Source organism: Rhizobium skierniewicense Ch11 (genome assembly GCF_023757665.1).
Taxonomy (GTDB): Bacteria; Pseudomonadota; Alphaproteobacteria; order Rhizobiales; family Rhizobiaceae; genus Agrobacterium; species Agrobacterium skierniewicense.
In genome coordinates this window covers 56,137-113,807 of record NZ_RXPG01000006.1, presented here as the reverse complement: position 1 = coordinate 113,807, position 57,671 = coordinate 56,137, and the positions used below count along the sequence as shown (strand labels likewise).

Genomic DNA, 57,671 nt, shown 5'->3' with positions numbered 1-57,671 from the left:
TGAGGATGTCTTCGAGCTGTTCGGCAGGCGTCTTTCCATCCGGTGTACGCACGGTCACATTCTGACGAACCTGGCCTTCGAGACCGGCCACACGGACCATGAAGAATTCGTCGAGGTTGGCGGCGGATATCGAGAGAAAGCGCAGGCGCTCCAGCAAGGGATGGTCAGTGTTCAGCGTCTCCTCGAGAACGCGGCGGTTGAATTGCAGCCACGAAAACTCCCGGTTGATGAAGCGCTCCGGGCTATCCCACAGGCTCTTCTCCTCCGGTATGGATTTACCGTTTTCGTCGAGATTGTCCTGCACCACCGAATCCATCAAATTTCCCGCCCTTTATCTCCAGACCCGCAGGAACCCACAGGGCCTTGCCGCTCCGGTTGCTTGTTTCAAATATCCCAGCGACTTGAAATCGCTCCGCACTTTCCGTCCAATACCCCATTGCCCGTATAACAGTTTGACGACGGAACTGTGACAGTCAATCCTCGTCGGGGTCGCCTCCAAGCTCCGTCAGCACCTCTGCCGCCATGGCGCGGCTGATACGTGTGCCTCTCGACAGGGCCAGACGGTCCAGTCTTTCGACGATCGTCTGCGCCGCATTGAGAGAGCGTTCCATGCGCGCCACGATATAGCTGACAAGTTTGTCATCCATATAAAGCTGACGGTCGGCAAACAGCTTCATCAGCACTTGCGCCAGCAAATCCTCGTCCGGCTCGCCAATTTCCACCACCGTTGCCGCCTTGAGGCGCGACCGCAAATCCGGCAATATTACCGGCCATGCAGCGGGCCACTCACGCGAGGTTATCAGCAGCGAAGTGCCATTTTCCCGAACGCTGTTGATGACGTGGAACAGTTCCGTGTCATCAAAGCCGTTTTGATCGGCATCTTCAAACAGAACCGGGTTTTGTTCAGCAGCACGCGCGGCGTCCGAGCCCTGCACAGGCTTGATATCCACCGCATTGCTGGTGGTTTTCCATATGCTGGCGAGATGGGATTTGCCGGAACCTTGCGGTCCCACGAGAATGACCACAGGCGAAGGCCAGCGCGGCCACTCATCGACAATGCTGACGGCCGCATCCAGCGGTGCGGCCACCAGAAGGTCGTCACGACCTGTCGCCGTCTGATGGGAGAAAGCAAGCGGGAGCTGCTCGCCCCTCGACCTGCTGCCACCGGGTTTGTTGTTATCGGTCATCTTTCAGCTCTGAGAATCGATCTTTTTGGGCGGCAATGCCTGCGTCTGCGTATCCTCGCCATCCCATGGCAGATTGGCAGCACGACCATGGTAAAGATCGCTTTCGAGATAGCGCGACAGCACGAAGCGAACCAGCACGCCGACGGCTGCGGCTGCCGGTACCGCGACCAGCAGACCCACGAAACCAAACAATGCACCGAAGGCAAAAAGGGCAAACATGAGCCAGACCGGGTGAAGACCGACGCTACTGCCAACGAGCTTGGGCTGGAGAATGTTGCCTTCGATGAACTGGCCGGAGAAAAAGACAGCCAGAACCAGGATGACATCGATATAGTCAGGCCAGAACTGAACCAGCGCGACCCCTACGGCCAGCACGAGGCCGACCATGGAGCCGACATAGGGAATGAAGCTGATCGCACCCGCGAAGAGGCCGATCAACAGGCCAAAATTCAAGCCCACAAGCGACAGGCCGACCGCGTAGTAAACACCGAGGATGAGGCAGAGAGAGCCCTGGCCGCGAATGAAGCCCGCAATGGTGCTGTCCATGTCGCGCGCGATCTGGCGTACGGTGGCGACGTGATCACGCGGGATCCAGCTATCGACCTTTTCGATCATCCGGTCCCAGTCCAGCAAAAGGTAGAAAGCGACAACGGGCGTCACCACCAAAAGCGAGATGACATCCACCAGGGATTTGCCGGAGTTCCAGATCTGCGTGAGCAGCGTGCCGATGAAGCCTGCGCCTTCGGCCAGGACCTTGGAGAAATTCTCCTTGACGGTGTCGATCTGCGCGCTGACCCAGCCGGGCAGAAGATTGGTATCGGCGCCGGCGATGAGTTGCTGGAGGGAGGAGATGTATTGCGGAATGCGGGTGATGAATTCGGATGCCTGGGCTGCCACCAGCGGAATGATGATGATGAGCGACAGCGCAAACAGCAGCACGAAAGACACAAGGATCATGATGCTCGCCATCATGCGGCTCAAGCCCCGACGCTCCAGCCAATCCGCGACAGGATCGAGAAAATATGCCAGCGCCATGCCCGCCACGAAGGGCAGGAGAATGGAGCTGAAGACCATCAGGAACAGGATGAAGATGACCAGCGCACCGAGCCAGAAAAAGATCTGGCGTCTCAGATTCATGCCTCTGATATGTGGTTGCATCGTCTGCTCCTTTGGGCGCCCATACGCCTAACGCCGGGGTTAGGAGATAGGATGCGTGGACCGGACTGGTCAAGTGGAGCCCTCTTGCCAAATGGGTCACGATGGAGCTTTCCCATGACAATACGGCTAAAACACCCAAAAGGCGTGAAAAACATGCGTTTTGCCGCGCCCATACTTGCATCGTCACCCTTCTCATGCGAATGGCGACGCCAAACGGAACCAGTGGAGACGACAGCCATGAGCGAGCAAGGCAAGAACGGTCTTACCTACAGCGATGCAGGCGTGGATATCGACGCCGGAAACCTGATGGTCGAGAAGATCAAGCCCGCCGTGCGCTCCACCCGCCGCCCTGGCGCGGATGGTGAAATCGGTGGTTTCGGTGGCCTGTTCGACTTGAAGGCCGCGGGTTTCACAGACCCGGTTCTCGTCGCTGCCAATGATGGCGTCGGCACCAAGCTCAAGATTGCCATCGACGCGGATTACCACGACACCGTCGGCATCGACCTCGTTGCCATGTGCGTCAACGATCTCGTGGTGCAGGGCGCAGAACCGCTGTTCTTCCTCGACTACTTCGCGACCGGCAAGCTCAACCCGGATCAGGGTGCGGCCATCGTCACCGGCATCGCCGCTGGTTGCCGCGAATCGGGTTGTGCGCTGATCGGCGGAGAAACCGCTGAAATGCCCGGCATGTATTCGGATGGCGATTACGATCTCGCCGGATTTGCCGTGGGCGCTGCCGAACGTGGCCAGCTTCTCCCAAAGGGTGATATTGCCGAAGGCGACGTCATTCTTGGACTTTCCTCATCGGGCGTTCATTCCAATGGCTTCTCGCTGGTGCGCAAGATCATCGAGCTTTCCGGTCTTGGCTGGGATGCGCCTGCCCCATTTGCAGACGGCAAGAAGCTGGGAGAAGCTTTGCTGACGCCAACCCGCATTTACGTGAAGCCGCTTTTGAAGGCCATTCGCGAAACCGGCGCGTTGAAGGCGCTGGCGCACATCACCGGCGGTGGTTTTCCGGAAAACATTCCGCGCGTCCTGCCAAAGCATCTGGCCGCTGAAATCGATCTGGATGCCATCAAAGTTCCCGCCGTCTTCTCATGGCTTGCCAAGACCGGCGGCGTTGTACAGAGCGAAATGCTGCGCACGTTCAACTGCGGCGTCGGCATGATCGTTGTCGTTGCGGCGGAGAATGCACAACAGGTAACGGACGCTCTGACAGCGGAAGGCGAAACCGTCTTTGCGCTCGGCCGCATGGTCGCTCGCGCGGACGATGGACACGGCACGATCTACAAGGGCACGCTCGGCCTATGAGCGCCGCCGCTCCCCGCAGCAAAGTTGTCGTTTTCATCTCCGGCAGCGGCTCCAATATGATGGCGCTGGCAAACGCTTGTCAGGAACAGGATTTCCCTGCGGAGATCGCCTGCGTGATCTCCGACAAGGCGACCGCAGGTGGCCTTGCGAAGGCTCAAACACTGGGCATTCCCACACTCGTTTTCGAGCGCAAGACCTATGCGAGCAAGGCTGAGCACGAGCAGTCCATTCTGGCTGCGCTGAGTGAAATCGCGCCCGACATCATCTGTCTTGCCGGTTACATGCGTCTCATCTCCGGCGATTTCATCGCGCCCTATGCCGGTCGCATCATCAACATCCACCCCTCCCTCTTGCCCCTCTTTCCCGGCCTGCATACCCACGAACGCGCTATCGAAAGCGGCATGAAAATCACCGGCTGCACGGTGCATTTCGTCACCGAAGGCATGGACGAAGGCCCGGTTATCGGCCAGGCGGCGGTGCCGGTTCTGGTGGATGATACCGCTGACACACTCGCCGCCCGCGTTCTGACCGTAGAGCACCAGCTCTACCCTCTGGCCCTCAGGCTGCTTGCAGAGGGCAAAGTGCGGATGGAGGGTGGCAAGACTGTTGGAAAATATTTAAATCCAAGTTCTGGAAAATCGCTGATAAGTGCCTAACCGCATCTGTTTATTCGTTAAATTAACACAGTTTTACAACCGGTTTCAATAAACTTTTGATTGATAGATAAAGCACCAAATTTGAAGATTACAAACCATGTTGAATAACGCATTATCTTCAACAGAATCGAAATCAACACCAACAGAACGAAGGAGAGTTCTATGTTTGTTCGTTATACACATATTTCAAACGGCCCTGGTCCATCAGAAGCTATAATTGCCGTAACCACTCTCGACGGCACAGAAGAAGTAATCGTTGATAGGGATCTGCTGCAAGAATCTGAGACGCTCGATGTCGGCTCTGTAATCGTCGACAGAGAAGATGCATATCTCTTCGAGCTTCCGCGAGAAACCTCAACAGGCCGCAGTAGAGTCTGGGTTGCAAAATCTCTCGCTTTAAGCAATAAGGTTGCAGCTTAACTCTTATACGGAATCTCCAGGTGATATTAGTTGATCGTGAAATTAAAATAGCTCTGAGAGAAGGCCAAGTCAAAATTGAGCCTCTGCCAGACCTGGAGACCGCAGTATCATCTTCAAGCATTGACTTGACATTATCTGACACATTTAAGACATGGCAGCAAACGGCTGGCATGTCTATATCCCCTGGCAAAAAGGGTTATTCCTACTCAAATCTTCTACATTTACAGAAAGAACACAAAGACAATTTTACACTGCTGCCACAGTCCTTTGTACTTGCTTGGACGAAAGAAAAAGTCAATATTCCATCCACATCACGGCTAGCAGCGAGGGTGGAGGGAAAAAGTTCTTTAGCGCGGCTTGGTGTAAGCATTCACGTAACAGCACCAATAATTCATGCTGGCTTTAAAGGCCAAATTCAATTGGAAATGTATAATTTTGGTCCTTTCGAAATTATCCTGACACCAAATATGTACGTTTGCCAATTGGTTTTTGAGCAGACGAATGCAACACCTGAATCCGGCTATAGCGGTATTTTCGCGGATCAAACTCAAACTAACCGTTAGTTAAGAGACTTTTGTTCAGCATCGCCCATTGCAACAAGATGATTGTCTTCGCATCCGTGATGTCACCGGTTGCGATCATTTCGAACGCCTGATCCAGCCCGATCAAAATGACCTCGATGTCCTCGCCTTCTGTTGCGAGCCCACCGCCGAGGCCGGCTTTTTCTTCCAGATCGACCCGCGCATAAAACAGCGCGACCTTTTCGGTCAGCGTGCCGGGGCTGGCGTAGGTTTCGAAGAGAAACTGAACGTCCTTCACCGCATAGCCGGTTTCTTCCATCGCCTCACGGCGGATGGCGTCGTCCGGCTGGTCGTCATCGGTTAGGCCTGCAGGCACTTCGAGCATGAAACTCGGATCGCCGTTGACGAAGGCGGCAGGACGGAACTGGCGGACAAGAACAACGGCATTTTTCGCCGGATCGAACAACAGGATCGCGGCAGCGCTGCCGTGGTCATGCACTTCACGGTCGATGCGGATTACCCGGCCATCCGGCATGCGCTGATCGAACGCCAGTGTCTGGAGGTGGACGAAACGTTTCCAGACGGTCTCCTTCGAGACAAGCTTGACCCTGTCATCGTCCGGCCTCGCCGATGATGTCTCTGTTGCCATTTCGTCCACGCCAAACTCCATCAGTCTTTTATGATTGCGTCAGGGCCGTACGGTTGAGCGCTGCCCATTGCAACAGCATGATGGTTTTGCCGTCGCAGATATCCCCGTCCTCGATCATTGTCATTGCATCAGCCAGGGGGATCACGACGACCTCGATGTCCTCGTCCTCATGGGCAGCGCCACCGCCCTCCTCCACCCGATCGGACGCATCGACGATCGCGACGAAGAAATGCAGGATTTCCGTGACAGATCCCGGCGACATGAAGGACTTGAACAGGAAGCGCGTGTCACGCAGCTTGTAGCCGGTTTCTTCCATCACCTCGCGGGCAATGGCGTCTGCCGGGTTGTCGCCATCCAGCAAACCTGCAGGCGTTTCCAGCAGCCACCCATGATAGCCATTCACATAGGTTGGAACCCGGAACTGGCGAACCAGAATGACGCTGTCGATCTTCGGATCATAGAGCAGAATGGTCGCGCCGTTGCCGCGGTCATAGGCTTCGCGCTTGAGCGTCTTGGTTGCGCCCTTGGCGTCGGTGTAATTGTAGGTGATGTTGCGAAGGTGATACCAGTTTTTTGAAAGCGTCTCGTCTTTAAGAATTTCAATCGTCGCATTGCCGAATTTCTGCATTCCGTATTCCCGTCAAAATGTCTTAAGCCAAACCTTGTTGTCATGAAACGCTGCGCCGCCATAGGGCGCAACTGCGTCCCCACCCGTCAGCACATTGATGCCTTCGCCGTCCAGATGCGCCTTGTTGGGCCACAATCCCTCGGCAATCAGCACACCTGTCTTTGCCCCCTCCACAATCTTCGCATGAATGCGCAACTGCCCGCGTCCATTGCCGATCTGCACGATATCGCCATCCGCTACGTTCAAACGTGCGGCATCGGCAGGGCAGATCATCAGCTCAGGACGACCTTCCTTCTGGACGGACGTCTTCGTCTCGGCAAAGGTCGAGTTCAGAAAGTTGCGCGCGGGCGATGTCGCCAGCCGGAACGGATGCTCGGCATCGGCCACTTCGATGACATCCACCTGATCCGGGAACTTCGGAAGCTGTGCAAACGGCCCCATGACCGGCACATTCTTCGGTGGCTTGTTGGGGGACGGACCGTTCTCCCAATCCGGGCTAAAGCGGAATTTGCCATCCGCGTAGCCGAAGCCTTCGAGGTAATGCGCGACCTCGAACGGCGGTTGCGCGTCGATCCATTTCTCTTCGGCAAGGCTGTCGAAATCACCCCAGCCACCCGGGTTCAGAATGAGATCGATATGCTCCCGCTCGGTCTTGCCGAAACCCGGCATGTGCGAAACGCCGAGGCGCTTGGCAAGTTCTTCGATCACGAACAGATTGGTCCGCACGGTGTCCGGCGGCTCCACCAGTTTCGGCCCGAGCAGAATATGGTTCTGACCACCCGCGCGATAGATATCGTCGTGCTCGAGGAACATGGTGGCCGGCAACACGATATCGGCCATTTCAGCCGTCTCGGTCATGAATTGCTCATGCACGGCAACAAAGAGATCGTCGCGCGCGAACCCCTGTTTGACCAGCCGCTGCTCGGGGCAGACATTCACCGGATTGGTGTTCTGGATCAGCAGCGCCGTCACCGGCCCGCCATAGCGCAAGGCCTGCGCATCGCCGGTCAGAACGCGACCGATCTGGGATTGATCGAGTTGCCTGACGTTGGGATCGGCATAGGCGGTGCCCATTAGTTCGGCCTTGTTCAGCCGGAAGATGTCGCCATTGTTGTGGAACGCACCGCCGCCCTCGTATTGCCAGGAGCCGAGCACTGTCGCGATGGACAGCGCCGCATGCATGGCGACCGCCCCGTTGCGCTGGCGGGCAAAGCCGTAGCCCAGACGGAAGAAGCTTTTCTGTGTGGTGCCGACGAGCCTTGCGAAGGCCTCGATTTCCTCAACTGAAAGCCCGGTAATCTCTGCGGCCCATTGCGGCGTCTTTGATGCAAGATGCGCTTCAAGCCCGGCAGGATCATCCGCGAATTTGGCCATATAGGCACGGTCGGCATAACTATCGCGAAAGGCGATGTGCATCACGGCACAAGCCAGGGCAGCATCCGTTCCGGGCCGCACGATCAGCTTCATATCCGCCTGTTTCATGGTCGGATTGTCATAGATATCGACGACCACGATCTTGGCGCCACGCTCCTTGCGGGCTCTGATCGCGTGGGTCATGACGTTGACCTGCGTGGCAACCGCATTGGTGCCCCAGATGACGACGACATCGGCCTTTGCCATCTCGCGCGGGTCGGGACCGCGCAGAGCGCCGGTGCCCATCACGTAACCGGTCCAGGCCATGTTGGTGCAGATGGAACCGAAAAAGCCGGAATATTTCTTGGCGTGGCGCAGCCGCTCTATGCTGTCGCGCTGTACCTGCCCCATGGTTCCGGCATAAAAATACGGCCAGATGGCTTCTGCACCATGCTTTGCTTCCGCCTTGACGAAAGCATTGGCAATCTCATCCAGCGCATCGTCCCAATGGATCTCCTGCCAGTCGCCCGCGCCTTTGGCACCTTGGCGGCGCTTAGGCGTCAGCAACCTGTCGGGATGATAGATACGCTCGGAATAGCGTGCCACCTTGGCGCAGATGACACCGGCCGTGTAGGTGTTGGAATTGGCACCCCTCACGCGGCCAATACGACCATCCGTGGTGATGTCGACCTCCAGTGCGCAGGCGCTTGGACAGTCATGGGGACAAACGGTGTGGCCGATGCTGAGAGCACCGGTCACGGCTTTGGCGGAAATCGGTGTCGCATCGTTCATTGCTTTTGTATATTGCAAAGCGGTGAAGGCCAAAAGGCCGAAGTGATCACCATCAAGAATATTCATAAAAGGCATCGGCGCGCATGAACTATCGGCACATCTACCACGCTGGCAATTTTGCCGATGTCCTCAAGCATGCGGTCCTGGCGCGGCTCGTGCGCTATCTGCAAAACAAGGACAAGGCCTTTCGCGTTCTGGATACCCATGCGGGCACAGGCCTCTATGACCTGTCATCAGAGGAAGCGCAGAAGACCGGGGAATGGCAGACCGGCATTGGTAAGGTGCTGGAGGCGGATTTGTCGCCAGCGGTGGCGGAACTGCTGGAGCCTTACCTAACGGCGGTGAAAGACCTCAATCCAGACGGCGGCCTGCAATACTACCCCGGCTCGCCGAAGCTCGCGCGCATGCTGTTTCGTCCGCAGGACCGGCTGTCGGCCATGGAACTGCACCCGGATGATTTCCGAGCCTTGTCACGCCTTTTCGAAAGTGATTATCAGGCACGCGTGACGGAGCTGGATGGCTGGCTTTCACTGGGTGCGCATCTGCCGCCAAAGGAAAAGCGCGGCCTTGTGCTGGTCGATCCGCCATTCGAGAAAGAAAATGAATATGAGCGGATGGCTGAAGGCTTTCACAAGGCCTATCGCCGCTTTTCAACCGGCACCTATTGCCTGTGGTATCCCCTGAAGAAGGGCGCTCCGATCAAGGACTTCCACGAGCGTCTGCAATCCTACGACATTCCCAAAATTCTGTGCGCGGAACTGTCGGTTCGCAGCGACCGGCTGGACGGCCTCAGCGGCTCCGGTCTCATCATTGTCAATCCGCCCTTCACCCTGAAGGATGAGCTGCACACGCTCCTGCCGGTTCTGAAAACCATCATGGCACAGGATCGATATGCGTCGCAGCGCGCGTTCTGGCTGCGCGGAGAATAGCTACTTCTGCTCCGCACAACGCTCTTTTCGCTCCGCCACGGCCAGTTGTGATCTCTCGAAAAAGAGAATGATGAACAGGCCGAAGATGAACGGAATAATGAGATAGAATAGACGAAACACCAGAAGTGCCGCAATAACGTCTGCCGGGTTCATATCCGGCAGTCCGGTGACAAAGACCAGCTCCAGAACGCCGAGCCCGCCTGGCGCATGGGAAATCAGGGCTGCTGAGAATGACACCAGGAAGATACCCAGGATGATCATGAAGCCGGGGTTTCCCGCCTCCGGCAGGGCGAAGTAGATGATGCCCGCCGCGCCCAGCAATTCGATCGGACCGATGACCAGTTGCTGGATGACGAGGCGCGGCACCGGGTAAAACAGCGTGAAGGAGCCGATCTTCAGTGGCCTCAGCTTCATCAGACTGCCGATAACGTACAATCCGACGATGGCAAGCAGGATAAAGCCGGTCGTCCGCGATGCTTCCACGGGCAGAATATCGACAAAGCGCTCGGTAATGTCGGGCTCGTAAACCAGCACGAGACCGATCAGCATGATGGTGCCGATAGCGAAGGTGAAGGAGCAGAGAGCGACGAGAACGCCGATTTCCGCGACGCTCAGGCCCTTCGAGGTATAGGCCCGGTACCTGACGACTGCGCCGGAGAAGACCGACGCTCCCACATTATGCGACAACGCATAGGTGGTAAACGACGTCAGCGTGATGAAAATCCAGCCGACCTTGCGCTTGAGATGTTGAAGCGCGATGCGATCGTATCCGGCCAAGGCGGCATAGGCGACAAGCGTGCATAGACCGGACATGAACCAGTGGTGCGGATCAATTGCGACAAGGCTTTCCCAGACGTCATCGAGCGAAAGGTGTCGCAATTCCTTGTAAAGCAGCCATATGGAAAAACCGATGGTTGCCACGCCGACGAGCGGCCAGATGTATTTCTTCCATTTCATACGGACATGCCCGGGTATTCTCCTCTACCGGCAGCGTGGCGACTGACGGATTCGCAGAGCTTAGTCGTTATTCAAGCATTGTGACAACTAAGACTGTGGCCCTGTTTGATTTTTCGAAGGCCTGTTTGCCATATGGGCGAGATGGTATAAAACCCCATATATATCAAGACTTCGTCATTGCCGCGTGGAAAGACAGTTGGCCCGATGAAACAATATGCCGGTTTTATCGCGTTGGCCGCACTCGCGCTTGCCGCAGCAGGCTGGATGAGGTTTGGCCAGCCCTCTCAAAACGCACCGGCACCTCAGGAAACCGAACGAACCGAACCGGCGACGGCTTCCCCCGCAAACGCTGCCCCGCGCGCGCAAGGCTCTGGTTTCGATTTTTATGTCCTGTCGCTGTCATGGTCGCCAGCATTTTGCGCCAGCGACGCAGGCCGCAACAGCCGTCAGCAATGTGGTACGGATCGCAGGCACGGGTTTATCGTCCATGGCCTGTGGCCACAAAACGCGTCCGGTTATCCAGAATTTTGTGGCAAGGACCGTAACGAGCGTGTCCCGGATGCGCTGGGTCGCGCGATGTTCGACATCATGCCGTCGATGGGCCTCATCGGGCATCAGTGGCGCAAGCATGGAACATGCAGCGGGCTGTCACAGTCCGATTATCTGGACACCATCCGCGCCGCCTATCAGCGCGTTACCTTGCCGAAAGAGATCGCGTCAGGCACGGCACCTCGAACACTGTCTGCAGACGCCATTGAAAGTGCGTTCATCTCGGTCAATCCTGCCATGACGAAGCAGGGCATCGCCATCAGTTGTGACGGGCCAAAGCTGGAAGAGGTGCGCATCTGCATGAACAAGGATCTCAGCTTTCGTACCTGTCCACAGGTCGATCGCAGAGGTTGCCAGTCCAACGCCGCTGACATCATTCCCATCCGTTAAACGCCAAAGGTAGACACTATGGAATTGCTTTACTCGCCCGCTTCCCCCTATTCCGCGAAAGCCCGCATGGCATCGCGCTATCTCGGGCTCGACGTCACGGCTGTCCGCGTCGACACAAACGCAGAGCCTGCTTCCCTGATGGACAACAACCCACTCGGAAAAATTCCAGTTCTGCTGCTGGACGGCGGTGGTTCTGTCTATGACAGCGTCGCCATCATGCATTATCTCAACAGGCTTTCCGGCCATAAGCTCTATCCGAAGAAGGATCAGAAACGCACCGAAGCAGAGGTGCTGGAAGCCCTGTGCGATGGAATCACGGATTGCCTTCTCGCCATCGTCTATGAACGCCGCTCGCGCCCGGAAGAGAAGGTCCACCAGCCGTGGATCGACAAGCAATGGTCAAAGGTTGTGAAGGGGCTCGATTATCTCAACGCCAACCTGCCGAAGACAGGCAAGAAACTGCACGGGGGCCACTTCGCTCTCGCAGCCATGATCAGCTATCTCGAGTTGCGTTTTGCAGGCGAGTGGGCTGATGGTCGCAAGACGCTGGCGGACTGGCCGGAAACATTTAGCAAAAGCTTCAAGGACTATGCTGAAATGAAGGCTTCGGCGTAATCGTCAAAGTCTAACACACGGCAAAAGTCGCATGTCTCTGGATGGCAGATACAAAAAAGCCGGGGCGAAACCCCGGCTTTTCCGATTTAATCCGTTGAAGGATTAGAACTTTACGCCGATACCAGCCTTGACGCTGTGATCGTCGAAGCCGCGTGAAACGGTTCCGGAGTCAAGCGAGAAGTCCTTGTCCTGGTAATCGCTGTAGCGATATTCGACGCGGGCGGTGATGTTGCTGGTCACCATGGCTTCAACACCGGCACCAACCGTGTAGCCGAGTGCTGTTGCGTTGTCGCTGGATGTCGAGTTGCTGACCTTGTTGTCAGAGATCGCGAGACCACCTGTGCCGTACAGCAGGAACGGGTTCATGTCGTAACCAACGCGGGCACGAATAGAGCCATTGACGCCCTGCTTGCCGTCAAGCGATTCGCCCAGGTTGCCTGTACCGGCAGAACCCTTTTCGTCGCCGAGGTTGACGTCGGCTTCTGCACCGTAGACCAGCTGGCCGTTCTGCCAGTTATAACCGCCGTAGAGACCGCCGCCGAAGCCGTCGGCATCACGATCGCCGCCGTTGTTGGTGAAACGACCCCAGTCGTAGTTACCAGTAGCACCGAGATACGCGCCGGACCAGTTGCTGATCGGTGCTGGCTGCTCGTAAGCGACAGGTGCCTGCGGCACTTCGTTCACAGCGTCGGCTGCCTTCGCTGCCGAAAATGCCGCAGCTGCCATTGTGGTCGCCATTAGTGTTGCAACGATAGTACGCATGCTATTCTCCTTTTCAAACCCGCGGGGTGCTCAAACACTTGTTCCCAAACGCGGTGTAAAACAGTTGGTTCCCTGCCCGTCTGACAATCAAAATGATGGGTGATTGAGGAGATCACACAGCCAAAATGTGAATTGATTGGGGCAGCGTCGTGACGGAAATGGGACGTTGCTAAAATGACACAAAAATCTATTAAGGATAATGAGGCGTTAACTGAAGAACAGTCAGACTTTACATGTATTTAAATGAAATTACTTCGACTGCATCGTCAGGGCTTAAATCTGTATAATGAGCGCCTGCTCTGGGCAAACTTGGATTTTTCGCTTTATATCGGGCGCTGAAACCGATGTCAGCAATGTGCAGGTCAGCCTTGAACGAGAATATACCCAAAACCGTCTTGATCACCGGCGCCGCCCGACGCATGGGCCGCGCAATAGCGGAATATCTTGCTGCAGAAGGCTTTGCGGTTGCTCTGCACGCTCGCTCATCGATGGATGAGGCTGAGGCTTTCGCTAACACAATACGGCAAAATGGTGGAAAAGCCGCCGTTGTTCAGGCCGACCTCGAAAATATCGAGTCGACGGAAAAATTGATGGAAAGCGCACATTCAGCGCTCGGACCCATCGGCGTTCTGGTCAATAACGCATCCGTGTTCCGCCATGACAGCCTGGAAGATTTCGATTCTGCGGCATTTGATGCGCATTTTGCGGTGCACGTGCGCGCGCCGTCCATTTTGGGCTCGGCTCTGGTCAAGCAGCTGCCTGAGAACGCGTCGGGCCTGATCGTCAACGTCATCGATCAGCGTGTACTCAAGCTCACCCCTCGCTTCTATTCCTATACTCTGTCGAAATCCGCGATGTGGACGGCGACGAAAACCATGGCGCAGAGCCTTGCACCGCGGGTGCGGGTCAACGCCATCGGCCCCGGCCCTTCCTTCCAAAGTGCAAGACAGGCGCCTGAGGACTTTCAGGCGCAGATCGACGCCCTTATATTAAAGCGTGGGCCGACCCCGGACGAATTCGGGCGGACCGTTCGCTTTCTATATGACACACCGTCGATGACCGGCCAGATGATCGCACTCGATGGTGGCCAGCACCTGGGCTGGAAAACCCCTGATGTGGCGGAGATAACGGAATGAACGGAAAGAAGCTGCCGGATGGCGGTGTTCTCTTCGACGACAATGATGACGACGATGACGATGTAACCTCTTCCATCTCTGTCGTGGCGGCGGATGGCATCGTCGTACCCGTAGACTGGAATGCCGGATGGCAAAACGAATCCGGCCTCAAAGGCATGGAGCTGATCGCCGAATTCGTCAAACATTTGCCGAACAATCCCGGCGTTTACCGCATGTTCAACGAAGCGGGCGACGTGATGTATGTGGGCAAGGCGCGCTCGCTGAAAAAGCGCGTCGGCAATTACGCCCAGGGACGTTTCCATTCCAACCGCATCGGCCAGATGGTGCGCCTGACGACGCATATGGAATTCGTGACGACCCGCACGGAAATCGAAGCGCTGTTGCTGGAAGCGAATCTGATCAAGCGCTTGCGTCCACGCTTTAATGTTCTGCTTCGTGACGACAAGTCCTTTCCCTATATTCTCATCACAGCGGACAATCGCGCTCCCGCCATTTTCAAACATCGCGGCGCCCGCGCCCGAAAGGGTGATTATTTCGGACCTTTCGCTTCAGCAGGCGCTGTCGGCCGAACGATCAATTCGCTGCAACGGGCCTTTCTCATTCGAACCTGTACCGACAGTGTTTTTGAAAGCCGCACCCGTCCCTGTCTTCTTCACCAGATCAAGCGCTGTTCGGCGCCCTGTACCCATGAGATCAGCGACGAGGGCTATGCGGAACTGGTGAAAGAGGCGAAGGACTTTCTCTCCGGCAAGAGCCAGAGCGTCAAGGCGACGATTGCATCGCAGATGAACGAGGCGTCCGACGATCTGGATTTCGAACGCGCTGCCGTCTATCGCGACCGGCTGGCGGCGCTTTCCCACGTGCAGAGCCATCAGGGCATCAACCCCGCCGGGATTGAAGAAGCGGATGTCTTCGCCATTCACCACGAGGGCGGCATATCCTGTATTCAGGTGTTCTTTTTCCGCACCGGGCAGAACTGGGGCAACCGCGCCTATTTCCCCAAGGCGGACCCATCGCTTCCCAGCTCCGAAATCCTTTCGGCCTTTCTGGCGCAATTCTACGACGACAAGCCGGTGCCGAAGCAAATTCTGCTGTCCGAAGTGGTGGAGGAGCAGGATCTGCTCGCCGCCGCGCTTGCGGAAAAGGCGAACCACAAAGTCAGCATCTCGGTGCCGCAGCGCGGAGAGAAGAAGGATGTCGTCGATCATGTTCTGGGCAATGCGCGTGAAGCCCATGGCCGCAAGCTTGCCGAAACATCGTCACAGGCCAGACTGCTGAAGGGCTTTGCAGAAACCTTCGCCCTGCCCTATGTGCCTCGCCGCATCGAGATCTATGACAATTCCCACATGATGGGAACCAATGCCGTCGGCGGCATGGTCGTGGCAGGACCCGATGGCTTCACCAAGAGCCACTATCGCAAGTTCAACATCAAATCGACCGACATCACTCCGGGCGACGATTTCGGCATGATGCGCGAAGTCATGACGCGCCGCTTTTCGCGCCTGCTGAAAGAAGACGGACGGCCAGACCGCAGCCAGACCGTATCGCCGGAAGATGCCGCCGACACGCCGTTCCCCGCATGGCCGGACGTTATTCTCATCGATGGCGGCCAGGGGCAGATGACGGCGGTGCGGACCATACTGGACGAACTCGGCATCCGTGATTGCGTCACCGCCATCGGTGTCGCCAAGGGCGTGGATCGCGATGCAGGCCGCGAACGCTTCTTCACCGATAGCCGAAGCGACTTCTCCTTGCCGCCGCGCGACCCTGTCCTTTATTTCGTTCAGCGCCTTCGGGACGAGGCACACCGTTTCGCCATCGGCTCTCACCGCGCCCGCCGCAAGAAGGAATTGATTAAAAATCCGCTGGATGAAATCAGCGGGATTGGCCCCGGCCGCAAACGGGCGTTGCTGCAACATTTCGGCACCGCAAAGGCTGTGTCGCGTGCGGCCTTGAGTGACCTCATGGTGGTCGCTGGAATTTCAGAAGCCGTTGCCAGGCAGGTTTACAATCACTTCCATGAGAGCGGTAAAGAGTGACGCGATGCTTTCAGGCTGCACCTGCAAAAAAACACAATGAGGTGTTGACGCTTACGTGCTAGGGCTGCAACAACGCATTGACATCGAATGACAGGTTCCCAATGGCTTCGCGCACCTACAATATCCCGAATCTTCTGACCTACGCCCGCATTCTGGCGGTACCGGTCATCGTGTTGTGCTTCTACATCGAAGGGAAACTCGAGAGTTCGGATTTCGCGCGCTGGACGGCACTCTGGCTTTTCATTGTCGCCTCGCTGACGGACTTTCTCGACGGTTACCTCGCGCGCATCTGGAACCAGACGTCGAACATCGGGCGGATGCTGGACCCCATCGCAGACAAGCTGCTGATCGCCTCGATCCTGCTGCTTTTGGCCGCGGATGGCACCATCGCTGGCTGGTCTCTGTGGGCCGCGATTACCATCCTTTGCCGCGAAATTCTGGTGTCGGGCCTGCGCGAATATCTCGCTGCCCTGAAAGTCTCGGTTCCGGTTACACAGATCGCAAAATGGAAGACCACGATCCAGATGGTGGCCATCGCGTTTCTTCTGGCCGGTCCGGCGGGGGACAAGGTGCTCCCTTACACGACCGAAATGGGCATCGGTCTGCTGTGGATTGCCGCAGCGCTGACGATCTACACCGGCTATGACTATTTCAAAGCTGGCCTCAAGCACATCGTGGATGAGGAATGATGGTCCATATCGTCTATTTCGCCTGGGTCCGAGAGCGGATCGGCAAGTCGGAAGAGAATATCGACCTCCCCGCAAACGTGACAACTGCGCGGGAATTGATCAGCTATCTCACGACGCTTGGAGACGAATACGAAGCTGCGTTCGAATTTCCGGACGTGATCCGCGTTGCGGTCAATCAGGAACACATCGATCCCGGTGAGAGCATCCTGGGCGCGCGCGAAATCGGCATCTTCCCACCGATGACCGGCGGCTGATCATTGGAGATCCAGCCGACCATTCGCGTACAGGCGCAGGATTTCGATGCCGCAGTCGAAGCGCGGCTTCTGAGGAACACCGATAAGTCCATCGGTGCCATCGTCACCTTCACCGGCCTTTGCCGTGATGACGGCGGTACGCTATCCGCCCTGGAACTGGAGCACTATCCCGGCATGGCGGAAGCAGAAATGCTGCGGATTGCGTCGCTCGCCATCGACCGTTTCGACCTTCTCGGCCTCACCGCCATTCACCGTTACGGCAAAATCGCCACCGGCGACAACATCGTCCTCGTCATCGCCGCCTCCCGCCACCGGCAGGCGGCCTTCGATGGTGCGAATTTCGTGATGGATTATCTTAAGACCGCCGCACCGTTCTGGAAGAAAGAACATGGCAAGGATGGAACGTCTGGCAACTGGATAACAGCCAGAGACGCGGACGAAAGCGCCAAGGATAAATGGCGTTAGAGTGGCTTACGCTCACGCCGTGTCGCGACGAGCCATAAAACCAGCATGGCGAGAACTGCCGCATCCCGCCAAGCGACGGGCCCGTAAGAGGCCCAGAATGTTTCGCCGAAGCCGATAGCGGCGGCTCCTGCGGCGCATTTGAGCGGGCTGGTATATCCACCGGCAGCGGAAATCAGCACCACTTTCAGACCGAACACCAGCCCCGCGCCAAAATCCATATTGCCATAATAGAACGTTGCGAGCACGCCGCAGATCGAGGCAAAGAGCGCTGCCGCGCCATAGGACACCAGAAAAATGCGCGCGGAATTGATGCCGAGCAGAGAGGCGGCAGATGCGTCCTCGGACACGGCTTTCCAGTATCGACCCAAACTGGATTTTTTCAGAAACACAAATCCGCCGACAACCATCGTCAGAAAGACAGAGGCATTGATGGTCTGCATCGGGGTGGTGGTCACAGCGAAATCAGCGCTTTGCCAGAGATGAATTGGATCATTCAGAAAAGGCGGCAGCCAAAGCGAGCGTGTGTTTGCGGCAAGCCGTGCACTTTCCATCAGCGCAATCAACGTGCCGATGGAAGCCACCGTGACGGCATTGGGGGAAGCTGCGGCCAGCGGTCGCATGACGGCCCGTCCGATGAAGATGCCAGCCCAGAGCCCGCCCAGAAGGCCAGCCGCAGCACCAAGCGCCAAAGTTGCCGGCAGAATGAGCCAGAGTTGGTTCCAACCGAAATCAGCAAACAAGAGGCTCGTCAGTCCGGCGAACGCAAAGATGGCGCCGAAGGTCACGTCGGCGCGCTTGGTGATACAGAACGCGATCGCATAACCAAAGGCAAGCGCAGCATAGAGTGCGGCCACAGGCACGGCATTGACAAGTTGCTGAAGAAAATAAGCCATACGATCCCCCAGCCACTTTTATAACTGGTAAAATGATTTTTGCTAGTTATGTTTGTGAGATGAACTTTAGCTGGACACCCCATCGTTTTGTCGGAGGCGCATTGGCGCTCGATGTCGCCAACAGCGTCATTCTGCGCTTCGACCACGAAAAATCAGTGGACCGCTTTGCGGATCCTGAGCAGCTGGCGAGCTTTTGCGCAGCAGCTGCTCTCATGTCGGCAGAGCGTGAGAGATTGCCTGCGCTCGTGCCACCCTTACCCGAAGACCGGCACTCCCTCATCGATCTGCGCGAGGCGACTGATCGGTATTTCCGCCGGTTGATTGAAACAGGTGCGGATGACGATCATCTTCTGGCAGATCTTCTCATGGCGTCTGCCACATCGCTCAAAACCGCGCGAACCAAACAATGCCTTCAGGCTGCAACGGCCCGTTCCGTGCTGACCCTTCTGGCGGGACCGAATCGACAGCGCTTACGGATCTGCGGGAATTGTGGCTGGCTTTTCATCGATCGCAGCAAAAACCGCAGCCGTATCTGGTGCGACATGGCTGTCTGCGGCAATCGCCAGAAGGCGGCCAAGCACTACAGGCGAAAAAAGGAGACGGCTTGATGAAGGGGCTCGTCGCTCTTATTACCGCCGCTCTCCTGCTAGCAGCCTGCCAACGTGAAGAGCAGCGGGATATGGTCAGCGTGTCCGGCCGCATGTTCGTCTTCAATTATCGTGTGGCCACGGCGACCTATCTGGTGACGCTTCAGCCAACGTCCCCCATCAAAGACGGAAGCACCATCGAAGCCAGCTTCGAAAACCCGCGTGGCGGCGATCCTTTTGCCATCACCGAAAAGCTGCTTCCCAAAAATCTGAGGATCGTGTTGCAGAGTCCCCCGGTAGAATGCGTCAGAGAAGGCCGTCCTTACGCGGTCACGATACGCATACGAGCGCCGGATGGTCATGTCATGCAAACCATAGACACAAGTGTCACGTCGGATACCGATCAGTCTCTGCTGCCCGCAAAACCTTTGGTCGTTGGCCCGCTCTACACGCCAAACCCGCATGTGTTCAAAGCCGATGGGACGACAGATATGGCACCTGTTCAAGGATGTCCGGCACATTGATCATGGCTTTGCCCTTGCCGCGACGCATGGGCACAAAAAAACGGAGCCGAACGGCCCCGTCTTTCATTATATTCAATAGCTTGAAGACCGGGCCTCATAGAATGAGTCCGTCTCTTCGGAAACTGAATCAGCCGACGATTTCGGTTTCTGCGAACCAGTAGGCGATTTCCTGAGCGGCGGTTTCAGGAGCATCGGAACCGTGCACGGAGTTTTCGCCGATTGACAGGGCGAAGCTCTTGCGGATCGTGCCTTCGTCTGCGTTTGCAGGGTTGGTCGCACCCATGATTTCGCGGTTCTTGAGGATGGCGTTTTCGCCTTCCAGAACCTGAACGATGGTCGGGCCGGATGTCATGCCGTCGACCAGTTCGCCGAAGAAAGGACGTTCCTTGTGAACGGCGTAGAAGCCTTCCGCTTCGCGCTTGCTCATCCAGACGCGCTTGGATGCGATGATGCGCAGGCCGTTGTCTTCGAATACCTTGGTGATGGCACCCGTGAGGTTACGCTTGGTTGCGTCCGGCTTGATCATCGAAAATGTGCGTTCAATCGCCATGTGTCCGTATCCTTATTCTTGAAGAAAGTGGGCGGTGTTTACCCGCCCGAAGACCTGAAAACAAGGGGTATGGCCAGATTTGACAACGCGCCTGTCACATTTCACGCCGCCGTCACACTTCGCCCGCGTGCGCCATGCAGGTCGAGGCAGCGCTCGAACCAGTCGCGGACCGGATCGTTTCGACCAAAGATGTCTGCGCCTGAAATGACGCGGACCCATTGCAGCGCGCCGAAAACGATGTAATCCGCAAACAACGGGCTTTCGCCGCCGATAAAGGGCTGAAAGCCCAGCATGCGACGGATGGGCTCTAGTTTCGCCGGAAAGGCGGCGATCTCGGCGTCACGATTGGCCGTCACCTCTTCGAGCGTCTTTCCAAAAAGCCTGGTACGGCTTTCGCGGAAGTAGTTGCGATCCTGCTCGTCCAGAATGTCGTGAATATCGACCACCGCAAATTTGGCGATAGCCGGATGCAGCGTGGTCTGTGACCAGCTTTCCACAAAGCGAGCCAACGACTTGCCGCCCTCGCCATTGAACAACGACGGCGCATCCGGATAGGCATCGTCCAGGTAAAGGGCGATCTCAAAGCTGTCCTTTACCAGCCGGTCACCATCACGAAGGATCGGCACGGTTTTCGAAAAGCCGTTCTCCACGCCCGGAATGGCCGTGAACGCCATAGGACGCTCTTCGAAATCCAATCCCTTGTGCGCCAGTGAAAGAACCGTTTTCCAGCAATGGGGAGAAAACGGGCGGCTGTTGTCACTGCCGCACAGCGAATAGAGAGTTCTGGAGGTCATGATCGGTCCTTTCGAAGCGTCTGGATGGGGTCATACAAACAGGCGCTCCCCATTTAATCAAATAACGAAAACTGATGACACCCATCAACACGACGTCGGGCTTGGCCCCTCCTGCCCTTCGCGGGAAAGAGACCAGCGCATAAACGGGGGAAACTGTGGCTTTCGCGCTCTTGCGTTCACAACTGAGTTCGGCCAAAACGGCGCCATGATTACCATCTCAGACGTTTCCGCCCGTATTGCCGGGCGCCTTCTCCTCGATCACGCCAGCGTGTCGCTTCCAGCGGGCACGAAGGCTGGCCTCGTGGGCCGCAATGGCGCGGGCAAATCCACCCTTTTTCGCATCATCACCGGCGATCTTGGCGCTGAAACCGGCGAGGTCTTCATTCCCAAGAATGCCCGCATGGGACAGGTCGCGCAGGAGGCACCGGCCACGGAGGAAAGCCTGATCGACATCGTGCTGGCCGCCGACAAGGAACGCGCGGCCCTGATGCTGGAATCAGAGACCGCGACCGATCCGGGTCGCATTGCAGATATCCAGATGCGCCTTGTCGATATCGACGCGCATTCGGCCGAAGCGCGCGCCTCCAGCATTCTGGCCGGTCTCGGCTTTGATCAGGACGCCCAGCTTCGTCCGGCCTCGTCTTTCTCCGGCGGTTGGCGCATGCGCGTGGCGCTGGCGTCCGTTCTGTTTGCCGAGCCGGACCTGCTGCTGCTGGACGAACCGACCAACTATCTCGACCTTGAAGGCACCTTGTGGCTGGAAGATTATATCCGCCGCTATCCCTACACCGTCATCATCATCAGCCATGACCGCGATCTCCTGAACAACGCCGTCAATGCGATCGTGCATCTGGACCAGAAGAAGTTGACCTTCTATCGCGGCGGATACGACCAATTCGAGCGTCAGAAGGCCGAAGCCGACGAATTGCAGACCAAGGCCAAGGTCAAGAACGATGCGGCCCGCAAGCATTTGCAGAGCTTCATTGATCGCTTCAAGGCAAAAGCCTCCAAAGCCAAGCAGGCGCAGAGCCGCGTGAAAGCACTTGAGCGCATGGGTACGGTCTCGTCGGTCATCGAAGACCACGTCCAGCCGATCACCTTTCCGGAACCGGAAAAGCAGCCCGCCTCGCCCATCGTCGCCATCAACGGCGGCGCAGTTGGTTACGAACCGGGCAAACCGATCCTCAAGGGTCTGAACCTGCGCATCGACAATGACGACCGCATCGCGCTGTTGGGTTCGAATGGCAACGGCAAATCGACCTTCGCCAAGTTCATCTCCGGGCGTCTTGCCCCGGAAACAGGTGATCTGCGGCTGGCACCATCGCTGAAGATCGGCTTCTTCGCACAGCACCAGCTGGATGATCTCGTGCCGGAAGACAATCCGGTCGAGCATGTGCGCAAGCTGATGCCGCAGGCACCGGAAGCCAAGGTGCGTGCCCGCGTGGCGCAGATGGGTCTGGCAACAGAGAAGATGGCAACGCCCGCCAAGGACTTGTCCGGCGGTGAAAAGGCGCGTCTGTTGATGGGTCTGGCTGCGTTCCATGCGCCTAACCTGCTCATCCTCGACGAGCCGACCAACCATCTGGATATCGACAGCCGCCGCGCGCTGATCGAAGCGCTGAACGATTATAATGGTGCGGTCATCCTCATCTCGCATGATCGTCACCTGATCGAAGCAACCGTTGACCGTCTGTGGCTCGTCAACAATGGCACGGTGACGACATTCGAAGGCGATATGGATGAATATCGCGACCTCATTGTCTCCTCGGGTAAAAAAAAAGACGAAAAAATTGAAGTCGTCCTAGACGGCGCTTCAAAGGCGGACCAACGCAAGGCGAATGCTGAAAAGCGCGCCTCGCTCGCTCCCCTCAAGAAAAAGATCAACGATATCGAGTCGTTGACAGCAAAGCTTGAGAAGCTGATTCAGGCGCTTGACAGGGAGCTTGGAGACGCGAGCCTTTACGAAAAGGCTCCGGCCAAGGCCGCACTGAAAGTCAAGGAGCGCGGAGAAGCCGCAGCCAAACTCTCCGAGGCGGAGGAGCAGTGGCTGCTGCTTTCCAGTGAATATGAAGAGGCAATGGCGGGCTAGGTCCCGCCACGCTGTCAGGAGCCAGGCATTTCGATTCGTCCAGAGCGACGAAGAATACCCCATTCGACCCGTCCCCCAGACACATACCGGTAGAGCGCCTTCAAGGTGGAGTAGTAAAGGATCTGCCTGAACATGAAACGTTGGCTGACGTAATACAGGAACGGAAACCTGTCCTGCCGGTAATCCAGCTTATAAGCGATCAGCCCATAGGCTATTTCTATGATCATATGCACTGCCATATAAAAAAACACAAAGTGAAAAACCGGGGCTCCTTCACCGATGCCAGTCAGCAACTGGAATAAGAATGTCGCCAGTGACGCCAGCGCCACAAAGTCCACGATCGGAGAGACAAGCGCGGCGACCACTTGAAACAGCCATACCTGCGGTATGGCGATTAATGCGATACCCGCTGAGAACCGGTCTCGACGGATTGACGTGTGCTTCAAAAGGCACTGAAGCGTTCCATACGACCAGCGCAATCGCTGCTTGATAAAATCCCGAACGGTGTCAGGTGCCTCCGTCCAGGCTATCGCAGATGGCTCATACAAGGCTTTCCAGCCCATACGTTGAAGAAGGATCGTCAAATCCTGATCTTCAGCGATCGTGTCTTCAGGAAAGCCGCCGGCATCCAATATTGCCTGCCTGCGCCAGGCTCCGACAGCACCGGAAACGACCATCATGGCGCTCAGCGAGGAAAGGGCTATCCGCTCCATATTCTGCGACGTCACATATTCCACCGACTGCCAACCGGTGAGAATGTTATGCCGGTTGCCGACCTTCACGTTACCCGCAACAACCCCGACGGAGGGATAGCCGAAATGTTGAAGCAATCGAACCACGGTTTCGGGTTCGAAATGCGTGTCTGCGTCGAGCGCTATGATGACGTCGCTCGTGGCCAGACGCATGCCATGGTTCAGCGCCGCTGCCTTGCCGGCGTTGGGTTGGGTAACAAGTGTCACCCGCTCGTCGTGACCAAAGTTCTCAAGCACGCGAGCGGCTGTTTCATCCGACGACCCATCATCGATCACGATAATGTCCGGCAGAATGTTCCTGCTTTCAAGAAGCCTCGTTATCGTACCGACAATGACTTTTTCTTCATTGTGGCACGGGATGATGACGCTGATCATCTCTTGATTCTGATCATCCCAGACTCTGCCCGAGGTCTGGCTCCCTGCCTGTTCGGAAACGGCTCGTAGGCGTATTCCCAATGCCGCTAGAACGAGTATTCGACCCAATCCTAGCGCCATCATACTGATTAAGAACCACCTCAAAATTTTCTCGAAAATTGATATTTCCAGATTATTATCAATTGATTTTGAATATGAAACCGTTACTCCCAGCAAAATAAAATACAAATAAAACAAAAAAACAACAAAACGTAAAGAATGAGGGTGGATTTCTCCACCCTCTGAATTTTTATATTCATAGTTACAAAACCTATCTTAATAAAAATGTATTCTTAAAAAAATTTATACGTATATCCGCACGATATCTAAAATATTTACTGCGTGCTTACTTTCTAAAATTAGTCTATGCTTTAAGTGACGGTTGTGAATTACCGTCACCTTTATGTACACCAGAAGAAGCAAACCATCAAGTTAACACTTTTTGGTTGCAGTTATAAATAACGCTCTACGATTCAACCACTTAGAACATTGCTCATGTCCGGCCGAAAAAAAGTGATCGATCAGGGTTTGGAAAAGCCGCATTCCCTTCGGGCAAAACGTGCAGCAACACCAACTCGAATTTGCGGGAAGCCAGGACCAAATGCGGCTCCTTCACCGCGACAAATTCCGACAATGCACCTCCCGGTGTCGGCTTGCCGCCTACCGGGTTTCTGTTACAAAGGCACGGATCAAGCCTTCCTCACTGAATCAGCCAAACGGATTTCTTTCATGTCAGCTACCAAGCTCGCTATCGTCGGCGTCGGCAAAATTGTTCGCGATCAGCACCTTCCGGCCATTGCGGCCAATCCGGATTTCGATCTGGTTGCCACAGCAAGCCGCCATGGCACCGTGGATGGCGTCGCATCCTATGGCACCATCGAAGCGTTGCTCGAAGCCGTACCCGAGGTTCAGGCCGTATCGCTGTGCATGCCACCGCAATATCGCTATACAGCGGCTTACGCAGCATTGAATGCAGGCAAGCATGTCTTTCTCGAAAAACCACCGGGTGCCACATTGTCTGAAGTGCAGGATCTGGTTCGGCTGGCGGATTCCAAAGGACTTTCGCTGTTTGCCAGCTGGCACTCACGCTATGCGCCTGCCGTCGAAGCCGCCAAGAGCTTCCTGGCCTCCACGAAAATCAACAGTGTTCACGTCATCTGGAAGGAAGACGTCCGTCATTGGCATCCCAACCAGGACTGGATCTGGCAGGCAGGCGGCCTTGGCGTGTTCGATCCGGGTATCAACGCGCTATCGATCATCACGCACATTCTTCCACGCGCGCTGTTCATCACCAAGGCCACGCTTGAATTCCCCGAGAACCGCGATGCGCCGATTGCAGCCGACATTCAGTTTTCGGATGTGACGCAACTGCCTGTTCATGCCGAGTTCGACTGGCGGCAGACAGGCAAGCAAAGCTGGGATATCGTGGCTGAAACGGAGGCTGGTCAGATGGTTCTTTCCGACGGCGGTTCGAAGCTCTCCATCAACGCGGAGCAGACGCCTGTCCAGCCCGAGCGCGAATATCCGGCCCTTTACGAGCGCTTTGCCGAGATCATCAAGGCGAAGACATCAGATGTCGATCTTGCACCGCTGATGCATGTCGCCGACGCATTCCTGCTCGGTCGTCACAAGTTCGTCGATTCGTTCTTCGACTGACCACATTTACAAGGCGCGATTGACGAAACGGTCGCGCCCTTCTTTCTTGGCCTGATACAAGGCTTCATCGACGCTCTGCAACAGCGAAAGGCGATCGCTGCCCGCCTGCGGAGCAATGGCGCCACCGATGCTGAGCGGCGCATGCACCAACCGACCATCGATGTTGAACGGATGACGAAACGCTTCAAGCAGGCGCTCGGCCAGCGTTGAAAGGTCATGTGACCGGGCTGGCCTGGGAACAAAGACGGCAAACTCGTCTCCACCCATGCGCACGGCAATGTCTTCGGACCTGATCACATTGCGGATGCGATTTGCAGCCTCGTGAAGAACGCGGTCTCCAACACTATGGCCGAGCGTATCGTTGATCGCCTTGAAACCATCCATATCCAGATAGAGAGCGCCAAAGGTTTCGTTGGACTGCAGCGCTGCATACATCTGCGAATCCACCAGCGCACTCAAAGCCTCGCGATTGTAGAACCCCGTCAGCGGATCGGTCATGGCGGCATCCCGCAAGGCGCGTTCTGCAAGGCTCATGGTGAAATTGGCTTTTTGCAGTCGAAGCAAGGCGCCGGCCAGGACAGCGAAACGCTTCAGGCTGGCGATTTCGCCCGGTTGTAGCTGGCGCGGAGATGTATCGAGAATACAAAATGCTCCGACAATCAGTCCAGGCTCCAGCTCGATGGGTGCTCCGGCATAGAAACGGAACTTCTGGCCCCCTTGAACATAGGGAAAAGCAGACAATTCCGGGTGAGCACTCAGATCGGGAACCACCAGCACGTCGTTGGAAAGCACCACCCTTGTGCAGATGGAAATGTCCCGGGGGCATTCGACCACTTGAATACCCGCTTGATGCGCGATGTGCAGCCAGTCCTCGTCAACGATATGAACCGCAGCACGCGAGGTTTCAAACACGCCCTTGGCAAGCTCGGAGAGAGCAGCCAGTTCCGGCGTCGGGCCCGATCCGAGAATGGAACGCACGCCCACAAGACGCTCAGTTTCATTTGCAGGCCACGGTACGGATTGACCCATGTCGATCTCCTCATTTCTATGCAATGCACCGCGAACCTATCGCTGCATATAGCGTTTTTATTAGCGCGCCACATTAGAACAACCTTGAATAACGGCTGATGTGGTTCTCAATCCAATCTTGCGTCGCGCCTTCGCCGTCCGACTCGCTTGAAGTTGCAGCTTGTAGACCGGTTTTTTCTCACAACCCTCACTCGTATTGATGCTCCACTTCAAAAAAAAGTGAAGCGAAAGAAAATCAACCATAAGAATCGATAGTGTCCGCCTTTTCACACCGGAGTTGGTATTTTCCAGCTTGTGAACATCAGCGGGGCGGCGTATTCACGCACTGGTTGGCGCCAGCCAAATACACCCGTACCAATCCGTTGGAGGAGTGGGGTTGCGAGGGGAACTCGGATCTTGATGGGATGTCGCCGCCTGAATGCCATGAAGGCCCCGTCTGGCGTAGTGATATCGTCCAATGCGGAGAGCACTCATGGAGCGTGTATTTTTCAGCATCGCACCGCAGCCCTATGCGGCCTCAAGACTCCGTGTCATCTGTCAGCACGGGGCCTCTTCTGCTCGCCAGGAGCCTGAGGGCGTTTCGTCTGACTGCCAAATTTAAAACAGTCAGGAACTCTTGATGGTTGATCAACCCAAACCCTTATCCGCTTTTTCAAAACTATGGCTCGCGTTTCTCGGCCTCGTTCTCGTCGCTGCGGGTCTCTTCTTCACTTATTTCGGCGCCAAGCTCGCCATGGCAGGTGGCAGCCTTTATTTTATCATCTCCGGCATCGCCCTTGTTCTCGGCGGTCTGCTCATTGCCTTGCGCAAACCATCCGGCGCCATGCTATTCGGCCTCGTCTTCATCGGCACCGTTGCCTGGTCCCTATGGGAAGTCGGCGTTGACTTCTGGCCGCTGATCTCCCGCCTTCTGGCGTTGACGGTTGGCGCGACTGTCGTTGCCCTTTCCGTTCCGCTGCTGCGCCGCGCAGCCGGAAAAACACCGGCCTATGCCGGTTCGTTCATTCTGGCGATCCTTCTGGGAGCCGCATCCGCGGCCGGCATGGCCGGCATGTTCGTGCCGCATCCAACTGTTGTTGCCAGCGGCGAGGCCCCGGCACTGACGCCTGTTTCGGTTGAAACCGAACAGAAAAACTGGGAACATTACGGCAATACCGCAGGCGGCAGCCGCTTCGTCGCGCTCGATCAGATCAATCGCGACACCGTCAAGAATCTCGAGGTAGCCTGGACCTATCACACCGGCGATACACCCATCAGCCCCAATGGCGGCGGTGCCGAAGACCAGCAGACACCGTTGCAGGTGGGTGACCGCGTGTTTTTGTGCACCCCGCACAACAACGTAATTGCACTGGATGCCGATACCGGCAAGGAAATCTGGAAGAACGAGATCAATGCCAAGTCGTCCGTCTGGATGCGTTGCCGTGGCCTTGCCTATTTCGATGCCACGCGCCCGGTCCAACAACCCAGTCTGCCTGGTTCCACGCCGGTCACCGCAGCAACCGTTGCTGAAGGAGCGCTGTGCCAACGCCGCATTTTGATGAACACAATCGCGGCGGAACTGATCGCTCTCGATGCCGACACGGGTGCATTCTGCCCTGACTTCGGCACCAATGGCCGTGTCAACCTCAAGGAAGGTCTCGGCAACGCGCCAGACCCGAGCTATGTTCTGACATCGGCACCGACACTGGCTGGCACAACCGTCGTGATCGGCGGACGGATCGCCGACAATGTACAGGTGGATATGCCGGGCGGCGTCATGCGCGGTTTTGATGTCATCACCGGGCAGCTACGCTGGGCGTTCGATCCGGGCAATCCCGACATCACCCTCATGCCGCCTCCAGGCCAGACCTATACACGCTCGACACCCAATGTCTGGGCCTCGATGTCCTATGACGCTGCGTCCAACACCGTGTTCATGCCGGTTGGCAGCCCTTCGGTTGATCTCTACGGTGCGACCCGGACAGAACTCGACCACAAATACGGCGCCTCCATGCTGGCACTCGATGCCACAACGGGCCGTGAAAAGTGGGTCTACCAGACGGTTCACAACGACCTCTGGGACTTCGACGTGCCGATGCAACCAAGCTTCATCGACTTCCCCAAGGCAGATGGCTCGACCGTTCCGGCGCTGGTATTCGGCACCAAGGCTGGTCAGCTCTATGTGCTTGACCGCGCGACGGGCAAGCCGTTGACAGAGGTTAAGGACATTCCCGTCAAGCCCGGTAACATCCCCAACGAGCCCTATGCCCCAACGCAGAAGCTTTCCGTCGGCATGCCGCAGATCGGTGCTCAGACGCTGACCGAGAGCGATATGTGGGGCGCAACACCGTTCGACCAGCTTCTGTGCCGCGTTGCCTTCAGGGGCATGCGCTATGACGGTGTCTACACCGTTCCCGGAACAGATCTAGCGCTCAACTTCCCAGGGTCTCTCGGCGGCATGAACTGGGGCGGTATTTCCATCGATCCCAACACCGACACGATCTTCGTCAACGACATGCGCCTGGGCTTGTGGATCCAGATGCAGGAAGCGGCACCCACGACGGCCGTCAACAGCGGTTCCGAAGCCACCAACACGGTCATGGGTCTGGTGCCGATGAAGGGCACGCCCTATGCGGTCAACAAAAACCGCTTTCTCTCGGCACTCGGCATTCCCTGCCAGAAGCCTCCGTTCGGCACGCTGACCGCCATCAACATGAAGACGCAGAAGATCAACTGGCAGGTTCCTGTCGGCACGGTGCAGGACACCGGTCCGCTCGGCATCAAGATGGGTCTCCCCATCCCCGTGGGCATGCCGACGCTGGGTGGCACGATGACCACGCAAGGCGGTCTCGTCTTCATCGCGGGCACCCAAGATTATTATCTGCGCGCCTTCAGCACGGCGACCGGTGAAGAAGTCTGGAAAGCCCGCCTGCCGGTCGGCAGCCAAGGCGGCCCGATGAGCTACAAGTCGCCGAAAACCGGCAAGCAATATGTGGTGATTTCCGCCGGTGGTGCCCGGCAATCTCCCGATCGTGGCGATTATGTCATCGCCTATGCTTTGCCGGGCCAGAAGTGAGGCCACGCATTATCTGAAAATGGAAATGGCCGGGGATGACCCGGCCATTTTTGTGATCGTCAAGTAGAGGAATCCTCGCGTAAAACCTTGGCCCTCAAGCCTTTTTCTGCCAGCGTCCTTCCGGCGATTGCTGCCAATAGGTCAGCGTATGCCCCTCGCCTTTCATCTTTTTCCACTGGCCGCGCGCGCCATCCAGTTGCGCGGCGTCATAACCGTCGAACATGAACACGACGCGCTCATAGCCGTCGATCGGAGGTGGCTCCGCTCCGTCTACGATAAAGCGAACGTTGGCAGCGTTGCGATTTTCGCCGGATGCGGTCAGCAGAACGGGCTGTTCAGCGGCTGTTTCAGAGAGGTCGCTGCTATGCGGCATGAAACTGTCGTCGCGAAATGTCCACAGATGCACATCGAGCACATCCCGACGCTCCTCAGTCGCTGTCTGGACCGCGACTTTCCAGCCGCGCTCCAGTGACTTTTCAAGAAGCGGTGGCAAAGCGTCTTCCAGCTTCGATTCGGTCAGATGGTAAAACAGGATCTCCGTCATCGGCCTGCCAGTCGCGTTTTGCCCGCCAATGATCAATCCTCGTAATGGGCGCGAACGAGTTCGTTCAGCAGGCGCACACCGTAACCGGAGCCCCAGGACTGGTTGATCTCGTTGAGCGGTGAGCCCATGGCGGTTCCGGCGATGTCCAGATGCGCCCATGGCGTGTCGCCAACGAAGCGTTTGAGGAACTGTGCGGCGGTGACGGAACCAGCAAGCCGACCGGAACTGTTCTTCATATCGGCAAATTTGGAATCGATGATCTTGTCGTATTCCTTGCCGAGCGGCATGCGCCAGAGCTTTTCCTGTGTCGTGTTACCCGCGCGCGTCAAGCGGTCGGCCAACTCGTCATCATTGCAGAACAGTCCTGCCTGGAGATTGCCCAATGCGACGGTAATAGCGCCTGTCAGTGTTGCCAGATTGATCATGAACTTCGGCTTGAAGCGATCATTGGTATACCAGAGCGCATCCGCCAGCACGAGGCGGCCTTCGGCGTCGGTGTTGATAATTTCGATGGTCTGGCCGGACATGGAAGTGACGATATCGCCCGGCCGCTGCGCATTGCCATCCGGCATGTTTTCCACAAGACCTATAACACCGATGACATTTGCCTTCGCCTTGCGTGCCGCCAGCGTGTGCATGAGGCCCGTCACGGCGGCTGCACCTCCCATGTCGCCCTTCATGTCTTCCATGCCCGCACCGGGCTTCAGCGAAATGCCGCCCGTGTCGAAAACCACGCCCTTGCCGACAAAGGCAATCGGCTCATCTTTCTTGGCGCCGCCCTTCCACTGCATGATGGCGAGGCGTGGCGGGCGGACGGACCCTTGGGCGACGCCCAGAAGCGCCCCCATGCCCAGCTTCTTCATTTCCTTTTCGCCAAGGATTTCAACCTCGACGCCGAGCTTCTTCAACTCTTCCGCCTTTTCGGCAAATTCCACCGGACCAAGAACGTTTGGCGGCAGGTTGACGAGGTCACGCGCCAGAATAACGCCCTGGGCTTCGGCTTCGGCTGTCTCAAACGCCTTTTTCGCGTCATCATGAACCGCCGTCACGATGGTGACGTCGACGCTTTTCGGCGTCTTGTCGTCGTCGGACTTCTTTTTCGTCTTGTAGGTATCGAAGCTATAGGCGCGCAACAGAAGGCCCAGCGCGAAGTCGGCTGCCGCCTTGCCATCGACTTCGATGCCCATCGCGTCCAGATGGATGACGACCTTTTCGGCCTTCTTGAACTGCGCAGCAGCCGTTCCACCGGCGCGCAGCCAGTCATGCGCCGTCAGCTTGGCCGGCTTACCGAGCCCGATGACGACGATTCTGTCGGCTTCGGACCCCTGCGGCGCCAGTACGTCCAGAACGCTCATCGCCTTGGCGGCGAAACCGGAAACTTTGGCAGCTTTCACAAGGACGCCGGCAGGATCGACCTGCGCCTGGCCAGCGGGCGCATTTTCGCCCGATACCTGCAGCAGAACAGCGCTGGCATTTTCAAGGGAAGCGGAATTGGCAAAGGATATATCGAATTTGGCGGACATCTTCTCGCTCATCAGTGTATTTCAGGAAACGCCGGATCATGGCCTTTTACGGCGTCAGCGCAACCCTGCAATCGGCCTGTGTGGTGTCAATTTTGTGAATCACTCATGGAAGGACAGCAAAAATCGCCCTTAACAAAAAGACACAGGCTGCAGAAAAATTATCGCACAAGACAGATTTGTGTGCGGTGCGGAGTCGCCATCCGCGATTGTTACAGCTAGATAAGAGCAGTTCCCGCGGGGGGAACATGCATTGCGATTACGGCATCAGGGACTGAATGACGCTTCTTGAACGATACATATTGCGACGCACGACGCAGATGTTTCTGGTCGCGCTACTGCCTGTTCTAGCCATCATCTGGACGATTCAGGTTCTTCAGCGAATCAATCTCGTCACGGATACCGGCCAGTCCATGGGCTCTTTCATTACTTTGGCGACGATGTTGTTGCCAACGCTCATTCCCGTCGTCCTTCCGTTTGCGCTGGTCATCGCCATTACGCAGACGCTGACGGCAATGAACACCGACTCGGAATTGGCCATTATCGATGCATCGGGCGCTTCACGCTGGATCATTTGCAAGCCCATCCTGATTCTCGGCACGGTCCTTAGCCTCGTCTCGTTCGGAATCACGAATTTTGCCGAACCACCCGCCCGGACCGCAGCACGACAGATGGTTGCCGCTGCCTACGCAGACCTTTTATCCTCGGTTATCGAAGAAAAGACGTTCCGTACGATTCAGGACGGCCTCTACGTGCAGATCGGCGAACGTCAGGGGCGTATTCTGCGCGGCCTGTTCGTCGCTGACCGTCGCGACCCCAATTACGACCTCATCTATTATGCCAAGGAAGGCATGATCGATGAAGGCGGCACGTCCTTGACCATGCGGGATGGCGAAGTGCAGCAAAAGACGCCGGATGGAAAAGTCTCCGTTGTCAAATTCCTGTCCTACGCTTTCGACCTCTCGACAATGTCCGAAAAAGACAACAACGAGCCCTCAATCTCTTCAAGCGATGCGAGCCTGGCTTTCCTGCTCTCGCCAGATGAGACGGTGGAAAGCTACAAAAAAGCGCCGGGCGGTTTTCAGTCGGAACTGCATAGACGTCTCGTGGACTGGATGTTCCCGTTCGTTTTCGCGCTGATTTCGCTTGTGGTTGCCGCTGATGCACGCTCTCACCGGGAGGCGCGTCTGCATCCGATGGTTGCGGCGCTCCTCACAGCATTCATGCTCCGCTGGCTCGGTTTTTACTTCACCAATCAGGTCAAGCAGAGTGCTGCCTTCATTCCGCTGGTTTATGCCGTGCCGGTGGTAAGCGGCGGTATAGCGGCCTTCCTTTTGATGACCGGCCAAAAACTGCGCATGCCCCGTGCTTTCAGCAATGCTGTTCATAACCTGCAGAAGCGTTCGTTATCATCCAAAGCTTCCGGTTCGGGAGGTCAAGGCGCATGATGTTTGGAACTCTCTCCCGTTATTTTCTGCGACGTTACGCGATGACAACCTTCTGGTTCCTGCTGGGCGTATCGGCCATTATCTTTCTTGCCGACTTCAGCGAGACGGCCCGACGCATGTCTGGCCTGCCGGGATATTCCGTACCCGCGGCTCTGGGCCTGACGGCGCTGCGCCTCCCGCTCATTCTTCAACAGACGGTTCCCTTCATCGCCCTTTTCGTGGGCATGACCACACTGATCTCGCTCAATCGTCGCTACGAGTTGGTTGTCACGCGGGCAGCCGGGATCTCGGCCTGGCAGTTCATTTTGCCATTCGTGGGCGGTGCCATTCTTCTTGGTGTCCTGTCCATCCTGGTCCTCAACCCCATTGCTGCCTGGGGTGAAAGCAAATCGCTTTCCGTCGAAGCGGGATGGCGTAATGAGGGTGGTCCGTCTCGCGAGCAGCAGGTTTTGCCATGGCTGCGCCAAAGCAGCGGCGGACAAGACACGATCATTGGCGCCAAGAGCTTTGAAGAAAACGGTACCCTTCTCAAGGATGTGGTGCTAGTGCACCTCGACCAGAATGGGAATATCCTTCTGCGCCAGGACGCACAGTCGGCTAAGTTGGAAGATGGTTACTGGCTTCTTAACAACGTCGCAGAGATCAGACCGGGTCATGTTCCAACCCGGGAAGCGTCCACGCGGATCAGTACCAATCTGAGACAGGAATTCGTTCAGGAACGCCTGACACAGCCCGAAACCGTTGCTTTCTTTGATCTTTCTCACAAGATAGACGTCGCTCAGTCCTTCGGTATTTCTTCGAAAGCGCTGGAGACACAGTACCACTTCCTGTTGTCCATGCCTTTTCTTCTCGTGGCGATGACCTTGATCGCCGCGACTGTTTCATTAAAGTTCAGCCGGTTTGCACAATCCCGCTCAGTGATTCTGGGTGGAATCGTTTCCGGCTTCGTGCTTTATGTAGTAACCGTGCTCGTAAGGGCATTCGGGAGTAGCGGTGTTGTTCCTCCCTTCGTTGCGGTCTGGGTTCCAGTCGTCGTAGCGTTGGCATTGGGGGCGACTATTCTGCTTCATCAGGAGGACGGCTAGTGGCGGTATTTGACCGCGGGAATATCAGACGGCTTTCGACAGCCCTTCTGACTGGTGCTGCTGTGTGCGCATATGTTGCAACCGCTTCGAGCGTTTATGCTCAAGACGGTGTCATCGTTGGCGACCCTCAGGACCAATCAAAACTCCTGCTTACAGCGAACGAACTGACGTATAATAAAGATTCAGAACGCGTGGTCGCGACCGGTGGTGTGCGTCTGAATTATACCGGCTACCGAATGGTGGCCCAGCGTGTCGAATACAATCAATCGACAGGCCGCGTGCTTGCACGCGGCAACATCGAGCTGATCGAACCGAACGGTAGCCGCATCTATGCCGACGAGCTTGATGTGACCGACGATTTCGGCCAGGGGTTCGTCAACGCACTTCGGGTCGAAACGCCCGACAACACCCGCGTCGTCGGCGAAAGTGCCGAGCGGCTCTCGCAAGACGTCATGGTGTTGAACAATGGCGTCTACACGGCTTGCCTTCCCTGCACCGAGCGCCCTGGAAAGGCGCCGCTGTGGCAGGTTAAGGCGCAGCGCGTCATTCAGGATGGCAAGAAGCAGACGATACGTCTGGAGAAGGCTCGTTTCGAACTTTTCGGCAAACCTATTGCCTATCTTCCTTTCATTACTGTCCCTGACAATACAGTAAAGCGTAAGTCCGGGTTTTTGTTCCCTCGCATGAGCGTCACGGACAATCTCGGCTTTGGTGTCAGCGTCCCCTACTTCCAGGTGCTGTCCGATACCGCGGACGCGACCATCACGCCAACCTACTACACCTCGCAGGGTCTGCTGCTGGAAGGCGAGATCCGCCAGAAGTTCGAGCGTGGATCGCACGAATTGCGCGTGGCTGGTATCAACCAGAGCAACCCTGAGGACTTCGATCCCAACACGACCGACGCGGAAAACGATACGCGCGCGATGATCGCCTCGAAGGGTGACTTCACCATCAATCCGCGCTGGACGTTTGGCTGGGATGCGATGGTCCAGACCGACAACAACTTTTCGCGCACTTACGGGCTGAAAGGTTACAACGGCGGTACCCAGACCAATCAGATATACCTGGAAGGTGTCGGGGATCGGAACCGTTTCGAAGCGAAGGCCTACTACTTCAACGTTCAGGACAACGACCTTTCGGAATCGGAAGAGCGCAAGCAGGCCATCGTTCATCCTGCGGTGGACTACCGGTATTTTCTGCCAGATCCGGTCTATGGCGGAGAGCTTTCGCTGACGACCAACTTCACGAGCCTGACGCGAGAAAAACAGGACGCCTACGCTTTGGGCGACTCGATTCGCTACAATGGCATGGAGGGCAGCTACACGCGTCTATCGACGGAAGCGGAATGGAAGCGCACCTTTACCTTCGACAGCGGTTTGCTCCTGACACCCCTTCTGGCTGCACGCGGAGACGCATTGTGGACCGATATGTCTGCGAACAGCTTCGGCACCTCGTTGAACTATGATGGCACCATCAATGACGATGCCAGCATGCGCGGAATGGCAACGCTTGGCCTTGAGGCCCGCTACCCCATTCTGTTCACCGCGCTTCACAGCAATCACGTCATCGAGCCAATCGCGCAAATCTTTGTTCGTCCGAATGAAGGCTATGCTGGCGAACTTCCGAACGAAGATTCCCAGGCCTTTGTCTTTGACGCCACGAACCTTTTCGAGCGTGACAAATTCTCGGGCTTCGACCGCATCGAAGGCGGAACGCGCGCCAATATCGGCATTCGTTACACCGGTACCTTCGACAATGGTTATGGTATTCGTGCCGTCGCCGGTCAGTCGTTCCATCTGGCAGGCCAAAACTCGTTCGCCCAGAACGACCTTGTGAATGTCGGTGCGAATTCGGGTCTGGAAACGGACCGTTCCGACTACGTGGCGATGGCCGCGATCGACGCTCCTATCGGCCTTTCGCTCTCGTCCAGCTTACGCTTCGACAAGGACAATCTGGAAGTCAATCGGTCTGAAACGGGCGTGAGTTATACAAACAGCCGCGTTTCCGGCACCGTGAGCTACACGCAGGTCGAGGCACAGCCTGACTATGGCTACGACAGAAAACGTGACATCATCCAGGCTTCCGGCAAGCTGCGCATGAATGACAACTGGTCTCTGTTCGGTGCCATCAATTATGATCTGAACAACAAGTTCACCAGCGAACGCCGGATCGGCATTCAATATCAGGACGAATGCACCATCTTTGCCGTCAGCTTCTCTGACAAGGGAAATCTGCAGTCGGTCCGCGAAGATGCGAACGACTGGTCCGTCAACGCCCGACTGGCGTTCAGAACGCTGGGCGATATCGCTGTCGGGACAGCCGATGCCAGCTGGGGCGAAGCGGACCTGGGTTGGAAACCGAATTAAAGAGTTGAGCGGCGGCGAGGTGAAATCCTCGCCGCTTTTGTTTTTCCGCATGTGTGAATGCGTGTTTCCCCAACACGCCACCGTTTTGCCGCAACATATCGTCAATGTCTAAGGCACGTGATGATTGCCGTTCCAACCATATCAATGATGTGAACGTCTGCACTCACGGCAAAACTGCAACAAAATTCAGTTTTTCGGTTGACGAGCGGCTTGATCCGCTTCATCCGATATTCGAGATGTTTAGAAAAACACAGTCGTGGCATTGCTCACCGACAAGTCGACAGGGAGAGAACAGGATGAAACTCGGAAAGACGGCATTGCGCAGCGTAGCATTCGCCTTTGCGATTTTCGCAGTTCCCATGGTCATTGCGTTACCGGCGCATCAGGCCTTCGCCGAAAGCGCAGTCCGGGTCGTTGTCAACAAAACGCCGATCACCAGTGACGATATTGCGCGCCGTACGGCCTTCCTCAAATTGCAGCGCCAGTCTGGAAACCTTCAGGAGAAGGCGCGCGAACAGCTGATCGACGAAGCGCTGAAGCGTGAAGAGATTGCGCGCGTGAAGATGTCCGTCAGCACGTCGGATGTCGATGCGTCATTCGCGCGGTTTGCATCAACGAACAAGATGACGACGGACCAGTTGACCAAGGTTCTGGCACAGGCGGGTGTTGGCGCCGAGCACTTCAAAGCCTACATCGCCGTTCAGATGAGCTGGCCACGCCTCGTTAATGCGCGTTATGGCGGTCGCAACAAAATGTCGACGCAGGACTTCGTCACGCGCCTGAAAGAAAAGGGTCAAAAGCCCGTCACGTCAGAATATTTCCTGCAGCAGATCATATTCGTCATACCGGAAGCCAAGCGGAATGCCATTACGGGCAAGCGCAAGTCCGAGGCAGAAGCCTCTCGTAAACGGTATCCCGGTTGCGAGCAGGCCAAGACTTTTGCAGCGACCATGCTCGACGTATCGATCAAGGATCTTGGCCGCATGCTGGAACCGGAACTGCCGACCGACTGGAAAGAACTTGTCGAGAAAACACCTGAGGGTGGCACCACGGGGACGCGTGTGACAGAAAAAGGCGTGGAGTATCTGGCGGTCTGCAAGAAGCAGCAGGTGTCGGATGACTATGCCGCTGAGGTCGTTTTCCGCGCCGAAGACCTGGCCAAGGCCGACAAGGGTGAAAATCCCAACGAAAAGAAGTACCTGGAAGATCTGCGTAAGAAAGCCCAGATTACCAGCACCTGATGTGAAAGCAGACTTTGTGACACTGTCTAACCTGCCTATCGCACTGACTCAGGGCGACCCCGCCGGAATTGGTCCCGACATCACAGTCGGCGCCTGGGTAAAGCGTCATGAGCTTGGCTTGCCGCCCTTTATCCTCGTCGGCGATCCGGATGTCATTGCAGCGCGCGCGCATTTGCTTGGCCATGATATCCATGTTCAGGCCTGCGAGCCCGAGCAGGCGCCATCGTTGTTTTCGACAGCGCTGCCGGTGCTTCCCATCCCTGTCGGTTTCGAGGTGCAGATCGGGCAGCCGCATGTTGGCACAGCACTCGCCACAATCAAATCCATCGAAACAGCTGTTGCTCTGACCGTTGAAAAGCGCACGTCAGCGGTCGTGACGAACCCAATCGCAAAATCGGTGTTGTACGAAGCCGGTTTTGGTTTTCCCGGACATACGGAGTTTCTGGCCGAACTGGCATTCAAGCTCATGGGCCAGGTCGTAACGCCTGTGATGATGATCGCGGGTCCAAAGCTTCGCGTCGTGCCGGTCACCATTCATATTCCCCTGAGCGACGTGGCCGGGGCGTTGAGTGAAGCGTTGATCATCGATACCTGCCATATCGTGGCTGCCGGTCTCAAAGAAAAATTCGGCATCGAAGCCCCTCGCCTTGCGGTGGCGGGATTAAACCCACATGCGGGCGAAGACGGCACCATCGGTCTTGAAGATCGCGCCATCATCCACCCTGCGACCGCTCAGCTTCGAAAGGACGGTATCGACGCCTTCGGCCCTTTGCCCGCCGATACGATGTTTCACGCTGCGGCCCGCGCGCGCTACGACGTGGCGATCTGCATGTATCACGATCAGGCCTTGATCCCGGCCAAGGCACTTGGCTTCGACGATTCGGTCAATGTCACGCTGGGCCTTCCCTTCATCCGCACCTCGCCCGATCACGGCACAGCCTTCGGGATCGCCGGACAGGGCATTGCCGACGAATCAAGTCTCGTGGCGGCATTGAAGATGGCAGCCGACATCGTGGCGCGTCAGGCCAGCACATAATGGCAGCCATTGATGGGCTACCGCCTCTGCGCGACGTCATCCAGCGCCACGGGCTCGATGCGAAGAAATCACTGGGACAGAACTTTCTGCTCGATCTCAATCTGACCCAGAAGATCGCGCGCACAGCCGGCCCTCTGGATGGCGTCACCGTCTTCGAAGTTGGCCCCGGACCCGGTGGTCTGACGCGTGCCATTCTCTCATTGGGCGCCAAGAAGGTCATCGCTGTCGAGCGTGATAGCCGTTGCCTGCCCGCTCTGGCGGAAATCTCCGATCATTATCCCGGCCGCCTCGACGTGATCGAGGGCGATGCGCTCAAGGTGGATTTCGAGACCCTGGTGCCGAAAGGTGAGCCCGTTCGCGTCATCGCCAACCTTCCCTACAATGTCGGCACGCAATTGCTGATCAACTGGCTTTTGCCGAGGAACTGGCCACCCTTCTGGTTGTCGCTGACGCTGATGTTTCAGAAGGAAGTCGGCCAGCGCATCGTCGCGGAAGATGGCGACAACCACTACGGTCGCCTTGGTGTTCTCGCCGGTTGGCGCACCGTGCCAGAAATGGCGTTCGACGTTCCGCCCCAGGCTTTCAGCCCGCCACCGAAGGTGACATCGACCGTTGTCCATCTGCTCCCGAGGGACAAGCCTTTCTCCTGCGATGTCGCCAATCTCGAAAAGGTCACTGAAGCCGCGTTTGGGCAGCGCCGCAAAATGCTGCGCCAGAGCGTCAAATCGATCGGTGGAGAAGCGCTTCTGGAAAAGGCCGGAATAGACCCAACACGAAGGGCTGAGACATTGTCTGTCGAGGAATTCGTCCGGTTGGCGAATATGCTTGGCGATACACGTTAGAGCGTCTCGACCTTAGACCCGCGATGATTACCGCACCGGCGAGGCCGGGACTTCTTCCAGCAAGGCTCTGACGAAATCGAACATGCCATGGCGGCGGTCGCGGCGAACGCGTTCGGCTTTGACAATGGCTTCGATGGCTTCGAATGCAGCCTGGAGATCGTCGTTGAGGATGACGTAGTCATAGTCGCGCCAGTGCTCGATTTCCGAACGCGAATTGGCAAGGCGGGTCTGAATGACCTCTTCCGTATCTTCGGCACGACGATGCAGGCGCGACTGCAGTTCCGTCATGGTCGGCGGCAGGATGAAGATGGAGACGACGTCAGCCTTCATCTTGTCCTGGAGCTGTTCGGCACCCTGCCAGTCGATGTCGAACAGCATATCCTTGCCTTCCGCCATCGCAGCTTCGACAGGCTCGCGCGGGGTCCCGTAGAAATTACCGTGCACCTCGGCCCATTCCAACAACTCTTCGCCATCACGCATGCGCTCGAAATCACGCTTTGAGATGAACTCGTAGTGGATGCCGTCGATCTCACTCTGGCGTCGCGCGCGCGTCGTGACGCTGACGGACAGGCTGATATTCTTGTCCTTTTCCAGCAGATTGCGGGCAATCGTGGATTTGCCGGCACCCGATGGCGATGAAATGACCAGCATCAGGCCTCTACGGGCAATATGGACGGGAGGAATGCTGGCGGACGCCATGGGGTCTACTCCAGATTTTGGACCTGTTCGCGGAATTGATCGATCACGACTTTCAATTCGATACCAGCAGCGGTTACAGCACTGGCGTTGGATTTGGAACAGATTGTATTCGACTCCCGGTTAAATTCCTGTGCAAGAAAGTCGAGCTTGCGTCCCACCGGCACGCCGCTGCTCAACAGCTCCCTCGACGCAGCGACATGGCCGATCAACCGGTCGATCTCTTCCCGCAAATCGGCCTTGGTGGCGAGCAGAACCGCTTCGGCATGGACGCGGTCACGGTCCAGACCGCTGCCATCACCAATCAGCGCAATCTGGGCAGCAAGGCGCGCGCGAATCTGCTCGGGCTGACGCGATGGATCAGCCTCGATGATTTTGGTCAGTTGCTCGATTTTGTCGATATGGCCGGACAAAACGGCAAACAGCGACGCCCCCTCTCGCGCCCGCATGGCGGCAAGGGCCGAGACCGCCGACGCGAAGCCAGTCACAATATCCAGATTTCGCGCCTGCTGCGCATCCGGACTTTCCTCGGGCTCTTTGAATTCCACAAGTCCGCGAATGGACAGCAATGTGTCGAGGCTCAACGGCGCATCGCTGACAAGAGCTCCCAGATCGTGCTTCAGTGCCAGAACGGCATCCAGCGCATCGCGGTTGATGACCGCTTCCTGCTTCGCCTCGGTGGCGGATAGGCTGAGGCCTGCCTGGATGTTGCCGCGGGACAGGCTTTTCGCCGCGATGTCCCGCAACTCTGTTTCGAGTGCTTCCAGTCCGGTTGGCAGCCGCAGACGGAGATCAAGCCCCTTGCCGTTGACGGAGCGAAGCTCCCAAGCCCAGCGATAGCGCCCGCACGAGCCTTCGCTGCGTGCAAAGCCTGTCATGGATTGCAATGTCATCGATGTCCCCCTCAAACGACCATTGCCACCTCTAGGGCAGCAATGGCGTATGACCTCAATTGTTGGCTGGCCTTTCGGCCTGCGAGCCGGCGGGCTGGCCATCCACCACCCCTTCCGGTGTGCCACCTGCAGCAGCCCGTTCCGCTTCGATCTTGCGCCAGCGGCGAACATTGTTGTTATGGTCGTCCAGTGTCTTGGCAAACGTATGCCCACCCGTGCCATCGGCCACGAAATAGAGGTCATCAGTTCGCCAGGGGTTGGCCGTCGCTTCCAGTGCCGCCCGGCCCGGATTGGCAATCGGCTGCGGTGGCAGACCACGGATGATGTAGGTGTTGAACGGTGTTTCCTTTTGCAAATCCGATTGGTAGATCGGCCTGTCGGAAGGCTTACCCTCGCCACCGAACAATCCGTAGATGATCGTCGGATCGGATTGAAGACGCATATTCTTTTTCATGCGATTGTAGAAGACAGAGGCGACGTGGCCGCGCTCGTCATCCTTGCCGGTTTCCTTTTCCACGATCGACGCCAGTGTGACGAACTCTTCGATCGTCTTGATCGGCAGATCCGGATCGCGCCGTTCCCAAATCGCCTGCACGAGACGCGATTGTGCTGCGCGCATCTGGCTGACAACCTCCTCGCGTTTGGTGCCGCGCGTAAAGGGATAGGTGTCGGGACGCAAGGACCCTTCCGGTGGCAGTTGGGCGGGTAGATCACCCTCCAGCACGGGTTCGCTGGCAAGGCGTGCGAACATCTGCTTGACCGTCAGACCTTCCGGCATCGTGATCGTGTAGAAAATGGACTTGCCGGACTCCAGAAGACCGAGAATGTCTTTCATGGAGGTGCGGGCCTTGATTTCATATTCGCCAGGCTTCGGCGTCCCGCCACCCGCCAGATATTTATCGGCCATGAGGCGGAAAATGCGAGCGTTGGAAATAGCGCCACTTCGCTCCAGATTGCTGGCGATTTCCGCAAGCCCGGCGCCGTTGCGGACCGTAATCGTCGTATTCGTCTCAAGCGGACCCGGCTCGTGAAACGAATTGAGCATGTAGTAGAAAGCCGCGACGCCAATGATGCAGACTGCGACGGTCAACGTCATCAGGAAATTGAGGAAGATGACCAGTTGGCTATGGGCCTTACGGGAGCGCTTGGGCGGCAACGGAACCTTTTCAGGTCTCAAAGCCTCTGTTGGAGATTTTGGAATGATCGGGCCGCCCTTGCTCTCGGTTGAGCCTTCACGTCCTTGCGGGGCCTGATTGTTCTCTCTCGTATCGCTCACCGGCGGTCCTTTTCAGTTCGGCATTACAACGGCTTATTGAGCAGGCAATGCGGCAAAAACAGGTTCGGCAGGCTATTCTGCACTCGGTAGACAGGGAAACGTTCTACACATCTTCGTTTACAAAGATATCAGTGTTTCCGCTCTCGAAAGCTGCCCGAAGAGGCAACGTAGGTGGAAATCCCGGCTGTGAGACCGGGAGGAGAGAGGTTTTTCTGCGATTCTGCGCTCAACGGCAAGAGCCGTCACACTCAGTCTTCGAAACGACGCAGCACCAGGGATGCGTTGGTGCCGCCGAAACCGAACGAATTCGACAGGGCGACGTCAACCTGACGCTTGCGCGCCGTGTGCGGAACCAGATCGATCGCCGTCTCGACTTCGGGATTGTCGAGGTTGAGCGTCGGAGGGACAATATTGTCGCGGATTGCAAGCGTCGCGAAGATCGCTTCGATTGCACCGGCGGCCCCTAGAAGGTGACCCGTGGCGGACTTGGTCGACGACATGGAGATCTTAGACGCCGCATTCCCCACGAGACGTTCCACCGCGCCGAGTTCGATGGTGTCGGCCATGGTCGATGTGCCGTGGGCATTGATATAATCGACGTCGGCAGGTGCCAGCCCCGCGCGCTTCAATGCCATCGTCATGCAGCGGTAAGCACCCTCGCCGTCTTCCGACGGCGCTGTAATGTGGAACGCATCGCCCGACAGGCCATAACCCACGACTTCGGCGTAGATCTTTGCGCCGCGCGCCCTGGCGTGCTCCAACTCTTCGAGAACGACGATACCGGCACCCTCACCCATGACAAAGCCATCGCGGTCCTTGTCATAGGGGCGTGAAGCCTTTTGCGGGTCGTCATTGTGCTGCGTGGAAAGCGCCTTGCAGGCCGCGAAACCAGCAAGCGAAATACGGCACACGGGCGATTCTGCGCCACCGGCCACCATCACATCGGCGTCGCCGAGCATGATCAGGCGGGCTGCATCGCCGATCGCATGCGCGCCTGTCGAGCAGGCAGTCACAACGGAGTGGTTCGGACCGCGCAGCTTGTGGCGGATGGAAACCTGGCCGGAAATGAGATTGATCAGACGACCGGGAATGAAAAAAGGTGAGATGCGGCGCGGGCCTTTGTCGCGCAGCGTATAACCAGCTTCGACGATACCTTCCAGACCGCCGATACCGGAGCCGATCAGCACGCCGGTCATGATCTGGTCTTCGTCAGTACCCGTCATCGGATGCCAGCCAGCGTCGTTCAGCGCCATTTCGGCTGCGGCCATACCATAGACGATAAAGGGGTCGACCTTGCGCTGTTCCTTGGGCTCCATCCAATCGTCGGCATTGAAGGTTCCGTTGGAACCATCACCGACAGGAATGCGGCAGGCGATTTTGGCGGGGAGGTCTTCGACCTCGAACTCCGTCACGAGACGGGCGCCGTTGTGTCCGGCCAAGAGCCGTTCCCACGTCACTTCCGTTCCGCAGCCTAGAGGAGATACCATGCCGGTACCGGTGATAACGACACGTCTCATCGCCAATGCTCCGCCCAAATCCCTGTCATCCCCAGCGCATCGGCCTGAAAATCGGAAGCGATTTCGAAAAAGCGGATGCGTCGACTACACCTATTAAAGCAACTCTTGGCGTCTGTTGGAAGCCTGTTGCCTCATGCATCGTGCAGCACCCGCCAAATGTCGAGTGCTGCACGATAAAATAGTGGCCCGGACAGGCCGGGCCATATGGGGAAGGCAAAGGCCTTCCCTCAGTTGGTCAGGCGATTAAGCCTGAGCCTTTTCGATGAACTTGACAGCGTCGCCGACCGTGAGGATCGAGTCAGCTGCGTCGTCCGGGATTTCAACGCCGAATTCTTCTTCAAACGCCATAACCAGTTCAACGGTGTCGAGCGAGTCAGCGCCCAGATCGTCGATGAAGCTAGCGCCCTCAACGACTTTTTCGGCGTCAACGCCAAGATGATCAACTACAATTTTCTTTACGCGTTCTGCGATATCGCTCATGTCGGTTTCCTCGACCTTTATTTTGAAAGGAATGTCTTCACAGACACCCTGCCCTGTTAAAACCCCCAGGCGCCCTCTAAAACAGACGCCCTGGGCAAACCCGTTCAACCCGTCTCAAGCTAAACATCGCGGCAATAAATCGCAACGGTCACTTTAATTTCCGGGACGACTGTTCACAGTCTCCGCCCGCTTAACACGGTTTCCTGCGGGAAAAAAGCCTTAAAATAGTGCTAACCATCTTGCTCTACAGGCATTTTTCCCACGCCGCCCTGCGCGGGACGCTTATCAAATCATCGCCATACCGCCGTTAACATGTAAGGTCTGTCCTGTCATGTAGCTGGCTTCATTGGACGCAAGGTAAAGAACGGCAGATGCGATTTCCGTCGCCGTACCCATACGCTTCATGGGAATAGCACCCATGATCGAATCTTTCTGCTTGTCGTTCAGTTTTCCCGTCATCGCGCTTTCGATGAAACCCGGAGCCACACAGTTTACCGTCACATTCCGGCTCGCGATTTCCTGCGCCAGCGACTTGGAAAAACCAATCATGCCTGCCTTGGAGGCGCAATAATTCGCCTGGCCCGGGTTACCCGTTACGCCGACGATGGAGGTGATGTTGATGATGCGGCCAAAACGGCGACGCATCATCGGATGTGTCAGTTCCCGCGTCAGGCGAAATGTCGAGGTCAGATTGACCTCAAGCACAGTGTCCCAGTCCTCGTCGCTCATGCGAACGAACAGACCGTCCTTGGTGATGCCCGCATTGTTGACAAGAATATCGACGCCCCCAAGCTCGGCTTCTGCCTTTTCGCCCAGTGCCTTGACGTCGGCGCGGTCGGAGAGGTTGGCCGGAAAAATCTGGACGCGGTCGCCCAATTCGGCGGCCAGCGCCTCAAGCTTTTCGACACGGGTTCCGTGCAGGCCGACGATGGCGCCCTGAGCGTGCAGCGTGCGGGCGATTTCTTCACCAATACCACCGGTCGCACCGGTGACGAGGGCCTTGCGGCCGGTCAGATCAAACATGGTGTTCATCCTTTGCTATATCTCTTGAACTCAGCCGATGAGGGTTTCGAGCACTGCGTCGATATCGGCGGGCGTGTTGACGGCAATACCGTTCACCGTCTTGTCGATGCGGCGGGCAAGACCCGTCAGAACCTTGCCCGAGCCGATTTCATAGAGCGTCGTCACATCGTTTGCAGCAAACCATTCCACGGTTTCGCGCCAGCGAACCTGACCCGTGACCTGCTCGACCAACAGACGTGCGATTTCCTCGGCGTCCGAAACAGGAGCCGCGACAACATTGGCGATCAACGGCACGACCGGCGGGTTTTTCTGCACCCCTGCCAGCGCCTCGTGCATGATGTCTGCCGCAGGTGCCATCAATGCGGAGTGGAAAGGCGCCGATACCGAGAGCATCAACGCGCGCTTGGCGCCTTTTTCAGTCGCGAGACGCGCAGCCTTTTCGACCGCCGGCTTACCACCGGAAATGACCAGCTGGCCGCCGCCATTGTCATTGGCGATCTGGCAGACGCTGCCAACTGCCGCTTCCTCGCAGATCGTCGCCACATCGCTATGCTCCAGGCCGATGATCGCAGCCATGGCACCCTCACCCGCAGGCACGGCGGCCTGCATGGCATTGCCACGGATGCGCAAAAGACGGGCCGTATCGGACAGCGAGAACGTACCGGCAGCGCACAGCGCCGAATATTCGCCCAGTGAATGACCGGCGACATAGGACACCTTGTCGGCCAGCTTCAGCCCGCGCGCTTCAAGCACACGCATGACGGCGACGGAAACCGCCATCAGCGCAGGCTGGGCATTTGCCGTCAGCGTCAGCGTCTCTTCCGGTCCGTTCCACATGATGTGCGAAAGCTTTTGGGCAAGCGCTTCATCAACCTCTTCAAAGACGGCCCGCGCCTCTGGAAAGGTCTCTGCAAGGTCCTTGCCCATGCCGACAGCTTGGCTGCCCTGACCCGGAAATGTGAATGCAATAGCCATGGGATCCATCCCTTCTCTTCTCTATCGGAACTTCCATTCACACTCCGCCCCGCAGAGTCAAGGCTTTGAGGGGCGGAGGTGACATGTGTCCACGTCTCAAGAACGGTCTTTTGCGGCCTAGCGGCTAAACAGGCCAACGACTTCAGTGATGCACAAAACGACGAACAGCAACGCCGAAATGCCCAACAGGCCGTTCGAAACCCAGCCGCTGCGCCACTCTTTCGGCACGCGACTGGAGTTCAACAGCCAGATCAGCGTCAACGCCAGAAAGGGCATGAAGAAGGCTCCCAGCGCGCCATAGACAATGACGAGCAGGAAGGGGCGTCCCAGGAACAGCAACACCATGGGCGGTATGGTCAGCCAGAAGAGATAGAAACGGAAGGCGGGCGTCTTCTCCAGTCCTTCCCGAGAGCCGGTTTCACCTTTGACGCCGCGCACGAAATCCGCAAACAGCATGGACACGCCCTGCCAGACGCCAAGGACCGACGAAATCGCCGTGGCGAAGAAGCCGATCAGAAACAGGGTGGACATGGTGCTGCCGAATCGTTCCTCCAGCACTCTGTCGAGATCCAGAAGACTCCGGTCGCCGCTCGAAAGGGCGATCTGCGAGGCATAGAGCAGCTCGGCACCGATGATGAGCATGGAAATAACGAACATGCCCGTGACGATATAGGCGACGCGGTTGTCCAGTCGCATCACGCCCATCCAGGCGGGCGTGCGCCAGCCCTTCGCATTCACCCAGTAACCATAGGATGCCATGGTGATGGTGCCACCCACGCCGCCGATCAGACCCAACGTGTAGATAGCAGATCCTTGGGGCACGGAGGGGATGAGCCCCGTTACGGCCTCGCCGACATTCGGAGACACCATGATGGCGATGCCGATCACGATAACGAACATGATGCCGATGAAGATCTTCATCACCGCTTCGAATGCGTCGTAGCGGTTGAACGCCACGAAAGTGGCGCAGGAGAGCCCGGTCAGCACGGCCCAAATCCACAGCGGCACGGACGGAAAGAAAACGGCAAGCGGCAGCGCGGTGGCGCTCATGGCCGTCGCACCGTAAACGAACCCCCAGACCATGATATAGATGCCGAAATACCAGCTGGTCCATTTGCCCAGGGATCTCCAGCCCTCGAGCATGGTCGACCCCGTCGCCAGATGGTAGCGCGCGGACCCCTCGGCGAGCGCAATCTTCACGACACAGCCGAGAACGGCAGCCCACAGTAGCGCGTAACCGAATCGGGAGCCGGCAATCAGCGTGGCGACGAGGTCGCCTGCTCCCACCCCTGTGGCGGCTGCCACGATGCCGGGACCGATCAGCTTCCATCGCCCGGTCGCTGGGGGCATGGCCGTATCGTCAGGAACTCCCGGTGGCGCACTTGCTGCGTTATCTGTCATTCACGGTCCTCCGTTTTGATGTCGTGGTCGAAATCTCAAACGCGCACTGATTGGGTTGGCTGCGCGCAAAAAGGGAAAAGCATCTCCTTTTCTGCAATAGTCAGAGCTAAATTACTACCCTTGAGCGTCAGAGCGATCTTCAAGATGTCGAAGCCAAGAGTTTGTGGAATGATTTTCCTTGCTCTTGGAAGATTCCCGGCTAGTGTCCACCACATCTCCCAAGCGGTCAGACACAGCATCAGGATCTTTCCATGAAACAGAATATATTGGGTCGCACGGATATTTCCGTGTCCGAAATCTGCCTCGGTACCATGACATGGGGCACCCAGAACACGGAAGCCGAAGCCCATGAGCAGATGGATTACGCCATCGAGCAGGGCGTGAATTTTTTCGATACCGCCGAGCTTTACCCGACAACGCCACTGTCTGCGGAAACGCAGGGGCGTACCGAAGAGTATATCGGCACGTGGTTCCAGAAGACCGGCAAACGCAAGGACGTCGTGCTGGCCACCAAGGTCGCCGGTTCGGGACGCGATTATATCCGGGGCGGCCGCGACATTGACGCGGCAGGTATCCGTGAAGCGGTCGATACCAGCCTTTCTCGGCTCAAGACGGATTATATCGATCTCTACCAGGTCCATTGGCCGAACCGTGGGAGCTATGCGTTCCGTGCCTCCTGGACCTTCGATGCGTCCTCGCAGGACAAGGTCAAGACGATTGCCGAAATCACCGAAAAGCTGGAAACGCTGGGCGAACTGGTCAAGGCGGGTAAAATCCGCGCCATCGGCCTTTCCAACGAAAGCGCCTGGGGCACGCAGAAGTTCATCGAGATTGCCGAGGCAAAGGGTCTGCCACGGGTCGTCTCCATCCAGAACGAATATAATCTTCTCTACCGTCCTTTCGATCTGGACCTGGCGGAAGTCTCCCATCACGAAGACGTCGGCCTTCTGGCCTACTCACCTCTGGCTGGTGGTATCTTGAGCGGCAAGTACCAGAGCGGTGCCCGGCCTGAAGGTTCGCGTGCTTCGATCAACGGCAATATCGGTGGACGTTTGCAGCCCTTGCAGGAAGCGCCGGTCAAGGCCTATCTGGAACTGGCCTATGAGCATGGGATCGATCCGTCACAGCTGGCCATTGCGTTTACGCTGACACGCCCCTTCATGGCGTCTTCCATCATCGGTGCGACGACCATGGAGCAGCTGAAGATCAATATCGCAGCAGCCGATCTCACGCTTTCGGATGTCGTCCTGAAGGGCATAGCCGATATTCACCGGCAGTATCCGATGCCGATCTGATACGGTGCAAACCGTGCTTTTTCGGGTAGCGCCCTTGCATTGCGGTCAAAAATCCGTATAAGCGCGCTGTTCACAACACCCGGTCCAATTGGCTGGTGGCTGAACGGAGGGCTGGTTTCGGCGACGAAACAGCAGGACCATAAGGTTTCCGGCCTCCCGTGTCTCCGCTCTCGACCGTCTCGAACAACGCTTTTCTTGCCCTTGGCTTTTGCCAAACAGGAGCAGTCGTTGAGGCTTAGCGCCGTTGCCGGGTGATGAATGAAACGCAAGAAAGGCAAAGCTTAAATGGCTCTTTACGAACACATCTTCCTTGCCCGGCAGGATATCACTGCCCAGCAGGTTGACGCACTTGTCGAGCAGTACAAGGGCGTTATCGAATCGTACGGCGGTAAGGTCGGACGCGTCGAAAACTGGGGTCTGAAGTCCCTGACATACCGCATCAAGAAGAACCGCAAGGCTCACTACGCTCTGATGGACATCGATGCTCCGGCACCGGCTATCCACGAAATCGAGCGTCAGATGCGCATCAACGAAGACATTCTTCGTTACATGACCATCGCTGTTGAAGCGCACGAAGAAGGTCCATCTGCAATGATGCAGAAGCGCGACCGCGACGACCGTCCACGCCGTGATGGCGACCGTCCAGACCGTGGCCCGCGTGAAGGCGGCTTCGATCGTGGTCCACGTCCGCCTCGCGAAGGTGGCTTCGGCGACCGTGAAGACCGTCCGCGCCGTCCGCGCGAAGACCGTGCATAAGGAGAATTGATTATGGCTGATGCATCCTCTTCCCAGGCACGTCGTCCTTTCCACCGCCGTCGCAAGACGTGCCCTTTCTCCGGCGCAAACGCTCCGAGAATTGACTACAAGGACGTCCGTCTTCTGCAGCGCTACATTTCCGAGCGTGGCAAGATCGTTCCTTCCCGTATCACAGCTGTTTCGCAGAAGAAGCAGCGCGAACTCGCCCAGGCGATCAAGCGCGCTCGTTTCCTCGGCCTGCTGCCTTACGTTCTAACCTAAGTGACTGCACGAGGCTGCGCGTCTGCGCGGCCTCGTTTTCTCTCAGATATCCTTCCGCGTTGGGCGTGGATCGATCTTGAAATGAAATCCCATGTTGGGGATCGGGTTCACACAGGACCATCCTCTAACTGCTACAGAATTCCAGCAGGACAGCGACGTGCCAAAACTGAACCAGACAGTGCTGATCTCCGGCATTCTTGCCGGCATATGCGCAGCGTTTCTCACGCTCGGCGCAACCGCACAGTCGTCGATGTCTTTCCTGCTCTACGCGGCATCCGCGATGCCGGTGCTCGTCGCCGGTTTCGGCTGGGGCAATGCTTCGGCCATCGTTGCCATCTTGTCTGCCGCTTTCCTCGGTGCCCTCGCCGTTTCACCGGTCTTTGCCCTGACGATCTCGATCTTTACGCTGGTTCCTGCAGGCTGGCTTGCCCATCTTGCCAATCTGGCACGTCCGGCGTCGGAACTCGGCGGCCCCCAAGACCTTCTGGCATGGTACCCGCTGTCGGGCATCATCCTGCATCTGTGTGGTCTCATCACCCTTTCCGTGATCATTCTCGGCACGATGATCGGCTACGGCCCGGATCTCGTGTCGCAGCTGGTCGATGTGATGATGAGCTCGGTGCAGGCGCGCGAAGCCGGTTTCACACCCGATGCTGCGGCGCTGGCGCAGACCAAGGTCCTGCTCGTGCTGATGCTGCCGATGATCCAGGGCGGTCTCTGGGTCATCATGCTGTTTGCGGCCTACTATTTCGCCAGCCGCATGGTGCGCTCCTTCGGCAAGGGTCTTCGCCCGCGTGAGGACATTGCAGCGGCACTGCGCATGCATCGCAACGCGATCTTCATTTTTTTGGGCGGCATCGTCATGACCTTCGTCGGCGGCACCGTGGCAATGATCGGCGCCGTCATCTGCGGCACCTTCGGCGCAGGCTTCCTGATGGCGGGTTATGCCTCGCTGCACCACAAGTCCAAGGGCAAGGACTGGCGCTGGCCGGTTCTGGTGCTTTCCTACATTTCAGCGATCTTCGTCTTTCCGCTGTTCATCATTCTCGTCTTGGGCCTGAGCGACGTGCGCAGCACGATCTCCCTCACCCCGACACGGAAAACCGACAACAATAACGAAACCGAAAACTAGAAAGGATCAAGAAGATGGAAGTCATTCTTCTCGAACGTATCGCCAAGCTTGGCCAGATGGGCGAAACCGTAAAGGTTCGCGATGGCTACGCACGTAACTTCCTGCTGCCGCACGGCAAGGCTCTTCGCGCCAACGCTGCCAACAAGACCCGTTTCGAATCCGAGCGTGCAACGCTTGAAGCGCGTAACCTCGAGCGCAAGTCCGAAGCACAGACCGTTGCCGACGCACTGGCCGGCAAGAGCTTCATCGTTGTCCGTTCTGCTGGCGAAACCGGCCAGATGTACGGCTCCGTTGCTGCCCGTGACGTTGTTGAAATCCTCGGCGCCGAAGGCTTCAACATCGGTCGCAACCAGGTCGAGCTCAACACACCAATCAAGACCATCGGTCTGCACAACGTTACGCTTCACCTGCATGCCGAAGTCGAGCTGCAGATCGAACTGAACGTTGCTCGTTCCGCTGAAGAAGCTGAGCGTCAGGCAAAGGGCGAAAGCCTCACATCTGCCGACGCCATCTACGGCGTTGACGAAGACGCGCTTCGTCCAGAAGACTTCTTTGATCCAGACGCAGACCGCGATGAAGGCGACGACGAGTAATCGTTTCAAGCCCGTTAGTCCAAAAGCAAAACCCCGGATGGCGACATCCGGGGTTTTTGCGTTTTATGGGGGATGTGTGTGGGCGTAGCTCCGCGGTTTGTCGGCTGCTCGGAGTGTGTGGCTACCCCCTCTGCCCTGCCGGGCATCTCCCCCTCAGGTGGGGAGATCGACTCGTGGCAACCTTCCGGCCATCTCTCGCGTCGAGAGTTAAGTGGTGTCAGTCCGCCCAGCCAATCTCCCTCCTTGCGGGGGAGATGTCCGGCAGGACAGAGGGGGTAAGCCACACCCGCTGTGCGAAAAAAATTCCATGAGAAAACGAAATCCACGTTGGTCACGCTTTCCCGTTCACGCGGCGCACTGCGCCCGTGGTATGCCTTACCCCTCGACCCTAAGAACATACGCAAATGCGGACATGCCTTTGGTATGGTGTTTGTCGTTGGCTTCCGCATTTGCGTGGCCCTGAAATCTTGCTCAGGCCAGATCGTTGATGATCCGACCTGAGTTTTGTTGGCAGTCTTCGGTGAAACCTGGCCACCTCGATGGTCCGAAGCCGTGAATGGTCCCCGGATCGAAATGGATGGTCCACCAGTCTCCATGCCCGCCTGCACGTCTACAGCCAGACATCAACCTCCGCCTCCGACACATGTTTCGCGACACATTGCGGCTGCGGACGTGGGGAGAGTGTAGGCATGGGTTGAGTCGCCGTGGAGAAAACTTTTTTATTTTATTTTTTGGAGGGTGAAGTCGTTATTTCGCAGCGGTCTTTGCACTCTCCGGCGCCTTGCCTTTGTCTACCCGCACCACCACCGACATGCCCGGAGACAGCTCTGCGGCCAAGGGCTGATCGGGGTCGATGGAAATGCGCACGCCAAGACGCTGGGCAATCTTGACGAAGTTGCCGGTTGCGTTGTCCGGCTTGATCACGGCGAATTCGGATCCGGCAGCGGGTGCAAAACGCTCGACCTTTCCACTCAGCCTCTTGCGATGCAGGGCATCGACGGAGATCGAAACCGCCTGCCCCGCTTCCATTCCGGCGAGCTGCGTTTCCTTGAAGTTGGCAACGACCCAGATGTCATGCGGCACGACCGCCATCAACTGCGTTCCGGCAGCGACATACTGGCCTACGCGAACACCGACTTCACCCAGCTTGCCGTCCTTGGGCGCGTGAATCTCGGTGTTTTGCAGATCGATCTTCGCCAGCTCGACAGCCGCCTCCGCATTGGCGACCGCCGCCTGCAGGGAACCACGGTTGATGATGATGGTCTGCAAATCCTGCCGTGCCACCTCAAGCGCTGCCTTCGCCTGTGAGAGACCCGCACGGGCCTTATCGAGGCTGGCCTGCGCCTCCTCCTGCACGCTTGAGATGCCTGCCCCGCTGCGGACAAGACTATCCTGACGATCTGCCGCGAGTTGCGCCTGTTTCAGAGACGCCTGGGCTCCATCCACGGCTGCTTCGCCCGATGCGATATTCGCTTTGGCGGCGATTTCCTGCTGGCGGGAATTATCGAAAGCCGCTTTCTGACTGTCGAGTGAAGCATTGGCCTGCGCCAGTTTCTGGCGGAAAATACGGTCATCGACCTTGGCAAGAATATCGCCCTGCTTGACCTCCTGATAATCCTTGACCGGCACATCGACGACATACCCGCTGACCTGCGGGCTCATCGTGGTGACGTAACCGCGCACATAGGCATTGTCGGTCATTTCCACGGAACTGGAAAAGGGTGGCAGCCGCCATGCGTAAAGCACCAGCGCGACACCGGCGACGCCGCCGAGGAGAACGATGAGGGTAAGAGGCGTAAGCGTTTTCTTCAGCATATGATTTCTCTGGACAATCAGGATTGGGGTGCGGTCACGACGTCATCTCCGCTTCTCAGCGAAGGCTTGATCCGTAACCATGCAAGATGAAGGAGAAGCATGACAAGAGCAGCGGCGGCGCAAACCGAAATCAGCAGGAACGTGTCGTTATAAGCCAGGATATAGGCCTCACGCGTCACCTGCGCGCCCAGCAACGTCACACCTTCCGCCTTCAGCAATGCGGCATCGGTGATGACATGGCTGTAGCCTGCCGATAGCTGGCTGACACGCTGCGCGACCTGCGGGTTCTGGAGCAGAATGCTTTCCACCAGAATGTTCGAGTGGAATTTTTCCCGCAGGGTGACGAAGGAGCCGAGAAGACCCGTTGTCAGCATGGAGCCTGTGATCTGCGTGAACAGGAAGATGGTGATGAAGTTGACGAGGTAAGGCGCGCCCTTTGCCAAGGCGGCGCCAAAGCCCTTTGACATGACCGGCGGCAGGAACATGGCAGCACCGAAGGCAATCATCGCCTGACTGAGATACATCTGTTCCGGCCTAACGAGATTGGTCGCGCTGCTATCCATGAACGCGCCGAGCGCAATTAGCGACAGGGCGATGACATGGGCCGTCTCCACATATTTCGTCAGCATCAACATCGCACAGGCCGCGCCGCCAAGAACGGTGGCCAGAATGATGAGCACATAAAGGCTGATTGTCTGATCGTTCAACAGTCCGAGCTGCTGGTAAAGACCAACCGCAGTCGAGGCCTGTTCCGAAGACACGGCGCGGTAGATCAGCAGGATGGTGATCATATGCAGGTTGGTGCGGGAAAATATCCAGCGCAGATCCAGCATCGGGTTCTTACGGGGCAGCTCGATGATGGTCATCAGCGTCAGAAGCGCGATCGACGACGCCAGCAAAACGCCAAGCCACCACGTCTCGAACCACCAGTAGAAGCGCCCAAGCGTCAGGAACACCGCAAGACAGCCAAGGCCACCGGCAAACAGAAGATAGCTGAGGATATCGATGCGCTCTATGACCTTGACGCGCGGCGGCGCTGTGAGCGGCAGAAGGTAGATGATGGGAAGGACCGCCAGCGCGAGCCCCACTTCCATGCTGTACAGCGCCTGCCAGCCGTCTATCTCAAGCAAGGACGGGGAAACGATGCGGGCAATGGGCGATGACAGCAGCGTGCCCGTGAGCGCGATGCTGAGGCCGAGCGTCAACTTGCGCTGCACGGGGAAGGCTTCGAGAATATAGAGGAAGCCGAGCGAAGACAGCGGTGCCGCCGCCATGCCGCTGACGAAACGCACCACGATGCCCGAATGCAGATCGGTGACGAAAAGATTGAGGCAGGACGCAAAAACGAACATGATGATGCTGATTTCGGCAAAGGGCCGAAGGCCATATTGCTGGCGCACCTTGAACAGCGCGATGGAGAACGTGGCATAGGGTGCCATGTAGGCGGCCGACATCCACGCCACCTCCGCCACGGTGGCTGAAAACTCACCCTGCAACTGGTAGATATTGGCCATGACGATGTTCATGCCCATGCCCTGGGTTATGAAGAAACACAGGCCAGATGCGATATAGAGCACCTTCATGAAAAATGATTTTTCCGGCGGCTGGGCGGGCGCAGCACTGGGTTCGACTGCCGCTGGTCTGGCAGTTTCCTCCTCCGGCAGATCGCGCATGTCTGAAACGGCATTGCTCACGGCTGCACCTTTTCCCCTGCGAGGTTTTGCAGATTGGCAGACAGACGTCGAACAACCTCCAATGCGGACCTGATCTCATCCGTCGAAATATCGATGGCAATGTCGGCGCGCATGCATTTCGCCTGCATATGCACATCCTCGAATGTTGTTACACCATCTGGCGTCATGTGTATGCGCTTTGCCCGCCGGTCAGCCTCGTCAGAACGCCGTTCGATGAGGTTTTGTTTCTCCATGGCGTCCAGCACGCGAACGAGCGTTGGCGTTTCGATTTCCAGTTCCTCAGCAAGCTCTTTTTGCGTCAAAGGGCCACGGCGAGACAGCGCGAAAAGCGCTCTGGCGCGCGCAAGCGTCAGCCCCTGCTCCGCCACCCTCGCATCGAAGAAAGACCGGAGCTTTCGGTTGAAAGCAGCCATTTCATCGAAAAGCTGTTCTTTTTCGCTTGCCCGCGACAATGTCATCAACCCTTATAATTAGCACGCTATCTATTTTTCCTATTTATTTTCACGACCACAAATATGCAAGTGGCTCTGTTGAAATAGCAGCCATGTCTTACACTCATGGCAGACCGAAACCGATTCGTTTCCGTCGCGGCGACGCGCATGACCGAGCCTGTGGATTACTGTTGACAACATCGGCAGTGGGAGCATCCAGCGCCGTTCCGGCGAGCCTGCATGGCACTGTTGCCGCATTGTCCTTGACTGCGGGGGCCGCGCACTTCAAACCGGCAGACTTGCAAGAAACGAAGGCTTCAAACCGGCCTCAAGGGAGATCACAGACACCATGAACGACACTGTGAGAAAGATCACCCCCGCCCCTGCTGCTGAACCGCTCTACCGCGAAGCCCCGAACAACATCGAAGCGGAACAGGCGCTGCTGGGTGCCATTCTCGTCAACAACGATGCCTATTACCGGGTTTCCGACTTCCTCAAGCCCGTGCATCTGTTCGAGCCGCTTCACCGCAAGATTTTCGAAGTGGCGGGCGATATCATCCGCATGGGCAAGACGGCCAACCCCGTCACCATCAAGACCTTTCTGCCCGCAGACGGCAAGATCGGCGACATGACGGTTGCGCAATATCTCGCGCGCCTGGCGTCGGACGCCGTCTCCATCATCAACGCGGAAGACTATGGCCGCGCCATTTACGATCTGGCGCTGCGTCGGGCGCTGATCCAGATCGGCGAAGACGTCGTCAACATCGCCTATGATGCGCCGCTGGACATGCCGCCGCAAAGCCAGATCGAAGACACCGAGCGCCGCCTGTTCGAGCTGGCCGAAACCGGTCGTTACGATGGCGGCTTCCAGTCCTTCAACGACGCCGTATCGCTCGCCATCGACATGGCCGGTGCAGCCTTCGAGCGTGACGGCAATCTCTCCGGCATCTCCACCGGCATCCATTCGCTGGATGGCCGAATGGGTGGCTTGCAGCGTTCCGACTTGATCGTGCTTGCGGGACGTCCTGGCATGGGCAAGACCTCACTTGCCACCAACATCGCCTATAATATCGCCGCATCCTACGAGCAGGAAATCCAGCCTGACGGTTCCTACAAGGCCAAGAACGGTGGCGTCGTCGGGTTCTACTCGCTCGAAATGTCGTCCGAACAGCTGGCGACCCGTATCATTTCCGAGCAGACCGAAGTGTCGTCATCCAAAATCCGCCGTGGTGAAATCACCGAGGCCGACTTTGAAAAGCTCGTTGCGTGCAGCCAGATGATGCAGAAAGTGCCGCTTTATATCGACCAGACGGGTGGTATCTCCATCGCCCAGCTGTCCGCCCGTGCACGCCGCCTCAAGCGCCAGCGCGGCCTTGATTGCCTTGTGGTGGATTATATCCAGCTGATGACCGGTTCCGGCAAAAGCGGCGAGAACCGCGTGCAGGAAATCACCCAGATCACCACCGGCCTGAAGGCGCTGGGCAAGGAACTCAACGTTCCCATCATCGCGCTTTCACAGCTCTCGCGTCAGGTGGAAAGCCGCGAAGA

55 protein-coding genes (2 of these 55 only partly in view) are annotated in these 57,671 nt (G+C 57.2%); 29 read left to right on the top strand and 26 right to left on the bottom strand.

Going from position 1 to position 57,671, the window contains the following annotated elements; translation table 11 throughout:
- The 3 genes from EKM04_RS06790 to EKM04_RS06780 all read right to left on the bottom strand — a co-directional run.
- Positions 1-316 carry the beginning of an RNA degradosome polyphosphate kinase gene (locus EKM04_RS06790; RefSeq protein ID WP_183897524.1) on the bottom strand. Its footprint begins 1,886 nt before the window's first position, so the window shows 316 of its 2,202 coding nt (coding positions 1-316); its start codon is at positions 314-316; the stop codon falls past the left edge of the window.
- A gap of 157 nt (positions 317-473) precedes the next feature.
- Positions 474-1,187, bottom strand: coding sequence for a DnaA regulatory inactivator HdaA (gene hdaA, locus EKM04_RS06785; RefSeq protein WP_183897523.1), 714 nt, complete (start codon positions 1,185-1,187; stop codon positions 474-476).
- Positions 1,188-1,190: 3 nt separating this feature from the next.
- Positions 1,191-2,345, bottom strand: coding sequence for an AI-2E family transporter (locus EKM04_RS06780; protein WP_174152624.1), 1,155 nt, complete (start codon positions 2,343-2,345; stop codon positions 1,191-1,193).
- A 237-nt stretch (positions 2,346-2,582) separates the two neighbouring features.
- Here EKM04_RS06780 and purM point away from each other — a divergent pair, with 237 nt between their 5' ends.
- The 4 genes from purM to dcd all read left to right on the top strand — a co-directional run bounded on the left by purM (position 2,583) and on the right by dcd (position 5,295).
- Positions 2,583-3,656, top strand: a complete 1,074-nt coding sequence (gene purM, locus EKM04_RS06775; RefSeq protein WP_183897522.1) for a phosphoribosylformylglycinamidine cyclo-ligase — start codon at positions 2,583-2,585, stop codon at positions 3,654-3,656.
- The gene (gene purN / locus EKM04_RS06770) at positions 3,653-4,312 is read left to right on the top strand and encodes a phosphoribosylglycinamide formyltransferase (protein WP_183897521.1); all 660 of its coding nucleotides are present in this window, start codon (positions 3,653-3,655) and stop codon (positions 4,310-4,312) included. Before purM ends, purN begins: the two co-directional genes overlap by 4 nt.
- Positions 4,313-4,474: 162 nt before the next feature.
- Positions 4,475-4,732 (top strand): hypothetical protein, encoded by a 258-nt coding sequence (locus tag EKM04_RS06765; RefSeq protein ID WP_183897520.1) that lies wholly within the window; start codon positions 4,475-4,477, stop codon positions 4,730-4,732.
- A gap of 20 nt (positions 4,733-4,752) precedes the next feature.
- Positions 4,753-5,295: a dCTP deaminase gene (gene dcd / locus EKM04_RS06760; RefSeq protein WP_183897519.1), complete on the top strand. Its 543-nt coding sequence runs from the start codon at positions 4,753-4,755 to the stop codon at positions 5,293-5,295.
- Here dcd and EKM04_RS06755 read toward each other — a convergent pair.
- From EKM04_RS06755 to EKM04_RS06745, 3 genes are read right to left on the bottom strand one after another with little or no spacing between them, the layout of a single operon-like run.
- Entirely contained in the window at positions 5,285-5,902 is a 618-nt protein-coding gene (locus EKM04_RS06755; RefSeq protein ID WP_183897536.1) for an NUDIX domain-containing protein, read from the bottom strand. The genes dcd and EKM04_RS06755 overlap by 11 nt on opposite strands.
- Positions 5,903-5,930: 28 nt before the next feature.
- Positions 5,931-6,530, bottom strand: a complete 600-nt coding sequence (locus tag EKM04_RS06750; RefSeq protein ID WP_183897518.1) for an NUDIX domain-containing protein — start codon at positions 6,528-6,530, stop codon at positions 5,931-5,933.
- Between the two features lie 12 nt (positions 6,531-6,542).
- Positions 6,543-8,741, bottom strand: coding sequence for a molybdopterin oxidoreductase family protein (locus EKM04_RS06745; RefSeq protein WP_183897517.1), 2,199 nt, complete (start codon positions 8,739-8,741; stop codon positions 6,543-6,545).
- Positions 8,742-8,758: 17 nt separating this feature from the next.
- Here EKM04_RS06745 and EKM04_RS06740 point away from each other — a divergent pair, with 17 nt between their 5' ends.
- A complete protein-coding gene (locus EKM04_RS06740; protein ID WP_183897516.1) occupies positions 8,759-9,604 on the top strand; it encodes a 23S rRNA (adenine(2030)-N(6))-methyltransferase RlmJ in 846 nt (281 codons plus the stop codon).
- On the opposite strand, the gene EKM04_RS06735 is transcribed toward EKM04_RS06740, so the two are convergent.
- On the bottom strand, positions 9,605-10,561 hold the full coding sequence (locus tag EKM04_RS06735) for a lysylphosphatidylglycerol synthase domain-containing protein (RefSeq protein WP_183897515.1): 957 nt from the start codon (positions 10,559-10,561) through the stop codon (positions 9,605-9,607).
- A gap of 204 nt (positions 10,562-10,765) precedes the next feature.
- Here EKM04_RS06735 and EKM04_RS06730 point away from each other — a divergent pair, with 204 nt between their 5' ends.
- Together EKM04_RS06730 and EKM04_RS06725 are read left to right on the top strand one after the other, a co-directional pair.
- Positions 10,766-11,500, top strand: coding sequence for a ribonuclease T2 family protein (locus EKM04_RS06730; RefSeq protein WP_183897514.1), 735 nt, complete (start codon positions 10,766-10,768; stop codon positions 11,498-11,500).
- Between the two features lie 18 nt (positions 11,501-11,518).
- On the top strand, positions 11,519-12,115 hold the full coding sequence (locus tag EKM04_RS06725; protein ID WP_174152614.1) for a glutathione S-transferase: 597 nt from the start codon (positions 11,519-11,521) through the stop codon (positions 12,113-12,115).
- 102 nt (positions 12,116-12,217) lie between these two features.
- Here the strand turns inward: EKM04_RS06725 and EKM04_RS06720 are convergent, their stop codons facing one another.
- Positions 12,218-12,877: an outer membrane protein gene (locus EKM04_RS06720; RefSeq protein WP_183897513.1), complete on the bottom strand. Its 660-nt coding sequence runs from the start codon at positions 12,875-12,877 to the stop codon at positions 12,218-12,220.
- Positions 12,878-13,245: 368 nt separating this feature from the next.
- Between EKM04_RS06720 and EKM04_RS06715 the strand changes: the two genes are divergently transcribed.
- The 5 genes from EKM04_RS06715 (at position 13,246) to EKM04_RS06695 (ending at position 17,460) form a co-directional block, all read left to right on the top strand.
- Positions 13,246-14,013 (top strand): SDR family oxidoreductase, encoded by a 768-nt coding sequence (locus tag EKM04_RS06715; RefSeq protein WP_412762996.1) that lies wholly within the window; start codon positions 13,246-13,248, stop codon positions 14,011-14,013.
- The gene (uvrC, locus tag EKM04_RS06710; RefSeq protein ID WP_183897512.1) at positions 14,010-16,052 is read left to right on the top strand and encodes an excinuclease ABC subunit UvrC; all 2,043 of its coding nucleotides are present in this window, start codon (positions 14,010-14,012) and stop codon (positions 16,050-16,052) included. Before EKM04_RS06715 ends, uvrC begins: the two co-directional genes overlap by 4 nt.
- A 101-nt stretch (positions 16,053-16,153) precedes the next feature.
- Positions 16,154-16,741: a CDP-diacylglycerol--glycerol-3-phosphate 3-phosphatidyltransferase gene (pgsA, locus tag EKM04_RS06705; protein WP_183897511.1), complete on the top strand. Its 588-nt coding sequence runs from the start codon at positions 16,154-16,156 to the stop codon at positions 16,739-16,741.
- On the top strand, positions 16,741-16,995 hold the full coding sequence (gene moaD / locus EKM04_RS06700; protein ID WP_183897535.1) for a molybdopterin converting factor subunit 1: 255 nt from the start codon (positions 16,741-16,743) through the stop codon (positions 16,993-16,995). Before pgsA ends, moaD begins: the two co-directional genes overlap by 1 nt.
- Before the next feature lie 3 nt (positions 16,996-16,998).
- Entirely contained in the window at positions 16,999-17,460 is a 462-nt protein-coding gene (locus EKM04_RS06695; RefSeq protein ID WP_183897510.1) for a molybdenum cofactor biosynthesis protein MoaE, read from the top strand.
- Here the strand turns inward: EKM04_RS06695 and EKM04_RS06690 are convergent.
- A complete protein-coding gene (locus tag EKM04_RS06690) occupies positions 17,457-18,353 on the bottom strand; it encodes a branched-chain amino acid ABC transporter permease (protein ID WP_183897509.1) in 897 nt (298 codons plus the stop codon). The genes EKM04_RS06695 and EKM04_RS06690 overlap by 4 nt on opposite strands.
- Positions 18,354-18,412: 59 nt before the next feature.
- On the opposite strand from EKM04_RS06690, the gene EKM04_RS06685 reads away from it, so the two are divergent.
- Positions 18,413-18,961, top strand: a complete 549-nt coding sequence (locus EKM04_RS06685) for a CGNR zinc finger domain-containing protein (RefSeq protein ID WP_183897508.1) — start codon at positions 18,413-18,415, stop codon at positions 18,959-18,961.
- A complete protein-coding gene (locus EKM04_RS06680) occupies positions 18,961-19,464 on the top strand; it encodes a hypothetical protein (protein WP_183897507.1) in 504 nt (167 codons plus the stop codon). Before EKM04_RS06685 ends, EKM04_RS06680 begins: the two co-directional genes overlap by 1 nt.
- Before the next feature lie 127 nt (positions 19,465-19,591).
- Here the strand turns inward: EKM04_RS06680 and ndk are convergent, their stop codons facing one another.
- A complete protein-coding gene (gene ndk, locus EKM04_RS06675; protein ID WP_045231849.1) occupies positions 19,592-20,014 on the bottom strand; it encodes a nucleoside-diphosphate kinase in 423 nt (140 codons plus the stop codon).
- A gap of 101 nt (positions 20,015-20,115) precedes the next feature.
- Positions 20,116-20,808, bottom strand: coding sequence for a glutathione S-transferase family protein (locus tag EKM04_RS06670; protein WP_183897506.1), 693 nt, complete (start codon positions 20,806-20,808; stop codon positions 20,116-20,118).
- A 205-nt stretch (positions 20,809-21,013) separates the two neighbouring features.
- Here EKM04_RS06670 and EKM04_RS06665 point away from each other — a divergent pair, with 205 nt between their 5' ends.
- The gene (locus EKM04_RS06665) at positions 21,014-22,897 is read left to right on the top strand and encodes an ABC-F family ATP-binding cassette domain-containing protein (protein ID WP_174152604.1); all 1,884 of its coding nucleotides are present in this window, start codon (positions 21,014-21,016) and stop codon (positions 22,895-22,897) included.
- 14 nt (positions 22,898-22,911) lie between these two features.
- On the opposite strand, the gene EKM04_RS06660 is transcribed toward EKM04_RS06665, so the two are convergent.
- The gene (locus EKM04_RS06660; protein ID WP_183897505.1) at positions 22,912-24,261 is read right to left on the bottom strand and encodes a glycosyltransferase family 2 protein; all 1,350 of its coding nucleotides are present in this window, start codon (positions 24,259-24,261) and stop codon (positions 22,912-22,914) included.
- A gap of 531 nt (positions 24,262-24,792) precedes the next feature.
- Between EKM04_RS06660 and EKM04_RS06655 the strand changes: the two genes are divergently transcribed.
- Positions 24,793-25,719, top strand: a complete 927-nt coding sequence (locus tag EKM04_RS06655) for a Gfo/Idh/MocA family protein (RefSeq protein WP_183897504.1) — start codon at positions 24,793-24,795, stop codon at positions 25,717-25,719.
- 6 nt (positions 25,720-25,725) lie between these two features.
- On the opposite strand, the gene EKM04_RS06650 is transcribed toward EKM04_RS06655, so the two are convergent.
- Positions 25,726-26,748, bottom strand: coding sequence for a sensor domain-containing diguanylate cyclase (locus EKM04_RS06650; RefSeq protein WP_183897503.1), 1,023 nt, complete (start codon positions 26,746-26,748; stop codon positions 25,726-25,728).
- Between the two features lie 619 nt (positions 26,749-27,367).
- Here EKM04_RS06650 and EKM04_RS06645 point away from each other — a divergent pair.
- Positions 27,368-29,803, top strand: coding sequence for a glucose/quinate/shikimate family membrane-bound PQQ-dependent dehydrogenase (locus EKM04_RS06645; RefSeq protein WP_183897502.1), 2,436 nt, complete (start codon positions 27,368-27,370; stop codon positions 29,801-29,803).
- Positions 29,804-29,897: 94 nt separating this feature from the next.
- On the opposite strand, the gene EKM04_RS06640 is transcribed toward EKM04_RS06645, so the two are convergent.
- Positions 29,898-30,347: a DNA polymerase III subunit chi gene (locus EKM04_RS06640; RefSeq protein WP_183897501.1), complete on the bottom strand. Its 450-nt coding sequence runs from the start codon at positions 30,345-30,347 to the stop codon at positions 29,898-29,900.
- Between the two features lie 32 nt (positions 30,348-30,379).
- A complete protein-coding gene (locus EKM04_RS06635) occupies positions 30,380-31,870 on the bottom strand; it encodes a leucyl aminopeptidase (RefSeq protein ID WP_183897534.1) in 1,491 nt (496 codons plus the stop codon).
- Positions 31,871-32,145: 275 nt separating this feature from the next.
- Between EKM04_RS06635 and lptF the strand changes: the two genes are divergently transcribed.
- From lptF to rsmA, 6 genes are all read left to right on the top strand, one after another.
- Positions 32,146-33,315 carry an LPS export ABC transporter permease LptF gene (lptF, locus tag EKM04_RS06630; protein WP_174152598.1) on the top strand — a complete coding sequence of 390 codons (1,170 nt, stop codon included), beginning with the start codon at positions 32,146-32,148 and terminating at the stop codon, positions 33,313-33,315.
- A complete protein-coding gene (lptG, locus tag EKM04_RS06625; protein ID WP_174152597.1) occupies positions 33,312-34,400 on the top strand; it encodes an LPS export ABC transporter permease LptG in 1,089 nt (362 codons plus the stop codon). The genes lptF and lptG overlap by 4 nt, the downstream gene beginning before the upstream one ends.
- The gene (locus EKM04_RS06620) at positions 34,400-36,766 is read left to right on the top strand and encodes an LPS-assembly protein LptD (RefSeq protein WP_183897500.1); all 2,367 of its coding nucleotides are present in this window, start codon (positions 34,400-34,402) and stop codon (positions 36,764-36,766) included. The genes lptG and EKM04_RS06620 overlap by 1 nt, the downstream gene beginning before the upstream one ends.
- Before the next feature lie 296 nt (positions 36,767-37,062).
- Positions 37,063-38,007, top strand: coding sequence for a SurA N-terminal domain-containing protein (locus EKM04_RS06615; protein WP_174152595.1), 945 nt, complete (start codon positions 37,063-37,065; stop codon positions 38,005-38,007).
- Positions 38,008-38,023: 16 nt separating this feature from the next.
- Positions 38,024-39,043, top strand: coding sequence for a 4-hydroxythreonine-4-phosphate dehydrogenase PdxA (gene pdxA / locus EKM04_RS06610; RefSeq protein ID WP_183897499.1), 1,020 nt, complete (start codon positions 38,024-38,026; stop codon positions 39,041-39,043).
- Positions 39,043-39,885, top strand: coding sequence for a 16S rRNA (adenine(1518)-N(6)/adenine(1519)-N(6))-dimethyltransferase RsmA (gene rsmA / locus EKM04_RS06605; RefSeq protein WP_183897498.1), 843 nt, complete (start codon positions 39,043-39,045; stop codon positions 39,883-39,885). The genes pdxA and rsmA overlap by 1 nt, the downstream gene beginning before the upstream one ends.
- A gap of 27 nt (positions 39,886-39,912) precedes the next feature.
- Here the strand turns inward: rsmA and gmk are convergent, their stop codons facing one another.
- The 8 genes from gmk to EKM04_RS06565 all read right to left on the bottom strand — a co-directional run bounded on the left by gmk (position 39,913) and on the right by EKM04_RS06565 (position 48,146).
- Positions 39,913-40,584, bottom strand: coding sequence for a guanylate kinase (gene gmk / locus EKM04_RS06600; RefSeq protein WP_174152592.1), 672 nt, complete (start codon positions 40,582-40,584; stop codon positions 39,913-39,915).
- A 5-nt stretch (positions 40,585-40,589) separates the two neighbouring features.
- Complete coding sequence (locus EKM04_RS06595; RefSeq protein ID WP_183897497.1) at positions 40,590-41,474, bottom strand: YicC/YloC family endoribonuclease; 885 nt, start codon at positions 41,472-41,474, stop codon at positions 40,590-40,592.
- A 55-nt stretch (positions 41,475-41,529) separates the two neighbouring features.
- Positions 41,530-42,750: an endolytic transglycosylase MltG gene (gene mltG, locus EKM04_RS06590; protein WP_183897496.1), complete on the bottom strand. Its 1,221-nt coding sequence runs from the start codon at positions 42,748-42,750 to the stop codon at positions 41,530-41,532.
- 248 nt (positions 42,751-42,998) lie between these two features.
- On the bottom strand, positions 42,999-44,267 hold the full coding sequence (fabF, locus tag EKM04_RS06585; protein ID WP_183897495.1) for a beta-ketoacyl-ACP synthase II: 1,269 nt from the start codon (positions 44,265-44,267) through the stop codon (positions 42,999-43,001).
- Positions 44,268-44,510: 243 nt separating this feature from the next.
- The gene (locus EKM04_RS06580) at positions 44,511-44,747 is read right to left on the bottom strand and encodes an acyl carrier protein (RefSeq protein ID WP_006727438.1); all 237 of its coding nucleotides are present in this window, start codon (positions 44,745-44,747) and stop codon (positions 44,511-44,513) included.
- Positions 44,748-45,032: 285 nt separating this feature from the next.
- Complete coding sequence (gene fabG / locus EKM04_RS06575; protein ID WP_174152588.1) at positions 45,033-45,770, bottom strand: 3-oxoacyl-[acyl-carrier-protein] reductase; 738 nt, start codon at positions 45,768-45,770, stop codon at positions 45,033-45,035.
- A 30-nt stretch (positions 45,771-45,800) separates the two neighbouring features.
- Entirely contained in the window at positions 45,801-46,745 is a 945-nt protein-coding gene (gene fabD / locus EKM04_RS06570) for an ACP S-malonyltransferase (RefSeq protein ID WP_174152587.1), read from the bottom strand.
- 117 nt (positions 46,746-46,862) lie between these two features.
- Positions 46,863-48,146: an Nramp family divalent metal transporter gene (locus EKM04_RS06565; RefSeq protein WP_183897494.1), complete on the bottom strand. Its 1,284-nt coding sequence runs from the start codon at positions 48,144-48,146 to the stop codon at positions 46,863-46,865.
- A gap of 251 nt (positions 48,147-48,397) precedes the next feature.
- Between EKM04_RS06565 and EKM04_RS06560 the strand changes: the two genes are divergently transcribed.
- From EKM04_RS06560 to rplI, 5 genes are all read left to right on the top strand, one after another.
- Positions 48,398-49,441: an aldo/keto reductase gene (locus EKM04_RS06560; protein WP_183897493.1), complete on the top strand. Its 1,044-nt coding sequence runs from the start codon at positions 48,398-48,400 to the stop codon at positions 49,439-49,441.
- Between the two features lie 285 nt (positions 49,442-49,726).
- The gene (rpsF, locus tag EKM04_RS06555) at positions 49,727-50,197 is read left to right on the top strand and encodes a 30S ribosomal protein S6 (RefSeq protein WP_174152583.1); all 471 of its coding nucleotides are present in this window, start codon (positions 49,727-49,729) and stop codon (positions 50,195-50,197) included.
- Positions 50,198-50,209: 12 nt separating this feature from the next.
- On the top strand, positions 50,210-50,458 hold the full coding sequence (gene rpsR, locus EKM04_RS06550) for a 30S ribosomal protein S18 (protein ID WP_045231829.1): 249 nt from the start codon (positions 50,210-50,212) through the stop codon (positions 50,456-50,458).
- 157 nt (positions 50,459-50,615) lie between these two features.
- Entirely contained in the window at positions 50,616-51,590 is a 975-nt protein-coding gene (locus EKM04_RS06545) for a DUF2232 domain-containing protein (protein WP_174152582.1), read from the top strand.
- 14 nt (positions 51,591-51,604) lie between these two features.
- On the top strand, positions 51,605-52,183 hold the full coding sequence (gene rplI, locus EKM04_RS06540; protein ID WP_174152581.1) for a 50S ribosomal protein L9: 579 nt from the start codon (positions 51,605-51,607) through the stop codon (positions 52,181-52,183).
- Between the two features lie 747 nt (positions 52,184-52,930).
- Here rplI and EKM04_RS06535 read toward each other — a convergent pair.
- From EKM04_RS06535 to EKM04_RS06525, 3 genes are read right to left on the bottom strand one after another with little or no spacing between them, the layout of a single operon-like run.
- Positions 52,931-53,998, bottom strand: a complete 1,068-nt coding sequence (locus EKM04_RS06535; protein WP_183897492.1) for an HlyD family secretion protein — start codon at positions 53,996-53,998, stop codon at positions 52,931-52,933.
- A gap of 17 nt (positions 53,999-54,015) precedes the next feature.
- The gene (locus EKM04_RS06530) at positions 54,016-55,671 is read right to left on the bottom strand and encodes an MFS transporter (RefSeq protein WP_183897533.1); all 1,656 of its coding nucleotides are present in this window, start codon (positions 55,669-55,671) and stop codon (positions 54,016-54,018) included.
- 17 nt (positions 55,672-55,688) lie between these two features.
- Positions 55,689-56,144: a MarR family winged helix-turn-helix transcriptional regulator gene (locus tag EKM04_RS06525; protein ID WP_183897532.1), complete on the bottom strand. Its 456-nt coding sequence runs from the start codon at positions 56,142-56,144 to the stop codon at positions 55,689-55,691.
- A gap of 328 nt (positions 56,145-56,472) precedes the next feature.
- On the opposite strand from EKM04_RS06525, the gene EKM04_RS06520 reads away from it, so the two are divergent.
- Positions 56,473-57,671, top strand: partial view of a replicative DNA helicase gene (locus EKM04_RS06520; RefSeq protein ID WP_183897491.1) — the 5' portion only. It continues 298 nt past the right edge of the window; only the first 1,199 of its 1,497 coding nucleotides appear in the window; it begins with the start codon at positions 56,473-56,475; its stop codon lies beyond the right edge, outside the window.

Bases quoted from the DNA above. Each gene is read 5' to 3' on its own strand.
- moaD (WP_183897535.1), top strand. From the start codon at position 16,741: ATGGTCCATATCGTCTATTTCGCCTGGGTCCGAGAGCGGATCGGCAAG.
- EKM04_RS06595 (WP_183897497.1), bottom strand. From the start codon at position 41,474: ATGACATTGCAATCCATGACAGGCTTTGCACGCAGCGAAGGCTCGTGC.
- EKM04_RS06565 (WP_183897494.1), bottom strand. From the start codon at position 48,146: ATGACAGATAACGCAGCAAGTGCGCCACCGGGAGTTCCTGACGATACG.
- gmk (WP_174152592.1), bottom strand. From the start codon at position 40,584: ATGGCGTCCGCCAGCATTCCTCCCGTCCATATTGCCCGTAGAGGCCTG.
- EKM04_RS06640 (WP_183897501.1), bottom strand. From the start codon at position 30,347: ATGACGGAGATCCTGTTTTACCATCTGACCGAATCGAAGCTGGAAGAC.
- EKM04_RS06730 (WP_183897514.1), top strand. From the start codon at position 10,766: ATGAAACAATATGCCGGTTTTATCGCGTTGGCCGCACTCGCGCTTGCC.
- ndk (WP_045231849.1), bottom strand. From the start codon at position 20,014: ATGGCGATTGAACGCACATTTTCGATGATCAAGCCGGACGCAACCAAG.
- EKM04_RS06580 (WP_006727438.1), bottom strand. From the start codon at position 44,747: ATGAGCGATATCGCAGAACGCGTAAAGAAAATTGTAGTTGATCATCTT.
- EKM04_RS06765 (WP_183897520.1), top strand. From the start codon at position 4,475: ATGTTTGTTCGTTATACACATATTTCAAACGGCCCTGGTCCATCAGAA.
- EKM04_RS06655 (WP_183897504.1), top strand. From the start codon at position 24,793: ATGTCAGCTACCAAGCTCGCTATCGTCGGCGTCGGCAAAATTGTTCGC.
- fabD (WP_174152587.1), bottom strand. From the start codon at position 46,745: ATGGCTATTGCATTCACATTTCCGGGTCAGGGCAGCCAAGCTGTCGGC.
- rplI (WP_174152581.1), top strand. From the start codon at position 51,605: ATGGAAGTCATTCTTCTCGAACGTATCGCCAAGCTTGGCCAGATGGGC.
- purM (WP_183897522.1), top strand. From the start codon at position 2,583: ATGAGCGAGCAAGGCAAGAACGGTCTTACCTACAGCGATGCAGGCGTG.
- rpsF (WP_174152583.1), top strand. From the start codon at position 49,727: ATGGCTCTTTACGAACACATCTTCCTTGCCCGGCAGGATATCACTGCC.
- rsmA (WP_183897498.1), top strand. From the start codon at position 39,043: ATGGCAGCCATTGATGGGCTACCGCCTCTGCGCGACGTCATCCAGCGC.
- EKM04_RS06535 (WP_183897492.1), bottom strand. From the start codon at position 53,998: ATGCTGAAGAAAACGCTTACGCCTCTTACCCTCATCGTTCTCCTCGGC.
- EKM04_RS06725 (WP_174152614.1), top strand. From the start codon at position 11,519: ATGGAATTGCTTTACTCGCCCGCTTCCCCCTATTCCGCGAAAGCCCGC.
- EKM04_RS06740 (WP_183897516.1), top strand. From the start codon at position 8,759: ATGAACTATCGGCACATCTACCACGCTGGCAATTTTGCCGATGTCCTC.
- pgsA (WP_183897511.1), top strand. From the start codon at position 16,154: ATGGCTTCGCGCACCTACAATATCCCGAATCTTCTGACCTACGCCCGC.
- rpsR (WP_045231829.1), top strand. From the start codon at position 50,210: ATGGCTGATGCATCCTCTTCCCAGGCACGTCGTCCTTTCCACCGCCGT.
- EKM04_RS06750 (WP_183897518.1), bottom strand. From the start codon at position 6,530: ATGCAGAAATTCGGCAATGCGACGATTGAAATTCTTAAAGACGAGACG.
- uvrC (WP_183897512.1), top strand. From the start codon at position 14,010: ATGAACGGAAAGAAGCTGCCGGATGGCGGTGTTCTCTTCGACGACAAT.
- fabF (WP_183897495.1), bottom strand. From the start codon at position 44,267: ATGAGACGTGTCGTTATCACCGGTACCGGCATGGTATCTCCTCTAGGC.
- EKM04_RS06720 (WP_183897513.1), bottom strand. From the start codon at position 12,877: ATGCGTACTATCGTTGCAACACTAATGGCGACCACAATGGCAGCTGCG.
- lptF (WP_174152598.1), top strand. From the start codon at position 32,146: ATGACGCTTCTTGAACGATACATATTGCGACGCACGACGCAGATGTTT.
- purN (WP_183897521.1), top strand. From the start codon at position 3,653: ATGAGCGCCGCCGCTCCCCGCAGCAAAGTTGTCGTTTTCATCTCCGGC.
- fabG (WP_174152588.1), bottom strand. From the start codon at position 45,770: ATGTTTGATCTGACCGGCCGCAAGGCCCTCGTCACCGGTGCGACCGGT.
- EKM04_RS06690 (WP_183897509.1), bottom strand. From the start codon at position 18,353: ATGGCTTATTTTCTTCAGCAACTTGTCAATGCCGTGCCTGTGGCCGCA.
- EKM04_RS06665 (WP_174152604.1), top strand. From the start codon at position 21,014: ATGATTACCATCTCAGACGTTTCCGCCCGTATTGCCGGGCGCCTTCTC.
- EKM04_RS06735 (WP_183897515.1), bottom strand. From the start codon at position 10,561: ATGAAATGGAAGAAATACATCTGGCCGCTCGTCGGCGTGGCAACCATC.
- EKM04_RS06560 (WP_183897493.1), top strand. From the start codon at position 48,398: ATGAAACAGAATATATTGGGTCGCACGGATATTTCCGTGTCCGAAATC.
- EKM04_RS06780 (WP_174152624.1), bottom strand. From the start codon at position 2,345: ATGCAACCACATATCAGAGGCATGAATCTGAGACGCCAGATCTTTTTC.
- hdaA (WP_183897523.1), bottom strand. From the start codon at position 1,187: ATGACCGATAACAACAAACCCGGTGGCAGCAGGTCGAGGGGCGAGCAG.
- EKM04_RS06650 (WP_183897503.1), bottom strand. From the start codon at position 26,748: ATGGGTCAATCCGTACCGTGGCCTGCAAATGAAACTGAGCGTCTTGTG.
- EKM04_RS06745 (WP_183897517.1), bottom strand. From the start codon at position 8,741: ATGAATATTCTTGATGGTGATCACTTCGGCCTTTTGGCCTTCACCGCT.
- EKM04_RS06615 (WP_174152595.1), top strand. From the start codon at position 37,063: ATGAAACTCGGAAAGACGGCATTGCGCAGCGTAGCATTCGCCTTTGCG.
- EKM04_RS06530 (WP_183897533.1), bottom strand. From the start codon at position 55,671: ATGCGCGATCTGCCGGAGGAGGAAACTGCCAGACCAGCGGCAGTCGAA.
- EKM04_RS06635 (WP_183897534.1), bottom strand. From the start codon at position 31,870: ATGTCCGCCAAATTCGATATATCCTTTGCCAATTCCGCTTCCCTTGAA.
- EKM04_RS06680 (WP_183897507.1), top strand. From the start codon at position 18,961: ATGAAGGGGCTCGTCGCTCTTATTACCGCCGCTCTCCTGCTAGCAGCC.
- EKM04_RS06670 (WP_183897506.1), bottom strand. From the start codon at position 20,808: ATGACCTCCAGAACTCTCTATTCGCTGTGCGGCAGTGACAACAGCCGC.
- EKM04_RS06755 (WP_183897536.1), bottom strand. From the start codon at position 5,902: ATGGCAACAGAGACATCATCGGCGAGGCCGGACGATGACAGGGTCAAG.
- lptG (WP_174152597.1), top strand. From the start codon at position 33,312: ATGATGTTTGGAACTCTCTCCCGTTATTTTCTGCGACGTTACGCGATG.
- EKM04_RS06685 (WP_183897508.1), top strand. From the start codon at position 18,413: ATGAACTTTAGCTGGACACCCCATCGTTTTGTCGGAGGCGCATTGGCG.
- EKM04_RS06645 (WP_183897502.1), top strand. From the start codon at position 27,368: ATGGTTGATCAACCCAAACCCTTATCCGCTTTTTCAAAACTATGGCTC.